The 57,671-nt window shown below is 66.8% G+C and carries 52 protein-coding genes (2 of these 52 running past the window's edge); 35 read left to right on the top strand and 17 right to left on the bottom strand.

Translation table 11 applies throughout. The features are described from left to right. From hppD to S2M10_RS06755, 7 genes are all read right to left on the bottom strand, one after another. Positions 1–537, bottom strand: the 5' portion of a protein-coding gene (gene hppD / locus S2M10_RS06785) for a 4-hydroxyphenylpyruvate dioxygenase (RefSeq protein WP_168845432.1). Its footprint begins 504 nt before the window's first position; only the first 537 of its 1,041 coding nucleotides appear in the window; it begins with the start codon at positions 535–537; its stop codon lies beyond the left edge, outside the window. A 51-nt stretch (positions 538–588) separates the two neighbouring features. Continuing rightward, positions 589–1,938 (bottom strand): FAD/NAD(P)-binding protein, encoded by a 1,350-nt coding sequence (locus tag S2M10_RS06780; RefSeq protein ID WP_168845431.1) that lies wholly within the window; start codon positions 1,936–1,938, stop codon positions 589–591. Positions 1,939–1,964: 26 nt separating this feature from the next. Continuing rightward, positions 1,965–2,231 carry a DUF6356 family protein gene (locus S2M10_RS06775; RefSeq protein WP_168845430.1) on the bottom strand — a complete coding sequence of 89 codons (267 nt, stop codon included), beginning with the start codon at positions 2,229–2,231 and terminating at the stop codon, positions 1,965–1,967. Between the two features lie 268 nt (positions 2,232–2,499). Then, the gene (locus tag S2M10_RS06770) at positions 2,500–3,369 is read right to left on the bottom strand and encodes an NAD(P)-dependent oxidoreductase (RefSeq protein ID WP_168845429.1); all 870 of its coding nucleotides are present in this window, start codon (positions 3,367–3,369) and stop codon (positions 2,500–2,502) included. Between the two features lie 58 nt (positions 3,370–3,427). Next, entirely contained in the window at positions 3,428–6,019 is a 2,592-nt protein-coding gene (gene mprF / locus S2M10_RS06765; protein ID WP_168845428.1) for a bifunctional lysylphosphatidylglycerol flippase/synthetase MprF, read from the bottom strand. An 81-nt stretch (positions 6,020–6,100) separates the two neighbouring features. After that, positions 6,101–6,865 carry an AcvB/VirJ family lysyl-phosphatidylglycerol hydrolase gene (locus S2M10_RS06760; protein WP_168845427.1) on the bottom strand — a complete coding sequence of 255 codons (765 nt, stop codon included), beginning with the start codon at positions 6,863–6,865 and terminating at the stop codon, positions 6,101–6,103. A 171-nt stretch (positions 6,866–7,036) separates the two neighbouring features. After that, complete coding sequence (locus tag S2M10_RS06755; protein ID WP_168845426.1) at positions 7,037–8,119, bottom strand: potassium channel protein; 1,083 nt, start codon at positions 8,117–8,119, stop codon at positions 7,037–7,039. A gap of 114 nt (positions 8,120–8,233) precedes the next feature. Here S2M10_RS06755 and S2M10_RS06750 point away from each other — a divergent pair, with 114 nt between their 5' ends. The 28 genes from S2M10_RS06750 (at position 8,234) to S2M10_RS06615 (ending at position 37,574) form a co-directional block, all read left to right on the top strand. Further along, positions 8,234–9,226, top strand: coding sequence for a L,D-transpeptidase (locus S2M10_RS06750; protein WP_168845425.1), 993 nt, complete (start codon positions 8,234–8,236; stop codon positions 9,224–9,226). A gap of 4 nt (positions 9,227–9,230) precedes the next feature. Next, entirely contained in the window at positions 9,231–9,806 is a 576-nt protein-coding gene (locus S2M10_RS06745; RefSeq protein ID WP_168845424.1) for a M23 family metallopeptidase, read from the top strand. 40 nt (positions 9,807–9,846) lie between these two features. Continuing rightward, the gene (gene efp / locus S2M10_RS06740; RefSeq protein ID WP_168845423.1) at positions 9,847–10,410 is read left to right on the top strand and encodes an elongation factor P; all 564 of its coding nucleotides are present in this window, start codon (positions 9,847–9,849) and stop codon (positions 10,408–10,410) included. 118 nt (positions 10,411–10,528) lie between these two features. Further along, complete coding sequence (locus S2M10_RS06735) at positions 10,529–11,344, top strand: inositol monophosphatase family protein (RefSeq protein WP_168845422.1); 816 nt, start codon at positions 10,529–10,531, stop codon at positions 11,342–11,344. 127 nt (positions 11,345–11,471) lie between these two features. Beyond that, entirely contained in the window at positions 11,472–13,940 is a 2,469-nt protein-coding gene (locus tag S2M10_RS06730) for a PAS domain-containing methyl-accepting chemotaxis protein (protein ID WP_168845421.1), read from the top strand. Between the two features lie 8 nt (positions 13,941–13,948). Further along, positions 13,949–15,349 carry a chemotaxis protein CheW gene (locus tag S2M10_RS06725; protein ID WP_168845420.1) on the top strand — a complete coding sequence of 467 codons (1,401 nt, stop codon included), beginning with the start codon at positions 13,949–13,951 and terminating at the stop codon, positions 15,347–15,349. Between the two features lie 129 nt (positions 15,350–15,478). Next, positions 15,479–15,853: an NADH-quinone oxidoreductase subunit A gene (ndhC, locus tag S2M10_RS06720; RefSeq protein ID WP_168845419.1), complete on the top strand. Its 375-nt coding sequence runs from the start codon at positions 15,479–15,481 to the stop codon at positions 15,851–15,853. Next, positions 15,844–16,383, top strand: a complete 540-nt coding sequence (locus tag S2M10_RS06715; protein ID WP_010545151.1) for an NADH-quinone oxidoreductase subunit B — start codon at positions 15,844–15,846, stop codon at positions 16,381–16,383. The genes ndhC and S2M10_RS06715 overlap by 10 nt, the downstream gene beginning before the upstream one ends. Continuing rightward, a complete protein-coding gene (locus tag S2M10_RS06710) occupies positions 16,380–17,216 on the top strand; it encodes an NADH-quinone oxidoreductase subunit C (RefSeq protein WP_168845418.1) in 837 nt (278 codons plus the stop codon). The genes S2M10_RS06715 and S2M10_RS06710 overlap by 4 nt, the downstream gene beginning before the upstream one ends. Then, positions 17,213–18,442: an NADH-quinone oxidoreductase subunit D gene (locus tag S2M10_RS06705; RefSeq protein ID WP_168845417.1), complete on the top strand. Its 1,230-nt coding sequence runs from the start codon at positions 17,213–17,215 to the stop codon at positions 18,440–18,442. Before S2M10_RS06710 ends, S2M10_RS06705 begins: the two co-directional genes overlap by 4 nt. Further along, positions 18,442–19,110: an NAD(P)H-dependent oxidoreductase subunit E gene (locus S2M10_RS06700; protein WP_168845416.1), complete on the top strand. Its 669-nt coding sequence runs from the start codon at positions 18,442–18,444 to the stop codon at positions 19,108–19,110. Before S2M10_RS06705 ends, S2M10_RS06700 begins: the two co-directional genes overlap by 1 nt. Beyond that, positions 19,110–19,277: a hypothetical protein gene (locus S2M10_RS06695; RefSeq protein WP_157084547.1), complete on the top strand. Its 168-nt coding sequence runs from the start codon at positions 19,110–19,112 to the stop codon at positions 19,275–19,277. The genes S2M10_RS06700 and S2M10_RS06695 overlap by 1 nt, the downstream gene beginning before the upstream one ends. A gap of 1 nt (position 19,278) precedes the next feature. Then, positions 19,279–20,583 (top strand): NADH-quinone oxidoreductase subunit NuoF, encoded by a 1,305-nt coding sequence (nuoF, locus tag S2M10_RS06690; RefSeq protein ID WP_168845415.1) that lies wholly within the window; start codon positions 19,279–19,281, stop codon positions 20,581–20,583. After that, complete coding sequence (gene nuoG / locus S2M10_RS06685; RefSeq protein WP_168845414.1) at positions 20,583–22,601, top strand: NADH-quinone oxidoreductase subunit NuoG; 2,019 nt, start codon at positions 20,583–20,585, stop codon at positions 22,599–22,601. The genes nuoF and nuoG overlap by 1 nt, the downstream gene beginning before the upstream one ends. Further along, positions 22,598–23,647 (top strand): NADH-quinone oxidoreductase subunit NuoH, encoded by a 1,050-nt coding sequence (gene nuoH / locus S2M10_RS06680; protein WP_168845413.1) that lies wholly within the window; start codon positions 22,598–22,600, stop codon positions 23,645–23,647. Before nuoG ends, nuoH begins: the two co-directional genes overlap by 4 nt. Next, positions 23,644–24,129 carry an NADH-quinone oxidoreductase subunit NuoI gene (nuoI, locus tag S2M10_RS06675; protein WP_066718225.1) on the top strand — a complete coding sequence of 162 codons (486 nt, stop codon included), beginning with the start codon at positions 23,644–23,646 and terminating at the stop codon, positions 24,127–24,129. Before nuoH ends, nuoI begins: the two co-directional genes overlap by 4 nt. 33 nt (positions 24,130–24,162) lie before the next feature. Further along, a complete protein-coding gene (locus S2M10_RS06670; RefSeq protein WP_168845412.1) occupies positions 24,163–24,774 on the top strand; it encodes an NADH-quinone oxidoreductase subunit J in 612 nt (203 codons plus the stop codon). Continuing rightward, positions 24,771–25,076 (top strand): NADH-quinone oxidoreductase subunit NuoK, encoded by a 306-nt coding sequence (gene nuoK, locus S2M10_RS06665; protein ID WP_168845411.1) that lies wholly within the window; start codon positions 24,771–24,773, stop codon positions 25,074–25,076. The genes S2M10_RS06670 and nuoK overlap by 4 nt, the downstream gene beginning before the upstream one ends. Further along, positions 25,076–27,199 (top strand): NADH-quinone oxidoreductase subunit L, encoded by a 2,124-nt coding sequence (gene nuoL / locus S2M10_RS06660; protein ID WP_168845410.1) that lies wholly within the window; start codon positions 25,076–25,078, stop codon positions 27,197–27,199. Before nuoK ends, nuoL begins: the two co-directional genes overlap by 1 nt. Positions 27,200–27,206: 7 nt before the next feature. Further along, positions 27,207–28,772 (top strand): NADH-quinone oxidoreductase subunit M, encoded by a 1,566-nt coding sequence (locus S2M10_RS06655; RefSeq protein ID WP_168845409.1) that lies wholly within the window; start codon positions 27,207–27,209, stop codon positions 28,770–28,772. After that, positions 28,772–30,229 carry an NADH-quinone oxidoreductase subunit NuoN gene (gene nuoN, locus S2M10_RS06650; RefSeq protein WP_168845408.1) on the top strand — a complete coding sequence of 486 codons (1,458 nt, stop codon included), beginning with the start codon at positions 28,772–28,774 and terminating at the stop codon, positions 30,227–30,229. Before S2M10_RS06655 ends, nuoN begins: the two co-directional genes overlap by 1 nt. 5 nt (positions 30,230–30,234) lie before the next feature. Further along, positions 30,235–30,930: a biotin--[acetyl-CoA-carboxylase] ligase gene (locus S2M10_RS06645; protein ID WP_168845407.1), complete on the top strand. Its 696-nt coding sequence runs from the start codon at positions 30,235–30,237 to the stop codon at positions 30,928–30,930. A gap of 19 nt (positions 30,931–30,949) precedes the next feature. Further along, positions 30,950–31,732, top strand: coding sequence for a type III pantothenate kinase (locus tag S2M10_RS06640; protein ID WP_168845406.1), 783 nt, complete (start codon positions 30,950–30,952; stop codon positions 31,730–31,732). Further along, complete coding sequence (locus S2M10_RS06635) at positions 31,733–33,370, top strand: ribonuclease J (RefSeq protein WP_168845405.1); 1,638 nt, start codon at positions 31,733–31,735, stop codon at positions 33,368–33,370. A 9-nt stretch (positions 33,371–33,379) separates the two neighbouring features. Beyond that, the gene (locus S2M10_RS06630; protein WP_168845404.1) at positions 33,380–33,640 is read left to right on the top strand and encodes a DUF1467 family protein; all 261 of its coding nucleotides are present in this window, start codon (positions 33,380–33,382) and stop codon (positions 33,638–33,640) included. A 53-nt stretch (positions 33,641–33,693) separates the two neighbouring features. Then, positions 33,694–34,092 (top strand): hypothetical protein, encoded by a 399-nt coding sequence (locus S2M10_RS06625; RefSeq protein WP_168845403.1) that lies wholly within the window; start codon positions 33,694–33,696, stop codon positions 34,090–34,092. Positions 34,093–34,199: 107 nt separating this feature from the next. Further along, a complete protein-coding gene (locus tag S2M10_RS06620; protein ID WP_168845402.1) occupies positions 34,200–35,756 on the top strand; it encodes an alkaline phosphatase D family protein in 1,557 nt (518 codons plus the stop codon). Between the two features lie 12 nt (positions 35,757–35,768). Further along, entirely contained in the window at positions 35,769–37,574 is a 1,806-nt protein-coding gene (locus S2M10_RS06615) for an adenylyl cyclase (RefSeq protein WP_168845401.1), read from the top strand. On the opposite strand, the gene S2M10_RS06610 is transcribed toward S2M10_RS06615, so the two are convergent. Then, positions 37,565–38,797: an MFS transporter gene (locus S2M10_RS06610; RefSeq protein WP_168845400.1), complete on the bottom strand. Its 1,233-nt coding sequence runs from the start codon at positions 38,795–38,797 to the stop codon at positions 37,565–37,567. The two genes, S2M10_RS06615 and S2M10_RS06610, sit on opposite strands and share 10 nt — an antisense overlap. A gap of 224 nt (positions 38,798–39,021) precedes the next feature. Between S2M10_RS06610 and S2M10_RS06605 the strand changes: the two genes are divergently transcribed. The 4 genes from S2M10_RS06605 (at position 39,022) to S2M10_RS06590 (ending at position 44,945) form a co-directional block, all read left to right on the top strand. Then, positions 39,022–42,009, top strand: coding sequence for a TonB-dependent receptor (locus S2M10_RS06605; protein WP_168845399.1), 2,988 nt, complete (start codon positions 39,022–39,024; stop codon positions 42,007–42,009). A 92-nt stretch (positions 42,010–42,101) separates the two neighbouring features. Next, positions 42,102–42,836, top strand: a complete 735-nt coding sequence (locus S2M10_RS06600; RefSeq protein ID WP_168845398.1) for a SapC family protein — start codon at positions 42,102–42,104, stop codon at positions 42,834–42,836. Continuing rightward, complete coding sequence (locus S2M10_RS06595; protein WP_168845397.1) at positions 42,829–43,860, top strand: cupin-like domain-containing protein; 1,032 nt, start codon at positions 42,829–42,831, stop codon at positions 43,858–43,860. The genes S2M10_RS06600 and S2M10_RS06595 overlap by 8 nt, the downstream gene beginning before the upstream one ends. 29 nt (positions 43,861–43,889) lie before the next feature. Further along, the gene (locus tag S2M10_RS06590; RefSeq protein WP_168845396.1) at positions 43,890–44,945 is read left to right on the top strand and encodes a LacI family DNA-binding transcriptional regulator; all 1,056 of its coding nucleotides are present in this window, start codon (positions 43,890–43,892) and stop codon (positions 44,943–44,945) included. A 4-nt stretch (positions 44,946–44,949) separates the two neighbouring features. On the opposite strand, the gene S2M10_RS06585 is transcribed toward S2M10_RS06590, so the two are convergent. After that, a complete protein-coding gene (locus tag S2M10_RS06585; protein WP_168845395.1) occupies positions 44,950–47,238 on the bottom strand; it encodes a hypothetical protein in 2,289 nt (762 codons plus the stop codon). A gap of 83 nt (positions 47,239–47,321) precedes the next feature. Between S2M10_RS06585 and S2M10_RS06580 the strand changes: the two genes are divergently transcribed. Continuing rightward, positions 47,322–47,615: an Hpt domain-containing protein gene (locus S2M10_RS06580; protein WP_093292741.1), complete on the top strand. Its 294-nt coding sequence runs from the start codon at positions 47,322–47,324 to the stop codon at positions 47,613–47,615. A 162-nt stretch (positions 47,616–47,777) separates the two neighbouring features. Beyond that, positions 47,778–48,431 carry a hypothetical protein gene (locus tag S2M10_RS06575; RefSeq protein WP_168845394.1) on the top strand — a complete coding sequence of 218 codons (654 nt, stop codon included), beginning with the start codon at positions 47,778–47,780 and terminating at the stop codon, positions 48,429–48,431. 74 nt (positions 48,432–48,505) lie between these two features. Here S2M10_RS06575 and S2M10_RS06570 read toward each other — a convergent pair whose 3' ends face one another. The 8 genes from S2M10_RS06570 to S2M10_RS06535 form a co-directional block, all read right to left on the bottom strand. Beyond that, a complete protein-coding gene (locus tag S2M10_RS06570) occupies positions 48,506–49,204 on the bottom strand; it encodes a DUF2185 domain-containing protein (RefSeq protein WP_168845393.1) in 699 nt (232 codons plus the stop codon). After that, the gene (locus S2M10_RS06565) at positions 49,201–50,379 is read right to left on the bottom strand and encodes a VWA domain-containing protein (RefSeq protein WP_168845392.1); all 1,179 of its coding nucleotides are present in this window, start codon (positions 50,377–50,379) and stop codon (positions 49,201–49,203) included. Before S2M10_RS06565 ends, S2M10_RS06570 begins: the two co-directional genes overlap by 4 nt. A 74-nt stretch (positions 50,380–50,453) precedes the next feature. After that, positions 50,454–51,296 (bottom strand): MoxR family ATPase, encoded by an 843-nt coding sequence (locus tag S2M10_RS06560; protein ID WP_168845391.1) that lies wholly within the window; start codon positions 51,294–51,296, stop codon positions 50,454–50,456. Between the two features lie 188 nt (positions 51,297–51,484). After that, positions 51,485–52,150, bottom strand: a complete 666-nt coding sequence (locus S2M10_RS06555; RefSeq protein ID WP_168845390.1) for a hypothetical protein — start codon at positions 52,148–52,150, stop codon at positions 51,485–51,487. A 205-nt stretch (positions 52,151–52,355) separates the two neighbouring features. Continuing rightward, on the bottom strand, positions 52,356–54,386 hold the full coding sequence (rpoD, locus tag S2M10_RS06550) for an RNA polymerase sigma factor RpoD (RefSeq protein ID WP_168845389.1): 2,031 nt from the start codon (positions 54,384–54,386) through the stop codon (positions 52,356–52,358). 42 nt (positions 54,387–54,428) lie between these two features. Next, positions 54,429–56,324 (bottom strand): DNA primase, encoded by a 1,896-nt coding sequence (gene dnaG / locus S2M10_RS06545; protein ID WP_168845388.1) that lies wholly within the window; start codon positions 56,322–56,324, stop codon positions 54,429–54,431. Positions 56,325–56,328: 4 nt separating this feature from the next. Beyond that, on the bottom strand, positions 56,329–56,739 hold the full coding sequence (locus S2M10_RS06540) for an endonuclease domain-containing protein (protein ID WP_348770542.1): 411 nt from the start codon (positions 56,737–56,739) through the stop codon (positions 56,329–56,331). A gap of 58 nt (positions 56,740–56,797) precedes the next feature. Beyond that, positions 56,798–57,250, bottom strand: coding sequence for a GatB/YqeY domain-containing protein (locus tag S2M10_RS06535; RefSeq protein ID WP_168845386.1), 453 nt, complete (start codon positions 57,248–57,250; stop codon positions 56,798–56,800). Positions 57,251–57,393: 143 nt separating this feature from the next. On the opposite strand from S2M10_RS06535, the gene carA reads away from it, so the two are divergent. Next, positions 57,394–57,671: the 5' end (the start) of a glutamine-hydrolyzing carbamoyl-phosphate synthase small subunit gene (gene carA / locus S2M10_RS06530; protein WP_168845385.1), read on the top strand. 994 nt of this gene lie beyond the right edge of the window; the window shows 278 of its 1,272 coding nt (coding positions 1–278); its start codon is at positions 57,394–57,396; the stop codon falls past the right edge of the window.

The following is a 57,671-nucleotide window of genomic DNA, read 5'->3' as shown; positions in this document are numbered from 1 at the left end:
CTTCTGCTCCTCGAAGCCGAAGAGCGTGCGGTAGAATTCGCTCCACACCCGCATCTGGCCGCGGCGGACATTGTGGGTGAGGTGGTCGAGCAGGTCGAGGCCGACGCTGTTCTCCGCCTCCGCCTCGCGCCAGCCGGGGAACTCGGCCCAGTCGGCATAGAGGTCGCTGCCGTCCTGGATGAAATAGAGATAGGAGCCGCCGATGCCCTGGATGACGGTGTCGTCCTCATCCGTCGGCTTGCCGCCATGGGCGAGCGCCCATTCCATCGCTTTCGCCGGGTCCGAGACGCGGAACGCCATCGCGCTGGCCGAGGGGCCGTGCTCGCCGCGGAAGGCGGCGACGCGGCCGGCATCGTCGCGATTGAGCATCAGGTTGATGCGTCCCTGCTTGTACCGCGTGATGTTCTTGCGCGGATGGCGGTGGCTGGCAACGAAGCCCAGCTGCTCGAACTGGCGCGCCATCGCGTCCGGATCGGGCGAGGTGAACTCGACGAACTCGAAGCCGTTGAGGCCGAGCGGATTGGCGGTATCGGTCATGGCCGGCCTGATACCCCGATTCCCGATTTAGTGTCAAATGTTACCAGTTCGCTACAGACCCTCGCCCCCGACCCAGTGCGCGTTGGAGAGCCGGCGGGCGACCGCCCAGGTCTGGGTGCGGATATCGGGCACCGCGACGATCTCCCAGAAGGCGCCGCGGGTCATTGGGCCCAGCGCATAAAGATTTGCGTTCGCGCGCCCGTCGGCGGCGATGGTCTGGCCCTGGTTGTCGACGTCGATGCCGATATGCGCAGGATCGGGGCGGATCACCCCGCGGGCGGCAAGGCGTTGGAGCAACGGTTCGCGCGAGCGGGCGAGGTCGCCGAGCGGGCCGGTGCAGTTGACGATGCGCTGGGCGCGAAGCGTCTCGGGCGCATCCTGTCCGCGCGGGCGGAGCGTGACGGCGATGCCGTCCGGACCCTCGGCGAACCCCAGCGTCTTGGCGGCGCGCACCTCCAGCTGGCCGCGATCGATCAGCGCCTGCAGCCGGGCATGGACCTCGGGGGCGAGGCGGTGGCGGTGGACGTCCCACCAGGGGCGGAGGTGGCGGAGGAAGCGGGCGCGCTCCTCCTCGCTCGCATTGGCCCATATCGGCTGGGTGAAGGGGCGAAGCTCGTCGACCGCGTTGCGCCAGCCCACCTGCTCGGCGCGCTGCCGGACCGCGCGCAGGAGCGTGGAGGCGCGGCTGCGCGGGCGCTCGCGGAGCTTGTCCCAGTCCTCACCGGGCGCATGGGGGCGGGGGAGCAGACCCCGGCGGGAGACGGCGACGATCCTGCCGCCGAACCCGCGCGCCTCCAGCAGCAACGCCACGTCGACCATGGTGAGGCCGGTGCCGATCACGAGCACGGTATCGCTGTCGGAAAGGCTTTCGGGGACGCTCGGGTCCCAGGGATCGCCCTTGTAGCGTTCGGCGGAAAGCGTTGCGGGATCCAGCCCCGGCGGGTCGTGCGGCGGCAGATTGCCGACCGCGAGCACCGCCGCGTCGGCGCGCAGCGTGCCGTCCGACAGCTGGAGCGTCGCGCCGTCGGCGTCGAAGGTCACGTCCGCCACCTCGCCGCGAACGAGGCGGAGCCGGTCGGGATAGCGGGCGAGCGCCTGGTCGAGCATCTCGCGCAGATACGCGCCATAGACGCGGCGGGGCACGAAGCTGGCGGCGGCATTGTCCACCCCGCGCGCCTCCAGCCAGCGGACGAGATGGGCGGGATCGTCCGGGAAGGCGCTCATGTTCGCGGCGCGGACGTTGAGCAGGTGCGAAGGGTGCGCCGCGCCATAGGCGAGTCCGGTGCCCGCCACCGGCGCGCGCTCGATGAGCGTCGCGCGCGGGCCTTCGTGGCGGATCAGGTTGATCGCCTGGAGCGTGCCCGAAAAGCCCGCGCCGATGATGGCGACGTGTTCGATCATGGTGGCGGCTCCCCCCGATGCCGGCGTCAGATTTCGTAGTCGAGCTGCCACTCGGGCTGGCGGAAGGCGGGTTGCTGCTCGGCAAAGGCGGGCTGGCGCGCCTTCATCTGGGCGTAGAGCCGCTTCACCGAATCGCTCGCGGTGCGGACGAACAGGAACGGCAGCACCGCATGGACGATGCAGGCGGCGCCGCCGACCATCATCGTCGCGCCGAACTTCGCTGCCGTCGCGGCATGCTCGCGATAGCTTTCGCCGACGCTGCGGGGATGGGCGAGGAAAAGCCGAGTGATCATGGGGGGAAGGTACGCGGGATCGGGGCGGCGGGAAAGGGCGTCGGTCCCGAATCCCTCTCTTCTGGCGCGATAGAGAAGGGGCGCGACTGCACGCAAATACGCCGTCATCCCCGCGAAGGCGGGGATCCATCGCCGCTGAAGCTGCGGTTCCTGCCCCGAGCGTCCTGGCAAATGGATTCCCGCCTTCGCGGGAATGACGACAGCTTCGCGAGGCGGCTGTCCATCGCCGCGAGGGAAGTCCTCTCCCACAAGGGGAGAGGGAGAAAAGTCACAGCTTGGCGATCGTCTCCGCGAGCGCGGTCACGTCGACATCGCTGCCTTCGGTGGCGACGGTCTCGGTGAGGTGCGCGCGGACCAGGTCGAGCAGCGGGAGCTTCGCGCCCACCGCTTCCGCCGCTTCCCCGGCGAGGCGCATGTCCTTGAGCCCCAAAGGCGCGGCGAAGCCGGCGGGGCGGTGGCGGCGCTCGGCGATCGGCGGGCCATAGACCTTGTGGATCGCCCCGTCGAAGATCGTGCCCGAGAACACCTCGAGCATCTTCTCGCGGGCGACACCGCCCTTCTCGCCGAGCGACATCGCCTCGCCGTACGCCTCGACCGTGGCCATGATCATGAAATTGCCGGCGAGCTTCACCAGGTTCGCCGCCGAGGGCGTGTCGCCCATCGGGAAGGTGACGCGGCCGAGTGCGTCGAGGATCGGCGCGGCGGCCGCCATCGCCTCGGGCGCACCGGCGGCGACGATGGCGAGCTTCCCCTGCGCGGCGACCGGCGGGCGGCCGAATACCGGCGCCGAGACGAAGTGATGGCCCGCTCCGGCGTGGCGCTCGGCCAGCGTGTCGGCGGTGGCGACGGCGATGGTGCTGTGCGAAAGATGCAGCGCGCCCGGTGCCATGCCGGCGAGGATGCCGTCGGAGCCTTCGAGGATCGCTTCGAGGGCGGCATCGTCCGCCACCATGGTCAGCACGGCCTGCGCGCCGTCGGCGGCTTCGCGCGGGGTGCGGGCGAGGCGGGCGCCGCGTGTCGTCAGCGGTTCGGCCTTGTCGGGCGAGCGGTTCCAGACGGTGAGGGTGTGGCCGGCATCGAGCAGCGCGCCCGCCATGGCGATCCCCATCTGTCCGAGCCCGAGAAATGCGAGGTCCATGCGTGTCTCCCTGGATTGCGGTGCAGCATGTGGGGTGCGGGCTTCAGAACCCAAGGGGCTATCCGCCGATCAGCACCGCCGCGTCGATCAGCGCCCGCGGCACCGAAACGCCCGGCGTGGTGCCGATATAGCGCGGCACCCAGGCGGGCCCGAACTTCTGCTTGAACGCGCGCAGCCCCGAAAAGCCGTAGAGCCGCTCGCCATGGCCATAGACCGCCGCGCCCAGCCGCGACCAGATCGGCGCGAGCGGGCCGGGATTGAGGCCGGAGAGCGGCGCCATGCCGAGGTTGAATCGTTCGAACCCCTGCGCCGCGCCATATTGCAGCAGGCGGACGAAGAGCAGGTCCATCGCGCCATAGGGCGTGTCCGGCCGGTGCCGCATCAGGTCGACCGAGATTTCCTCGCGATTGGGCGTCTCCCAGAGATTGGCGAAGGCGACGATCTCGCCCGCCAGCCGCAGCACGGCGCAATCGAAATGCGAGAGATAGTCGGGATCGAAGCGGCCGAGGCTGAAGCGCTTCTCGGCGCCGGGCTTGTCCGCCAGCCACGCATCGGACACGCGCTGGAGCTCGGGCATGAGGGCGGGAACCTGCGCGGCGGGTACCACCTCGAACACCAGCCCTTCGCTGGTCGCGCGCTTGACCGAATAGCGCAGCGACTTGAACGCGCCGCCCTTGAGGTCATAGCCCTGGCGGAGATCGACCACCGCCTCCTCGCCATATTTCATCGGCTGGAGCCCCAGTTCGACGACCAGCGGCAGCATCGCCGCGCTGACCTGGAACAGGCAGAGCCGGCCGTGCGCGGCATCGCAGCGGCGGCGGATCTCCCAGATCAGCTCCGACCAGGCGGCGTCCGGGCCGACGGGATCGCCCATCACGATCCAGCTGCGGCCCTGCACACGATACATCAGGAAGGCGTCGCCCGAGGCGGAGACCAGGAAATCCTTGTCGCCGGCAAAAGCGAGCATCGCGTCCGCCCGGCTGGTGACGGCGATCGCGCGCGCGGCGACGTCCGGGTCGAGCATCGCATGTTCGCGCACGCGAGGCGCGGCCGACATCAGCCGCCAGAAGGCCCAGCCGACCAGCAGCATCGTCGCCCCCAGCGTCGCGCGCAGGAACCGCGGGGCGTTGCCGCGCCAGGCGAAGTCCCACCACAGGTCGTCGCTGTACGGCACGTGCTTATAGGCGAACAGGCCGGCCCAGGCGCTGAGCAGCAGTCCGATCAGCGCCGCCGCCCACCACCAGCGCGCGATCGGCGCCGATCCGATCCCGGCGCTGCGATAGAAGCCGGGCCGGGCATATTGGAGCAATCCGGCGACGAACAGCAGCACCGTCGCTTCCTCGTAGTCAAAGCCCTTGGCGACCGAGAACAACGCCCCCGCCAGCAACAGCAGCCGCGCGGCGTGGAAGCCGCTTTTCAGCCGCGCCTGCACGGCCGGGGCGATCAGCAGCAGCGCGGTGCCGACGAGGCTCGCCGCGAAGTGCGAGCCTTCGACGAAGGGCAGCGGCAGGATGTCGTGGAGCGGGTGCATCCGCCCATGGGCGGGCGGCAGCGCGCCCGAGACGAGCAGCACCAGCCCGCCGCCGAACACCAGCAGCGCGAGCAGGGGCGGCGCAAGCGCCTGGCCGATCCGGTGCGCGACGCCCAGTCCCGCCGCGATCGGGTGGCGCAGGCGGCGGCCCTCGATGCCGACCAGCAGCCCGCCCGCCACCAGCAGCGGCAGCAGATAATAGACCAGCCGGTAGAGCAGCAGCGCGGCGAACAGGTCGCTGCGGCCGATCGGCACCAGCGCGAGCATGACCGCTTCGAACACGCCAATGCCGCCCGGCACATGGCTGATCAGCGCGATGACGATCGCCAGCGCATAGGCGAGGAAGAAGCCGCCGATCAGCGCCGGATCGGCATGCGGAATCAGCACGAACAGCGCGCCCGAGGCGCAGGCGAGGTCGAGCGCGGCGATACCGATCTGGCCCGCCATCAGCGGCACCGGCGGCAGCGGCAGGCTTGCGCTGCCGAGGCGCAGTTCGGCGAGCCCGCGGGCGCGTGCCGTGAACAGCGCGGCAAAGGCGAGCAGCATGGCCAAGCCTGCGCCGTGGAGCAGCGCCGGCGGCAGCGTCCGGCCGAACAGCGCCAGCGGGTGCGGCGCCGCCAGCAGCGCGATCGCCGTCACGGCGAACACGCCGCTCCAGGAGGTGGCGCCGGCGATCAGCGTGATCCGCGCGACATCGGCGAAGTCGAGCCCCGCCGCGCCGTACGCCCGCAGCCGCGCGGTCCCGCCGGTGAGCAGCGACAGGCCGAGATTGTGGCTGATCGTGTAGCTGGTGAACGAGGCGAGCGCGGTGGTGCGCCAGGGCAGGCGCTGTCCGATCGCGCGCACCGCGAACGCGTCATACCAGGTGAGCGCAAGGTAGGAAGCGATGGTCAGCCCGAGCGCCGCCGCCATCCGCCCCACTTCTATCTGGTGCAGCGCGTGCCGCACGTCGCGCAGATGGACCTCCGCGAGGATCGCGCGCACCGCCTCGAAGCCGAGCAGCGCCAGCGCGAGCGCCAGCAGCATCAGCAGCGGCCGGCGATGGCGGGCGAGCCGGGGGAGAAGACCCTGCTCTGCCCCCGGCGCGTGTTCCGGCGCTTCGCTATCGGCGATCGGCATGCAATTCCCCCCGGCCTCCTGGGTCTCCGCGCGGGCTCCGCCTTACGCCGGGCAGCCCGCCATCGGCAATCGTGCGGACGCTTATGGCGCCGGCGCGTCGAGATGGGCGCCGAGGACCGGGGCGAGCGCGGCGAACACGGTGCGGACCAGCAGGTCGTGGTCCATCCGCAGGAAATGGCCGCCGGGCAGGGTGATCCGGCGGACGTTGGGGGCGAGCAGCGTCGGGCACAGGCTGTCCGCCTCCTCGGCGCCGCCGATGCAGGTGACCGGCAGCCAGTCGATCGCGCGGGCCGAGGCGGCGTCGGCATCGGGCCTGCCGAGATAGGCGAAGCCGAGCGGATCGGCCCGGAAATAGGCGGTCGTACCGGGCACCACCAGCACCAGCGCTGCCACCCGCGCGCGCAGCTCACCCGGCAGCGACGCCATGCCGACCCGCGCCATGTCCGCGCCGAACGACTGGCCGATGACGATCACCCTGGCGGCGCCGGTGCGGCGGCGCGCCTCCCGGATCGCATCGGCGAGCAATGCCTCGACCTCGGCATGGCTGAGGTGCCGCGCGAAGGCGGTCGAACTCGCCACCGCATAGACCGGCACGCCTGCGCCCGCGAGCGCCTCGACCACATAGGATCCCATGCCGTAGCGGAGCCCCATGTCGCCCGAGAGGAACACGGCGGCGATCGGCGCGGTGCGCGGCGGTGCCGGCATGCCGTAGAGATGGACGGGATCGCGATCGAGGAAGCCGGCGCTCCAATAGACCCCGAAGGCGATCGCGGCGAGGAGCGCGAGGACGGCGGCGGCCAAGCGTTTCCAGGCGAGACGACGGGTGTGGGGGGAGGGGGTCGCCATCGTTGCGCCTTATAGGGTTGGAGATGAAGGGGGGCTGAAGGGTGCGCTCATTCTTAGCCCCTCCCCTTCAGGGGAGGGGTTGGGGTGGGGCAGTGTCTCACCGAGACCAACATCTGTTCTGGAATCCCTCCACCCCAACCCCTCCTCCGAGGAGGAGGGGCTTAAGAACGGTCAAAACTTGTTCCGCCCGGCGCGGATCTCCGCCCGTGCGGTGAACAGCGCCCGGGCGACCGCCGCGACATCGCGCATCACCACCGCCGCCTTGTCGCCGGCCTCCAGCCGCTCGTCGCGGGCGGGGCGGGGGATCGTGCGGCCGTCGGCGCGGTCGATCTGGACGATGAACACGCTGCCCCCGGCGCGGCGCTCGGCTTCCTCGACGGTGAGCCCGGCCATCGCCGATCCTGTCGCCACCTCGACCAGTTCCACCTCGAGCCCGAGCGCGCCGAGCTCGCGCCGCAGCCGCCCGAGCTGTGCGTCGCCCTGCAGCTGCGCGCGGTGCGGATAGAGGATCATCCGCGCCATCGCCTCGGCGCCGATATGGGTGGGGAAGACGACGCGGTCGGCGCCAGCATGGATCAGCTTGCGCTCGGTGGTCGGCGCTTCGCCGCGCGCGATGATCTCCAGCCCGGCGTTGAGGTTGCGCGCGCTCAAGGTGATGAACACGTTCGCCGCGTCGTCGGGCAGCACCGTGGCGAGCGCGCGGGCGCGGGCGACGCCGGCGGCGACCAGCACCTCTTCCTCGGTTGCGTCGCCGGCAAGGGTGCACAGCCCCGCCGCCTCGGCCTCGGCGCGGCGTTCGGCGCCGCGCTCGATCACCACCACCGGCACGGCAGCGGCGGCAAGGTCGCGGGCGAGCATCAGCCCGATCCGGCCATAGCCGCAGATCACGACATGGTCGGCGAGCTTGTCGATGCGGCTCTGCATGCGGGTTGCTCCGAAAATGCTCTGCAATTGCAGGACAGTGAAGAACTGGACGAGCGCGCTGGTGAGCAGAATCATGCCGGTGCAGCCCAGCACCATCGTGCCCATGGTCAGCGCGTGGAGATAGGGGGTGTCGATCGGGCGGACCTCGCCATAGCCGACGGTGTAGATGGTCAGCACCACCATGTAGCTCGCGTCGACGAAGCTCCAGCCCGCCGCCATATAGCCGATCGTCGCCAGCACCGCGACCGCGAGAACGAACAGCAGGATCGACACAAGATTGCGCACGGGCGAGCCGAGCACTTGTTCCGCCTCTGAAAGAATCCCCCGCATCGCGTCGATAAGGACACGGGGCGTGCGGCTTGTCCATCGGGGTTTGTCCGCAGCGGCAACCCCACCGCGATGCGAACGTTCAATCCCTGTCAGCACATAGGCGGGAGAGGTTGCATGCGGAAATGGGTTGGGTTGATTGCCATGTCGTTCGCCGCGCCGGCATTGGCGCAGGCACCCACCCCGAAGCCGCCGGTCGACCTCAACATTCTCCATGCGCAGGTGATCCTGGATCATCTCGGCTTCGGCCCCGGCATCCTCGATGGGCGATCGGGCCAGTCGCTGACCGCCGCGGTGCGCGGGCTGCAGGAGGCGCGCGGGCTGAAGGTGACCGGGGTGATCGACCCGGCGACGCTGGCGGTGCTCCACCGCTATCGCGCGCTGCGCCCGGTGCGGACGCTTGCGGTGGGCGCGGAGACGATGCGCGGGCCGTTCGTCGATCCGATCCCCAAGGATCTGAACGCCCAGGCCAAGCTGTCGACGATCGGCTATCGCAACCCGCTGGAGAAGCTGGCGGAGATGTTCCACACCACGCCCGAGGTGATCACCGCGCTCAACCCCGGCGTGACCACGATCAAGACGGGCACGATGCTGCGGCTGCCCAACGCGCTGCCGGGCTCGCGCGCCTATCCGGCCGACTGGAAGCCCGAATGGCGCCAGACGCTCAATATGCTCAACGTCGATCCGCGCCAGCCCCAGGCCGATCACCTCGTTGTCGACAAGTCTGAGGGCGTGCTGAAGGTCTATGACAGCGGCAACCGGCTGGTCGCGCAGTTCAGCGCCACCATGGGCAGCGAGCATGATCCGCTGCCGATCGGCCGGTGGAAGATCTACGGCAACGACACCAATCCGAAGTTTCACTATAATCCGGACCTGTTCTGGGATGCCAAGAAGGGCGACGATGCCGCGATGCTGCCGCCGGGGCCGAACGGGCCGGTGGGCGTGGTATGGATCGACCTCTCCAAGGAGCATTACGGCATCCACGGCACCCCCGAGCCGCAGACGATCGGCCGTACCGAGAGCCATGGCTGCATCCGCCTGACCAACTGGGATGCCGCGCGGGTGGCGCTGATGGTGAAGCCGGGCACCCCGGCGATCTTCCAGGAATAGCGCCGTGCGGCGCTTCGGCCTGATCGCAGGGCTGGTTGTGATCGCACTGCTTGCGCTGCTGGTGTCGCGCGTGCGGTTTCTGCCGCCGGGTCAGTCGCCGCAAGCCGACGCGGAGCGCGCGGCGCCTCCTGCAGCCTCGGCGTCCGGCCTGGTCATCCCGGTGCAGGGCGTTCCTGCCGCCGCGCTTCACAGCAACTGGGGCGAGCCGCGCGGCGACGGCACCCGCGAGCACCATGCCATCGACATCCTCGCGCCCAAGGGCACGCCGGTGCTCGCCGCCGCGTCGGGCAGGGTGGAGAAGCAGTTCGAGAGCGATCTCGGCGGCCACACGCTCTACGTCCGGTCGCCCGATGGCGCGACGGTGCATTATTACGCCCATCTCGATACGATCGGCGTGGCCGAGGGCACGGCCGTCCGCCAGGGCCAGCCGATCGCCACGGTGGGCGACAGCGGCAGCGCCGATGGCGGCGCCCCGCACCTCCATTTCGAGGTCAAGCGCATGGCCCCCGGCGAGGGCTGGTGGCAGGGCACCAATATCGATCCCTATCCCCTGCTTGCGGGAAAGCCCGCGCGGAGCTAAAGGGCGCCGCTCAGCTCTTTCTCACATACAGGCACGATCCATGAAGATCAGCGGCGTGGACATCCGTCCCGGCAATATCATCGAATATGAAGGCGGCATCTGGCGCGCCGTCAAGATTCAGCACACCCAGCCCGGCAAGGGCGGTGCCTATATGCAGGTCGAACTCAAGAACCTGCGCGACGGCCGCAAGAACAACGTCCGCTTCCGCTCGGCCGAGACCGTGGAGCGCGTGCGCCTCGACACCAAGGATTTCCAGTTCCTGTATCCGGAAGGCGACATGCTCGTGTTCATGGACAAGGAAACCTACGACCAGACCACGCTGCCGCGCGACCTGCTCGGCGATGCGGCGGCCTTCCTGCAGGACGGCATGGACGTGGTGATGGAACTCTATGACGACGAGGCGATCAGCGTCCAGCTGCCCGACACGATCGAGGCGACGATCGTCGAGGCCGACGCGGTGGTGAAGGGCCAGACGGCCTCCTCCTCGTACAAGCCGGCCGTGCTCGACAACGGCGTGCGCGTGATGGTGCCGCCGCATATCGGCAGCGGCACGCGCATCGTCGTCGACGTGTACGAGCAGACCTACGTCCGCCGCGCGGACTGATCTGCCGGCTTCGGCCGAACATGCGAAGGGAAGGGGACGGCAGGCCTGCGTCCCCTTTTCCCGTTTCGGGTCAGGCCTTCCTTAGTCCCCCGCAGCAGCGGCAGGGAGAGAGATTGATATGGCAGCCTTTTCCGGCCTTCTCACCGTCATGGACCGTGCCGCTCGCAAGGCGGCCCCCCGCCTGCGTCGCGACTTCAACGAGGTCCAACATCTGCAGGTCAGCCGCAAGGGCCCGGCCGATTTCGTGAGCATGGCGGACAAGCGCGCCGAGCAGACGCTGATCGAGGAACTGCGCAAGGCGCGTCCCGACTGGCGCATCCTCGGCGAGGAGGGCGGCGAGCAGCCGGGCGATCCGGACAAGCCGCGCTTCATCGTCGATCCGCTCGACGGCACCACCAACTTCCTCCACGGCATCCCGCATTTCTCGATCGCGATCGCGGTGGAGGATCCCAATGGCAGCCAGGGCAAGCCCGAGATTACCCACGGCCTGGTGTACCAGCCGCTGACCGACGAGAGCTTCTGGGCGGAGAAGGGCCGGGGCGCCTGGCTGCAGGACCAGCGGCTGCGCGTCTCGGCGCGGCGCGACCTGTCCGAGGCGCTGATCGCGACCGGCATTCCGTTCATGGGCCATGGCAATTTCGCCGAGTGGAGCCGCATCTTCGGTGCGGTCGCTCCGGAAGTGGCGGGCATCCGCCGGCTCGGCTCGGCCGCGCTCGACCTCGCCTGGGTCGCCGCTGGGCGCTTCGACGGCTATTGGGAATCGGACCTGAAGCCCTGGGACGTCGCGGCGGGCATGCTGCTGGTCAAGGAAGCCGGGGGCTTCGTCACCGACTATCGCGGCCAGGACATGGCGATGCAGCGCAACCAGTTCCTCGCCGCCAATGACGGGCTGCATTCCAAGCTTCACAAGCTCGTCGCCAACGCGCTGCGCTGAGGCGGTCCGTACGAGTACGGAGCCGGCGGATTAACTTTGTTTCCAGATCTTTTCTGGGAATTTGTGCCCTATAAGTTCCTTAAAACGCCATCGGCTATCATGCCGGGTGAAGCAGGACGAACGGCGCATGAACATGGAAGTGACCGGTCTCGGCAACGAACGGCAGGGAGAGGCGACGGACGAGGCATTCTGCCATGACGTGGGTTCGGTGCTCGACCGGCTCTATGCGGTGGCCGAGTTCAGCCCGGACGGCATCCTGACCCGCGCCAATCAGCACTTTCTCGACGCGATGGGCTGTGTGCTTTCAACCGTTGTCGGCCAGCACCACCGCTTCTTCTGCAATGAGGACTATGCCGCGAGCCCGGCTTATGCGGCGTTCTGGGACCGACTGCGCGCCGGCGAGACGATCGAGGAAACCGAGCGTCGCGACGGTTGCGATGGCAAAGACGTGTGGCTGGCCGGTTATTATGCGCCGGTGCGGGGTGAGAAGGGCAAGGTAAAATCGATCATCCTCATCGCCCGCGACGTGCGCGGCGCGAGGATCGAGGCCGCGCTCAACCAGAGCATTTTGAATGCGTTCAGCCGCGCCACCGCGATGATCGAGTTCGATCTTTCCGGCCGCGTGCTCACCGCCAACGAGAATTTCTGCGATCTGATGGGCTACAAGGCCGAGGAAGTCGTCGGCCAGCATCACCGCATCTTCTGCACGCCGGAACATGCGCGCTCGCCGGCGTATCGCCAGTTCTGGGAACGGCTTGGTCGCGGCGAGTTCGACGGCGGGCTCTACAAGCGTGTCGCGAAGGACGGCAGCGACCGCTGGATCCAGGCAACCTACAATCCGATTCTCGACCATCAGGGCCTGCCCGTTAAAATCGTCAAGTTCGCGATGGACGTGACCCAGGCGCAGGTCGAAAGCGCCGAAGCGTCGGGCAAGCTGGCGGCGATCGATCGCTCGACGGCGGTGATCGAGTTCGATACGAACGGCAATGTCGTCGCGGCGAACGAAATGTTCCTGCGAACCATGGGGTATGATCGCAGCGAACTGATCGGCAAGCACCACCGCACCTGCTGCGACCCCGATTATGCGAAAAGCGAGGAATACGCCAATTTCTGGCGCAAGCTGGCCGCGGGCGAGTTCCAGGCGGGCATCTTCCCGCGCATCGGCAAGGACGGCCGCCGGGTGTGGATCCGCGCGACCTACAACCCGATCGTCGATGCCGACGGCAAGCTGACCAAGGTGGTCAAATACGCGCACGACATCACCGACCAGAAATTGGCTTCCGCCGACGCCGAGGGCAAGGTCGCCGCGATCAGTCGCGCCCAAGCGGTGATCGAGTTCACGCCGGACGGCATGATCCTCGACGCGAACGAGAATTTCCTTTCCGCCACCGGCTATTACCGCGATGACGTGGTGGGCAAGCACCACAAGATGTTCTGCGACGCGGAGCAGGTCACTTCGGTGGAATACGCCCGCTTCTGGGCGGACCTCAGCCATGGCGAATTCGTCGCAGGCGAGTTCCGTCGTCGCAACAAGAAGGGCGAGGAAATCTGGCTCGCGGCCACCTACAACCCGATCTTCGACGGGCTGGGGAACGTCGTGAAGGTGGTGAAGTTCGCCACCGACATCACCGAACGGAAGAAGAGCGCGATCGAGGGCAAGAGCCGCGCCCAGGCGGTGGACCGCAGCCTGGCGACGATCGAATTCACCCTCGAAGGCGAAATTCTCACCGCCAACGAGAATTTCCTGTCGACCATGGGCTACACGCTGCGCGAGATCCAAGGGCGGCATCACTCGATGTTCGTCGACCCCGCCCATCTGAAATCGAAGGATTATGGCGATTTCTGGCGCGACCTGGCCAAGGGGGAAGGCAAGTCCGGGCGGTTCCACCGCATCGGCAAATATGATCGCGACGTGTACATCCAGGCAAGCTACTCGCCGGTCTTCGACCTGCAGGGCAACCCCGCGCGCGTGATCAAATATGCCTATGACGTGACGGATCAGGTGATGCTGGAGCGCAAGATCGCCGCCAAGACCGAGCAGATGCAGGGCGTGGTGGGCACGCTTTCGGACGCGATCAAGACGATCAGCGAGGGCGCGGGGAGTGCCACCGGCCTCGCCGCCGAAACCCAGTCGGCTGCCGACCGCGGCACCAGCGCGATCGAGGGCACGATCGAGTCGATGGAGCTGATGGCCGCGTCCTCGAAGAAGATCGCCAGCATCGTCGATGTGATCGGCGATCTTGCCGGACAAACCAATCTGCTTGCCTTCAACGCCGCGATCGAGGCGGCGCGCGCCGGCGAGCACGGCGTCGGCTTCTCGATCGTCGCGGAAGAAGTGCGCAAGCTCGCGGAGCGCAGCGCCTCGGCCGCCGAGGAGATCAACCGCCTGATCGGGGAATCGAGCGAGCGGGTCGCGCAGGGCACCGAGCGATCGCGTTCGGCGCGCGAAGCCTTCGAGTCGATCGCTGGCTGCGTCGAAAAGACCACCGGGGCGATTTCGGGCATCGCCCAGTCGGTCAGCGCCCAGCGCGAGACCTCGCGCCAGGTGGTGGCGATGATCGACGATCTCGCGACCTCCACGCACAGCACGATCTGACCATGCAGATGGCTACCGATCTGGTCGCACCGATCGGGGAGGCGGGGCGGCGGCACATCGATGTGGGTCTGCTTCGCCTGTGCGGCATCGAACTGGCAGTGCCGGTGGACTGGGTCCGCGAGGTGGTGCCGTGCCCGGCGGAGATGGGGCCGCGCTTCGGCAGCCATCCCGCGCTGATCGGATCGATCGGCGTGCGCGGGGATGTTATTCCCGTCGTCGACGTCACCGTGCTGCTCGGGTTCGGTGAACGGACAGGCACGGGTGGCACGATCGTCGTGCTGCGCAAGGACGACATGCTGCTGGGCCTTCGGATCGATACGGTTTCCGGCCTGTACCGCATCCCGGTGTCGGCGGTGCGCGAGCTGGTCGACTCGACCGGTGCGGCGCGGCTGGTCGATCGCGCCTTCGCTCGCGAAGCACATCTCGTCGGGATCCTGGATCCGGTCACGCTGTTCGCGATGCCGGGACTGCCGCTCGTGCGCTGCCATTCCCGCGAGGCAGACAGCGCCGCGCTGGCGCGGGCGCGTCCGTTCGTGCTGGTCACGGTCGCCGGCGTCGACATCGCCATCGACAGCCACCTTGTGGAAAGCACCGCCCCCGCGATCAGCCTGCGGCGTTGCGCCGTTCCCGCCCCGGGCTGGGCCCGCAACGTCAACTATCTGGGCCGCGACGTGCGTGTCTTCGACCAGCTCGCGACCTTGGGGCTCGATGGCTCGACGCCGGACGATTCCCCCGGGCCGGTGATCCTGCTGCGCATCGGCGAGGACAAGCTGGTCGGCTGGCACGTCGAAAGCGTGCGCAGCGTTGCCCGCATCCCCGAGGACAAGTTCGGGCCGGTCCCGCCCGGGCTGGCGCAGCGCAGCGCGCTGTTCACCGGCATCGCCACCGATCCCGCAGGCGGCCAGAATCTGGTGCTCGACAGCGCGGCGGTTCGCGCCGATCCTGCGATCAAGGCAATGGCGGCATTGTGCCGGGCGCCGGCGCAAAGCGGCGGGAAAACGGCCAGCGTGGCGCGCGAAGGTGCGGCGTCCAACAACGCCTTCCTGATCTTCGATACCGGCGCGCGGCTGCTGGCGACGCCCCTCGACGCGATCCGCGAGGTCGTGCCGTTTCGCGGTCTGTCCTCGCGAGTCGAGGATTATTCGGGGCTGTGCGGCCTCACCGACCATCGCGGCCTGCCGATCTCGGTCTATGGTGTCGAGCCGGGTGTGCAGCCCGACGAGGCCAAATTGCTGATCATCGCGCGCGATCGCGAGGGGCAGGGCGCACGTGGCTTCCTCGCGCAGCGGCTGGCGACGATCATCAATGCGCCGGCACTCCCTGTACCAGGGGGAAGTCCCGGCGCCCAGTTCGTCCCTGCAACGATCGACGGGACCGCGCATTCCATCCGAATTCATACGCTTGCTTGACCCGCCGTCGGACCGGTTCACGACCCCTTAACAATTGCGAATGATTCTCAGCGGTTCCAGGCCTTGCCGCACTGGGATCATGGTCCTAGAAGCCCCCCAAGATTCCGCATTCGCGAGAAGAGAAGGCCATTGGTCGACCTGTCACAATATCTGCCGATCCTGCTGTTTCTGGGGATCGCCCTGTTGCTCTCGGGCACGTTCGTGTTCCTGCCGATGCTCGTGTCGCGCCTCACCGGCACGAACAAGCCGACGCCAGAAAAGCTCACCGAATATGAGTGCGGCTTCCCCGCCTTCGAGGATTCGCGCAGCCAGTTCGACGTGCGCTTCTACCTCGTCGCGATCCTGTTCATCGTCTTCGATCTGGAAGCGGCCTTCCTGTATCCGTGGGCGGTGAGCGTGTTCAAGCTCGGCTGGACCGCCTGGTTCTCGATGATGATCTTTGTCGCCGAGCTGCTGCTCGGTCTAATCTATGCCTGGAAGAAGGGAGCCCTGGAATGGGAGTAGAGCTTTCGGCGCCGCCCCCGGCCGGTACGCTCCCGGACGTCGGCTTCCTGAACGACATCAACGCCGAGATTGCCGACAAGGGCTTTCTCGTCACCTCCACCGAGGAACTGTTTCAGTGGGCCCGTACCGGCTCGCTGTGGTGGATGACCTTCGGTCTGGCGTGCTGCGCGGTGGAGATGATCCACGTCAACATGCCGCGCTACGACATGGAGCGTTTCGGCGCCGCGCCGCGTGCTTCTCCGCGTCAGTCGGACGTGATGATCGTCGCGGGCACGCTGTGCAACAAGATGGCCCCGGCGTTGCGCCGGGTCTATGACCAGATGTCGGAACCGAAATACGTGATTTCGATGGGCAGCTGCGCCAATGGCGGCGGCTATTACCACTATAGCTACAGCGTTGTTCGCGGCTGCGATCGCGTGGTGCCCGTGGACATCTATGTCCCCGGCTGCCCGCCGACCGCCGAGGCGCTGCTCTATGGCATCATGCAGCTGCAGCGGAAGATCCGCCGCATCGGGAGCCTGGACCGGTGAGGGCGCCTGCTCCCCGCTATGCCGTGAACGACGGCGTGATCGAGGCAGCCAAGGCCGCTCTCGGCGATCTGCTCATTGAGGCGAAGGATGCCGTGGGCGAGGTGTCGCTCACCGTCGTCCGCGACAGGCTGTGCGACGCGATGCTTGCGCTGCGCGACACGCCGGGCCTGGAATATCAGCAGCTCAGCGAGATCGCGGGCGTCGACTATCCGGAGCGGTCCGAGCGCTTCGACGTCGTCTACCAGCTGCTCTCGTTCACCCGGAACCACCGGATCCGCGTCCGCGTCACCACCGACGAGGAAAAGCCGGTGCCGAGCGTGACCGATATCTGGCCGGTCGCCGGCTGGCTCGAGCGCGAGACGTACGACATGTACGGCGTGCTGTTCTCGGGCAATACCGACCTCCGCCGCATCCTGACCGATTACGGTTTCCAGGGGCATCCGCTGCGCAAGGACTTCCCGATGACCGGGTATGTCGAAGTGCGCTATTCGGAAGAGGCGAAGCGCGTGGTCTATGAGCCGGTCAGCCTGGCGCAGGACTTCCGCAACTTCGACTTCATGAGCCCGTGGGAAGGCGCCAAGTACGTCCTGCCCGGTGACGAGAAGGCGCCGCAGCCCGAAGCCAAGGGCGCGCCGACGCCGGTCAAGGCAGGCGAGGTGGCCAAGGCCGACACCGCTGCCGCCAAGAGCGAGCCGGCGCAGGGCAAGGACACCAAGACCACCGAGTCCCCGGCCCAGACCGGTGCCGGTCAGCCGCACCCGGGCAACCAGCCCGGCGAGAAGCCCAAGGATCCGGACGTCGTCCCGACCAAGGGCGAAGGGCAGAACAAATGAGCGATACCGTCGACAAGATCATGGCGCGCGAGATCGACCCGGCGACGGGCGATACCGAAATCGCGAACTACACGATCAATTTCGGCCCGCAGCATCCCGCGGCGCACGGCGTGCTCCGTCTCGTCACCGAACTGGACGGCGAGATCATCGAGCGCATCGATCCGCATGTCGGCCTGCTCCACCGCGGCACCGAGAAGCTGATCGAGTACAAGACCTACACCCAGGCGCTGCCGTATTTCGATCGCTTCGATTACTGCTCGCCGCTGGCGATGGAGCACAGCTATGTGCTCGCGGTCGAGAAGCTGCTCGACCTCGAGGTGCCGTTGCGCGGCCAGTATCTGCGCGTGCTGTTCGCCGAGCTGACCCGCATCTGCAACCACATGCTGAACCTGGGCAGCCACGTGATGGACGTCGGCGCGATGACGCCGAACCTGTGGATGTTCGAGATCCGCGAGGACTGCCTGAACTTCTTCGAGCGGGCCTCGGGTGCGCGCATGCACTCGAACTATTACCGCGTCGGCGGGGTTCGCCAGGACGTGCCGGTCAAGCTCTTGAACGACATCGCGGAATGGCTCGACACGCGCCTGCCGCAGCTGTTCGGCGACGCGATCAGCCTGGTCGCCGAGAACCGCATCTTCAAGCAGCGCAACGTCGACATCGCGACGGTGAGCCGCGAGGACGCGATCAAGTGGGGCTTCTCCGGCCCGATGATCCGCGCCGCCGGCATCCCCTGGGATATCCGCCGTTCGCAGCCCTATGACGTGTACGACCGCGTCGACTTCGAGATCCCGGTGGGTACCCGCGGCGATTGCTATGATCGCTTCATGGTGCGCGTCGAGGAAGTCTATCAGTCGGCCCGCATCATCAAGCAGTGCATCCAGGACATGCCGGAAGGCCCGGTCTTGACGCTCGACCGTAAGGTCGGCGCGCCGAAGCGCGGCGAAATGAAGCAGTCGATGGAAGCGCTGATCCATCACTTCAAGCTCTTCACCGAAGGCTATCACGTGCCGGCGGGCGAAGTCTATGTCGCGACCGAGAGCCCCAAGGGGGAGTTCGGCGTGTATCTGGTGTCCGACGGCACCAACAAACCCTATCGCTGCAAGGTGCGCCCGACCGCGTTCAGCCACCTGCAGGCGATGGACTTCATGTCCAAGGGGCACATGCTGGCGGACATCACCGCCATCCTGGGCGCCATGGATATCGTTTTCGGTGAATGTGACCGCTGATGGCTGACGCTCCTCAACTCCCCGACGAAGCCGAAGTGCGCGCGCGCTGGGGCAATTTCGCCTGGACGCCGGCCAATGCCGAGAAGGCGCGCGAGATCATGTCGCGCTATCCGGCGGGCCGCCAAATGTCGTGCACCATCCCTTTCCTCGATCTGGCGCAGCGCCAGGTGGGTGCCGAGACGAACACCCAGGGCTGGCTGCCGGTTCCGGTGATCGAGTTCGTCGCCCGCCAGCTCGACATGCCGTACATCCGCGTGTTCGAGGTCGCGACCTTCTACACCATGTTCAACCTGGTGCCGGTCGGCCGTTACCATGTGCAGGTCTGCGGCACGACGCCGTGCATGCTGCGCGGGTCGGACGACGTGATGGCCGCGTGCAAGGCGCGCGGGCTGAAGAAGGGCCACACCACCGCGGACGGGCTGTTCACGCTCACCGAGGTCGAGTGCATGGGCAATTGCTCGTCGGCGCCGATGGTGCAGATCAACGACGACAATTTCGAAGATCTCGATTATGATCGCACCCTCGCGATCCTCGACGCGCTGGCCAAGGGCGAGAGCCCCAAGACCGGCACGCAGGAGCCGGGCCGCCACACCGTGGAGCCGCTGGGCGGACCGACGACGCTCACCGCGATGGTCAATGAGAACCATGACTATCGGGGCGAATGGTGATGCGGGGCAACAGCCTCATCGTCACCATCCTGGCCATCATCGGCGGCATCGTCGTGCTCGGCTGGGTGCTCAAGCTTGCATTTAACTTGATCGGGACGCTCGTCCTGATCGGTCTGGCCGTAGTCTTCTATCTGTTCGTACAGAAGCTGGTCGGGAAGGGACGCTAAGGTGCTTCAGGACAAGGACCGCATCTTCACCAATCTCTACGGCTACCAGTCGTGGCATCTCGACGCCGCCCGTGCGCGCGGCGCGTGGGATAACACCAAGGCGCTGCTGGAGCTGGGCCAGGATACCATCATCGACCGCATCAAGGCCTCGGGCCTGCGCGGCCGGGGCGGTGCCGGCTTCCCGACGGGCATGAAGTGGAGCTTCATGCCGAAGAACCCGACGCCCGAGCGTCCGAGCTTCCTCGTCATCAACGCCGACGAGTCCGAGCCGGGCTCGTGCAAGGACCGCGAGATCATCCGCCACGATCCGCACCTGCTGATCGAAGGCGCGCTGGTCGCGGGCTTCGCGATGCGCGCGCGGGCAGCCTATATCTACATCCGCGGCGAGTATATCCGCGAGGCCGAGACGCTGTTCGCGGCGGTCGCCGAGGCCTATGCCGCCGGGCTGGTGGGCAAGAATGCCTGCGGTTCGGGCTATGACTTCGACGTCTTCGTCCATCGCGGTGCCGGCGCGTACATCTGCGGCGAAGAAACCGCGATGATCGAGAGCCTGGAGGGCAAGAAGGGTCAGCCGCGCCTCAAGCCGCCGTTCCCGGCGGGTGCGGGCCTGTATGGCTGCCCGACCACGGTCAACAATGTCGAGTCGATCGCGGTCGCGCCGACGATCCTGCGTCGCAGCCCCGAATGGTTCGCCAGCTTCGGCAACGAGAACAACAAGGGCACCAAGCTCTTCCAGATCTCGGGCCATGTCGAGAAGCCCTGCGTGGTCGAGGAGTCGATGTCGATCTCCTTCCGCGAGCTGATCGAGAAGCATTGCGGCGGCATCCGCGGCGGCTGGGACAATCTGCTCGCGGTGATCCCGGGCGGTTCGTCGGTGCCGCTGGTGCCGGCAGCCCAGATCATGGACTGCGCGATGGACTTTGACGGCCTCAAGGCAGTCGGCTCGGGCCTCGGTACCGCCGCGGTGATCGTGATGGACAAGTCGACCGACATCGTCCGCGCGATCAGCCGGCTCTCCTACTTCTACAAGCATGAGAGCTGCGGCCAGTGCACGCCGTGCCGCGAGGGCACCGGCTGGATGTGGCGCGTGATGGAGCGGCTGCGCACCGGCGACGCCGACATCAGCGAGATCGACACGCTGCAGCAGGTGACCAAGCAGGTCGAAGGCCACACTATCTGCGCCCTTGGCGACGCGGCCGCCTGGCCGATCCAGGGCCTGATCAAGCATTTCCGCCCGGAAATGGAGCGCCGTATCAACGAGCGCCGTTCGGGCGGCCTCGAAACCATGCAAGAGGCGGCAGAGTAATGCCCAAGCTCAAGGTTGACGGAATCGAAGTCGAGGTGCCGCAGGGCGCCACCGTGCTCCAGGCCTGCGAGGCCGCGGGCAAGGAGATTCCGCGTTTCTGCTATCATGAACGGCTGAGCATCGCCGGCAATTGCCGCATGTGCCTGGTCGAGGTGAAGCCCGGACCGCCCAAGCCCCAGGCTTCGTGCGCGCTGCCGGCCGCCGACAATCAGGAAGTCCGCACCGACAGCCCGATGGTCAAGGCCGCGCGCGAAGGCGTGATGGAGTTTCTGCTGATCAACCACCCGCTCGATTGCCCGATCTGCGATCAGGGCGGCGAGTGCGACCTGCAGGACCAGTCGGTCGCCTATGGTCGCGGCCAGTCGCGCTATGAGGAAAACAAGCGCGCGGTCACCGAAAAGTATATGGGCCCCATCATCAAGACGGTGATGACCCGCTGCATCCAGTGCACCCGCTGCGTTCGCTTCGGCGAGGAAGTGGCCGGCGTGGAAGATATCGGCGCGATCTATCGCGGCGAGAACATGCAGATCACGACCTATCTCGAAAAGGCGTTCAAGAGCGAGCTTTCGGGCAATGTCGCGGACCTGTGCCCGGTCGGCGCGCTGACCCATAAGCCGGTCGCGTTCGAATATCGCCCCTGGGAGCTCAAGCGGAACCTGTCGATCGACGTGATGGACGCGGTCGGCACCAACATCCGCCTCGACAGCCGCGGCCGTCAGGTGATGCGCGTCCTGCCGCGCATCAACGAGGACGTGAACGAGGAGTGGGCGCACGACAAGACCCGCTACCATGTCGACGCGCTGGTCCGTCGCCGTCTCGACCGCCCGTTCGTCCGCAAGGACGGCAAGCTGGTCCCGGCGACGTGGGAAGAAGCGTTCGACGCGATTGCGGGCGTGGCCGCCACTGCCGGCTCGAGCGTCGCGGCGATCGCCGGCGACCTGCTCGATGCCGAGACCATGTATGCCGCCAAGGCGCTGGTGAAGGCGTTCGGTTCGGAGCTGCTCGAAGGCCGCCAGACCGGCATGGCTTATGACACGTCGAGCCTGTCGGCGGTGGCGTTCAACACCACCATCGCGGCGCTCGAAGAGGCCGATGCGATCCTGCTGGTCGGCACCAACCTGCGCTGGGAAGCGCCGCTGGTGAACACCCGCGTGCGCAAGGCGATCAAGCGCGGTGCTAAGGTGTTCGCGATCGGGCCGCAGGTGGATCTGACCTATAAGGTCGAGTGGCTGGGCGACGATCTGGGGCTGCTGGGCAGCCTGCCGGAAAATCTCGCCCAGGCGATCGACAATGCCAAGAAGCCGGCGCTGATCCTCGGCCCCGGTGCGCTCAAGAACGGCCATGGTGCGGCGCTGGCGATCGCGGGTGCGTTCCAGCGCGCCGCGACCGAGACCGAGGCGGCATGGAACGGCTTCAACGTCGTCCACACCGCGGCGGCGCGGATGGCGGGCCTGATGCTCGGCTTTGCGCAAAAGGGCGGCATTGCCGATATCGTCGCGGCATCGCCGAAGCTTGCCTTCTTCCTGGGCGCCGACGAGGTGGACTTTGCGAAGTTCGCCACGAGCTTCAAGGTCTATATCGGCCATCACGGCGATCAGGGCGCGCATCACGCCGATGTGATCCTGCCGGGCGCCACCTATGCCGAAAAGCCGGGCACCTATGTGAACCTGGAAGGCCGGGTGCAGCGCGCCGATCGCGCGGTGTTCGCACCGGGCGAGGCGCGCGAGGATTGGACGATCCTGCGCGCGCTCTCCGAAAAGCTCGGCCGTACGCTGCCGTTCGACAGCTTCGACGAACTGCGCGCCGCGATGGCAAGCGAGGTTCCGGCGCTCGGCCAGGAAGGTCTGGCCGCGTTCGCATGGAACCCGCCCTCGCTTGCCAGCCAGGCTTCGGGTCCGGTGACCTATCCGGTCGCCGACTTCTATCTCACCAACGCCATCTGCCGTGCGTCGCCGACGATGCAGCGCTGCTCGGCCGAACTGCTCCATGGCGAAGACTTCGCAGAGGCCGCAGAATGACCTCCTGGTTCACCTATCTCGGCCTGCCCTTCGAGCTGGCCTGGACCGTCGCCACGGTGATCGACATCCTCGTCATCGCGCTGCCGGTGATGCTGGCCGTCGCCATGATCATCTATGCCGATCGCAAGATCTGGGCGGCGATGGCGCTGCGTCGCGGCCCGAACGTGGTCGGCCCGCTCGGCCTGCTCCAGTCCTTCGCCGACGGCCTGAAGGTGTTCCTGCAGGAAACCATCATTCCGTCGAGCGCGAACAAGGGCCTGTTCCTGCTCGCGCCGATCATCACCTTCACGGTCGCGCTGATCGTGTGGGCGGTGGTGCCGTTCCAGGCGGGCGTCGCGCTGTCGAACATCAATGTCGGCCTGCTCTACGTGCTCGCGGCCTCGTCGCTGGGCGTGTACGGCATCATCCTCGCCGGCTGGTCGTCCAACTCGAAATATCCGTTCTACTCGGCGATCCGCGCCGCCGCGCAGATGGTGAGCTACGAAGTCTCGATCGGCTTCGTGCTGATCTCGGTCGTGCTGTGGGCCGGCTCGTTCAATCTCGGCGCGATCGTCGAGATGCAGAAGGGCTATTACGGGTTCGTCAACGGCAACTTCGTCAATCCGCTGCTCTTCCCGATGGCGATCGTGTTCTTCATCTCGTCGCTCGCCGAGACGCAGCGCGCGCCGTTCGACCTGACCGAGGCGGAATCGGAGCTGGTCGCGGGCTATCAGACCGAATATTCGTCGATGGCCTTCGCGCTCTACTGGCTCGGTGAGTACGCCAACGTCATCCTGATGTGCGCGCTCAACGCGACACTGTTCTGGGGCGGCTATCTTCCGCCGTTCGACTGGGCGCCGCTGTACATGGTGCCGGGCATTCTCTGGCTGTTCGCCAAGATGCTGTTCTTCTTCTTCTGCTTCAGCTGGGTGAAGGCCACCGTCCCGCGCTATCGCTATGACCAGCTGATGCGCTTGGGCTGGAAGATCTTCCTGCCGCTGTCGCTTCTCTTCGTCTTCCTCGTTTCCGGGTATCTCATGCTGACCCGGGTTGGAGTGCCCGCATGAGCGTCGGTAGTTTCATTCGCACCTGGACTCTGTGGGAGTTCGTCAAGGCGCATGCCCTGACCTTGAAGTATTTCTTCAAGCCCAAGGCGACGATCAACTATCCATACGAGAAGAACCCGCTCTCGCCCCGCTTCCGCGGCGAGCATGCGCTGCGCCGCTATCCCAATGGGGAGGAGCGCTGCATCGCGTGCAAGCTGTGCGAGGCGGTGTGCCCGGCGCTGGCGATCACGATCGAGGCCGAACCGCGCGACGACGGCAGCCGCCGCACGACGCGCTACGACATCGACATGACCAAGTGCATCTATTGCGGCCTGTGCCAGGAAGCGTGCCCGGTCGATGCGATCGTCGAGGGGCCGAATTTCGAATTTTCCACCGAAACGCGTGAAGAGCTGATTTATCAGAAGGATAAGCTGCTCGCGAACGGCGATCGCTGGGAACGCGCCATCGCGGCGAACCTTGCCGCCGACGCGCCGTACCGTTAAGCGCCGCACCATTCAAAGGGGCCATCCGATTCCGTGATCCAGCTTCTCGCCTTTTACCTGTTCGCGATCATCGTGTGCGTCTCCGGCGCCTGCACGATCCTGTCGCGTAACCCGGTACATTCCGTCCTCTGGCTCATCCTGGCGTTCTTCAACGCCGCGGGCCTGATGGTGCTCGTGGGCGCCGAATTCATCGCCATGCTGCTGGTGATCGTCTATGTCGGCGCGGTCGCGGTGCTGTTCCTGTTCGTCGTCATGATGCTCGACATCGACTTCACCGAGCTGCGCGCGGGCGTGATGAAATATGCCGCCGTCGGCGCGCTGCTCGCCATCGCGCTGGTTGCCGAGATCATCGTCGCAGTGGGTGCATGGAGCGCCGGCAAGCTCGCGCTGGGCCGTCGCCTCGCCCCGGTGCAGGACGGCGTCCCGAATATCGAAGCGATCGGCCAGCTGCTGTACACGCGCTACCTCTTCGTGTTCGAAGGCGCCGGTCTGGTGCTGCTGGTCGCGATGATCGGTGCGATCGTGCTGACCTATCGCAAGCGCAGCGACGTGCGGCCGCAGAACATTGCGCGCCAGAACGCCCGCCGCGCCAAGGACGCCACCCGGAACATGAACCCGGCGGTCGGGCAGGGGATGGAGCTGTGATCTCGCTAACCCATTATCTGGTCGTCTCGGCCATCCTGTTCACCATGGGGGTGCTCGGCATCTTCATGAACCGGAAGAATCTGATCGTCATCCTGATGGCGATCGAACTCATCCTTCTGGCCGTGAACCTCAATTTCGTCGCCTTCTCGTCGTTCCTCGGCGATCTGGTCGGCCAAGTGTTCGCGATGTTCGTGCTGACCGTCGCCGCCGGTGAGGCCGCGATCGGCCTCGCGATCCTGGTCATCTATTTCCGCGGTCGCGGCACGATTTCGGTCGACGACGTCAATCGGATGAAGGGCTGATGTCGTCCATTCTGATCATCGTATTCCTGCCGCTCCTCGCGGCAGCCGTTGCGGGGCTCGTGAACAAGTCGTTCGGCGCCGCGCTCCCCAAGATCGTCACCACGGGCTCGCTGTTCGTGGCGTGCGGCCTGTCGTGGCCTATCTTCCTCTCGTACCTCAGCGGCTCGGCCGCCCCGACGGTCACCCCGGTGCTGCACTGGATGACCTCGGGCACGATGAGCTTCGCCTGGGAACTGCGCGTCGACGCGCTGACCGCGGTGATGCTCGTGGTGGTCACCAGCGTCTCGGCGCTCGTCCACCTCTATAGCTGGGGCTATATGAGCGAGGAGCCGGATCAGCCGCGCTTCTTCGCGTACCTGTCGCTGTTCACCTTCGCGATGCTGATGCTCGTGACCGCGAACAACCTGGTGCAGATGTTCTTCGGCTGGGAAGGCGTGGGTCTCGCGTCCTACCTGCTGATCGGGTTCTGGTTCCGCAAGCCCAGCGCCAATGCCGCGGCGATCAAGGCCTTCGTGGTCAACCGCGTCGGCGACCTCGGCTTCATGCTCGGCATCTTCGGCGTGTTCCTGGTCTTCGGCACCGTCGACATCCCGACGATCCTGGCGGCGGCGCCGAACCATGCCGGGTCGACGATCGGCTTCCTCGGCCACCGCTTCGACACGATCACCGTGCTCTGCCTGCTGCTGTTCGTCGGCGCGATGGGCAAGTCGGCCCAGCTCGGCCTGCACACCTGGTTGCCGGACGCGATGGAAGGCCCGACCCCGGTGTCGGCGCTGATCCACGCCGCGACCATGGTGACCGCGGGCGTGTTCATGGTCTGCCGCATGTCGCCGTTGTTCGAGCAGAGCGCGGTCGCGATGCACGTCGTGATGGTAATCGGCGCGGCTACCTGCTTCTTCGCCGCCACCGTCGGCACGACGCAGACCGACATCAAGCGCGTGATCGCCTATTCGACCTGTTCGCAGCTCGGCTATATGTTCTTCGCAGCGGGCGTCGGCGCCTATGGCGCGGCGATGTTCCACCTGTTCACGCACGCCTTCTTCAAGGCGCTGCTGTTCCTCGGTGCCGGCTCGGTGATCCATGCGATGCACCACGAGCAGGACATGCGCTATTATGGCGGCCTGTGGAAGAAGATCCCGCTGACCTACACGGCGATGATGGCGGGCACGCTCGCGATCACCGGCGTCGGCATCCCCGCGCTGTTCGGCAACCCGGTGGCCTTTGGTTTCGCCGGCTTCCACTCGAAGGACGCGATCATCGAGGCGGCCTTCGCCTCGGGCAACACCGGCGTGTTCTGGGTCGGCGTGGTCGTCGCGCTGCTGACCAGCTTCTACTCGTGGCGCGTCGTGTTCCTGACCTTCCACGGCAAGCCGCGCTGGGCCGCTTCCGAGCATATCCAGCACGCGGTGCATGATGCGCACGGTCATGGTCATCACGACGAGCATGCCCACGACACGCACGGCCATGGCAGCGAGCATGCCAATGCGCCGGCGCAGGAAGATGCGGGCCACACCCCGCACGGCACCCATGCGCTGCACGCGCACGAGGCCGAGGGCACGGCGGGCTACCACCCGCACGAGAGCCCGCTGGTCATGCTGATCCCGCTGATCCTGCTGTCGATCGGCGCAGTGCTGGCCGGCTTCGTCTTCCACGGCGCGTTCATCGAGCCGACCGCGGGCGAGACCTATTGGCACGGCGCGCTGGCCTTCAACGAGCACCTGATGCACGCGATGCATGAAGTGCCGGTGTGGGTGAAGCTTTCGGCCACGGTGGCGATGCTGCTGGGCCTGGGCACCGCGATCTTCGCGTACATCGTCTCGCCGGGCTTCCCGGCGGCCTTCGCCGAGCAGGTGCGTCCGCTGTATCTGTTCCTGCTCAACAAGTGGTATTTCGACGAGCTCTACAACCTGCTCTTCGTGCGTCCCGCATTCGCCATCGGGCGGCTGTTCTGGAAGCGCGGCGACGAGCAGACGATCGACCGGTTCGGCCCCAATGGCGCGGCGCGCCTGGTGCAGTTCGGAAGCTTCGGAGCCGTCAAGCTGCAATCGGGGTATCTCTACACCTATGCCTTCGTCATGCTGATCGGGCTCACCGCCGCGCTCACCTGGGTCATTGCGAGGTGATGGAACAATGACCGGCTTTCCGATCCTTTCCGTCCTGCTCGCCGTGCCCGCGATTGCCGCGGTGCTCTGCCTGTTCGTCGGAGCACAGGGGGCGCGGTGGACCGCGCTCCTCGCGACGCTCGTCAACCTGGCGCTCGGCGCCTGGCTCTGGACCCAGTTCCAGCATGGCGACGGTGCCCCGCAGTGGCAGTTCGTCGAGCATGTCACGCTGTTCAAGATGGGCGGCGTCGAGTTCTCCTGGGCGCTCGGCATCGACGGCTTTGCCTTCCTGCTGATCGAGCTCTCGCTGTTCCTGATGCCGATCTGCATCGGGGCCAGCTGGCTCTCGGTCACCAAGCGCGTGCCGGAATATATGGCGGCGTTCCTCGCGACCGAAGTGCTGATGATCGGCACCTTCGCCGCGCAGGACCTGTTCCTGTTTTACGTCTTCTTCGAAGGCGGCCTGATCCCGATGTACCTGATCATCGGCATCTGGGGCGGCGTGAACCGCATCTATGCGTCGTACAAGTTCTTCCTGTACACGCTGCTCGGCTCGCTGCTGATGCTCATCGCGATGATCGCGATGGTGCTGACCACGGGCACGACGTCGATCCCGTACCTGATGGCGCACGATTTCCCCGCCAGCTGGCAGACCTGGCTGTGGCTCGCCTTCTTCGCCTCGTTCGCGGTGAAGATGCCGATGTGGCCGGTCCACACCTGGCTTCCCGACGCGCACGTCCAGGCGCCGACCGCAGGGTCGGTCATCCTGGCGGGCGTGCTGCTGAAGCTCGGCGGCTATGGCTTCCTGCGCTTCTCGCTGCCGATGTTCCCGGTCGCGTCGGTGCAGTTCATGTGGGTGGTGTTCGGCCTGTCGTGCGTCGCGGTGGTCTACACCTCGCTCGTCGCGCTCGTGCAGAGCGACATGAAGAAGCTGATCGCCTATTCGTCGGTCGCGCACATGGCAATCGTCACCATGGGCCTGTTCGCCTTCAACGCGAACGGCATCGACGGTGCGATGATGGTGATGCTGGGCCACGGCGTGGTCTCGGGCGCGCTGTTCCTGTGCGTCGGCATCATCTATGATCGCCTGCACACCCGCGAGATCGACCGCTATGGTGGCCTCGCGATCAACATGCCGCGCTATGCCGTGCTGTTCCTGCTGTTCACCATGGCCTCGATCGGCCTGCCGGGCACCAGCAACTTCGTCGGCGAATTCTTCAGCCTCGCCGGCGTGTACCAGGTCTCGACCGCGACCGCGCTGATCGGCACCACCGGCATCATCCTCGGCGCCGCCTATATGCTCTACCTGTTCCGTCGAGTGGTGTGGGGCGACCTGACCAAGGACGATGTGAAGGCGATGCCGGATCTCGACGGTCGCGAAGTCGCGATGCTCGTCGCGCTGGCTGCCGTGGTGCTGTGGATGGGCGTGTACCCGACCAGCTTCACCGCACCGATGCGCGCCGACGTCGCGCGGCTGACGCAGCGCCTCGACAGCGCCGCGCAGGCCGCATCGATCAGCGACTCCAAGCCCACGCCGGGTTCGCCCAAGGCGGCCCCCGCTTATGAAGCCTCCGCGCACGGGGAGGCGCACTGATGGCCTATTCGATGCAATTGCTGATGACCCTGCCCGAGCTGGTGCTCGCGCTCGGTTCGATCGTCCTGATGCTGGTCGCCGCCTGGGGCGGCCAGGCATCGACCAAGCTGGTGAGCTGGGCCTCGGTGGCCCTGCTCGTCGGTGCCGGGATCGCGCTGACGGGGCCTGCCTCCACCGGCGGCATCGCCTTTGGCGGCCTGTTCCGGGCGGATGCGTTCGCGACCTTCGCCAAGGTGGTGATCTATGTCGCTGCTGCGGTGTCGATCCTGATCGCGCCGGGCTTCTTCCAGCGGACCTCGGGGGAGGATCTGCGTCCCGAATATCCGGTCCTGATCCTACTCTCCACGGTGGGCATGGGCATGATGGTGTCGGCAGGCGATCTGCTGAGCCTCTATGTCGGTCTCGAGCTGCAGAGCCTCTCGGCCTATATTCTCGCGAGCTTCATGCGGCGTGATACGCGCTCGGCGGAAGCGGGCCTGAAGTATTTCGTGCTCGGCGCGCTGGCCTCGGGCATACTGCTCTACGGCATCAGCCTGGTGTACGGCTTTGCCGGCACGACGCTGTTCGAGGGCATCGAGGGCGCCTATCATGCCGGTCTCGCGGGCGCGCAGCACACGGGCCTGCTGTTCGGTCTGGTGTTCGTGTTCGCCGGTCTTGCCTTCAAAATTTCGGCCGTGCCGTTCCACATGTGGACGCCGGACGTGTATGAAGGCGCGCCGACTCCGGTCACCGCGTATTTCGCTTCGGCGCCCAAGATGGCGGCGGTGGCGATGGCGGTTCGTGTCGCGGTCGACGCGATGGGCCCGGCGATCTTCGAATGGCGCCAGATCGTGATCTTCGCCTCGCTCGCCTCGATCATCTTCGGTGCGGTGGCGGCGATCGGCCAGACCAACATCAAGCGCCTGCTCGCCTATTCGTCGATCAACAATGTCGGCTTCGCGCTGATCGGCCTTGCCGCCGGTGGCGAGGAAGGCGTGGCGAGCGTGCTCGTCTACATGGCGATCTATGTCGTCATGACGATCGGCAGCTTCCTGGTGGTGCTGCAGATGCGGGGCGATGACGGCGAGCCGGTCGAGACCATCGCCAGCCTCTCGGGCATGTCGCGCACGCGGCCGGGCCTGGCGCTGGCGCTGGCGATCTTCATGTTCAGCCTTGCGGGCATCCCGCCGCTGCTCGGCTTCTTCGCCAAGCTGGGCGTGTTCATCGCCGCGATGCATTCGGGCCTGATCGCCTTCGCCACCGTGGGTGCCGCGGCCTCGACGATCGGTGCCTTCTATTACCTCAAGATCGTCAAGACGATGTACTTCGACGAGCCGGCGCCTGCCTTTTCTGGCAAGACCGACCTGGTCGAAGGCGGCCTGATTGCGATCAGCGCGGTCGTCATCTCGCCGATCGGCTGGGTGGTGTTCGGTGCGCTCGGCACTTGGTCGCTGGTCGCGGCGAAGGCGCTGTTCTGACGCCTGTGATCCGGACCGTCGCCGAGACGGGATCGACCAATGCCGACATCCTTTCCCTGGCGCTTACGGGCGCCGGGGAAGGGCTTTGGCTCCGGGCCGAACGCCAGACCGCCGGCAAGGGTCGGCAGGGGCGCGCTTGGGTCTCGCCTGCAGGCAATTGCTACATTTCCACGCTGGTCCGCGTGCGGCCGACCGATCCGTCGCCGGCGACGCTGGCGCTGCTCTCGGCTGTCGCGCTGGAAGAGGCGGTGCGCGCGTTCGGCGTGCAGCCCATGCTCAAATGGCCCAACGACCTGCTGGTCGACGGCGCGAAGCTCTCCGGCATCCTGCTGGAGCGGGTTGGGGATGCGATCGCTGTCGGCATCGGCGTCAACCTGGCGGCGGCGCCCGAGGGGCTGGACCGCGCCGCGACGAGCCTGGCCGCGCAGGGCATCACCGTCGCCCCCGACATTTTCGCCGAGGTGCTCGCCGAGAGCTTCGGCCGCTGGCTGGAGCGCTGGCGGGGCGAGGGGATGTGGCCGGTGCGCGAGCGCTGGCTCGCCAAGGCGCATGCCGAAGGCACTGCGCTCACCGCGCGGCTGGCCGACGGGTCGAACTTCGAGGGGCTGTTCGGCGGGCTGGATTCGAGCGGGGCGCTGATCCTGCGCTTGGCCGATGGAACGACCCGTGCCATTCACGCGGGCGACGTGTTCCTGTTGTAACGAGGAAGAGGGAAGGGCGATGCTGCTCGCGATCGACGCCGGCAATACCAATGTCGTGTTCGCCCTGGTGGACGGCGGCGAGATCCGCGCCCGCTGGCGCATCGCCACCGATCCGCGCCGCACCGCCGACGAATATGCGGTGTGGCTGAGCCAGCTGCTGGCGCTGGAGGGTTTCGATCGCGGCGCCGTGAGCGGGGTGATCGTCGGCACGGTGGTGCCGCGCGCGCTCCACAATCTGCAGGTGCTTGCCAGCAAGTACTTCAAGACCGAGGCAGTGATCGCCGGCAAGGGCAGCGCCGAATGGGGCTTTGCGCTCGATGTGGACGAGCCGCAGAATCTCGGCGCCGATCGCGCGCTCAACGTGCTCGCCGGTCACGCCCGCCACGAAGGCGACCTGATCATCATCGATTTCGGCACCGCGACCACCTTCGACGTGGTCGATTATCGCGGCGCCTATAAGGGCGGGATCATCGCGCCGGGGATCAACCTCTCGCTGGACGCCTTGGTCACCGCCGCCGCCAAGCTGCCGCGAATCGCCATCTCGGCGCCCGAGACGGCCAGTGTGGTCGGCCGCAACACCGTCGATCAGATGCATATCGGCATCTATTGGGGCTATGTCGCGATGATCGAGGGGCTGGTCGCGCGGCTGAAGGCCGAGGTGGGACGGCCGCTCAAGGTTATTGCGACGGGTGGGCTGGCGATTCTCTTCGAAACGCATACATCTGTCTTCGATACGATCGAGCCCGATCTGACCATCCAGGGCTTGGCGATGCTGTGGGAACGCAGCCAGCAAGGAAATTAAGTGACTCCAAGAAACGAACTGCTCTTCCTCGCCCTTGGTGGCTCGGGCGAGATTGGCATGAACGTCAATCTCTATGGCTGCGACGGCAAGTGGCTGATGGTCGATTGCGGCATCACCTTCGGCGACGCCAGCTATCCCGGCATCGACGTGATCCTGCCCGACCTCCAGTTCATCGAGGACCGGGTGGACGACCTGCTCGGCATCGTGCTGACGCACGGGCATGAGGACCATATCGGCGCGCTGCCCTATCTCGCCGCCGATCTCGGCGTGCCGCTCTATGCGACGCCGTTCACCGCGGGGCTGATCCACGGCAAGCTGGCCGAGGAAGGCATCGAGGATCGCGTCGAGCTCAACGTCGTCAAGGAAGAGGGGCCGTTCGACATCGGCCCGTTCACGATCACCTACACGCCGCTCGCCCACTCGATCCCCGAGGGCAATGCGGTGCTGATCGAGACGCCGTACGGCAAGGTGTTCCACACCGGCGACTGGAAGCTCGACGAAGCGCCGTCGCTCGGCGGTTCGGCGACCGCCGAGGAACTCACCGCGATCGGCGACAAGGGCGTGCTCGCGCTGGTGTGCGACTCGACCAATGTGTTCAATCCCGAAGCCTCGGGCTCGGAAGCCGATGTGCGCAAGGGCCTGGATGAGGTGGTCGCCGGGGCCAAGGGCCGCGTGCTCGTCACCACCTTCGCGTCGAACGCCGCACGGCTGCAGACGCTGGGCGAGGTCGCGCGCGATACCGGCCGCGAGCTGTGCGTCGCCGGGCGCTCGCTCGACCGGATCATCCGCGTGGCGAAGGCGACCGGCTATCTGCGCGACTTCCCCGAGCTGATCGACTTCGACAAGGCAATGACGCTGCCCGCGTCCCGCGTGCTGATCGTCGCCACCGGCGGCCAGGGCGAGCCGCGCGCCGCGCTCAACCGCATCGCCGAGGGCAGCCATGTGCTGAAGCTCCACCAGGGCGACCTGGTGGTGTTCTCCTCGCGGCAGATCCCGGGCAACGAGATCGCGATCGGCAAGATCATGAACACGCTGGCCGACAAGGGCGTCGACATCATCACCGATCGCCAGGCCTTCGTCCACGTCTCCGGCCATCCGGGTCGGCCCGAACTGGCCGAAATGTACAAGTGGATCCGCCCGGAGATCATCGTGCCGGTGCACGGCGAGATCCGCCACATGCACGAACAGGCCCGCTTCGCGCTCGAACAGGGCGTGCCCAAGGCGGTTCGGCAGCAGAATGGCGAGATCATCCGCCTCGCGCCCAACGGCCCGGCAAAGATCGGCCATGCGACGGTCGGTCGCCTCGTGCTCGACGGCGACGTGATCCTGCCGGCCGACGGTGCGACGATGGGCGAGCGGCGGCGGATCGCGCTCTACGGCCAGATGTCTGTCGCGGTAGCGATCGATCGCAAGGGCAAGCTGCTCGGTGCGCCGCAGATCCGCGTCCAGGGCGTGCCGGTGGAAGAGGACCGCGAGGACCTGATCGAGGCGGCCGCCGATGCCGCCGCCGAGGCGGTGAAGAAGGACTGGCGCGATCGCGAGAAGCTGCGCGAGTCGCTGCGCCTCGCGGTGCGGCGGGTCGCGGTGCGCTTCACCGGCAAGAAGCCGGTGGTGGACGTGCTGCTGATCGAGGCGTAATCTCGCCCCATGAAGTGGCAGTCGGCGCTCGCGATCTATACGCTCTTCTGGGCGATGTCGGTGTTCTTCGTGCTGCCCTTCGGGGTGCGGACCAGCGAGGAAGCGGGCGTGCCGCTCGTCCCGGGCCAGGCGCCGAGCGCGCCGCATGCGTTCAACCCGATGAAGATCGTCGTGCGCACCACCATCCTTTCGGCGGTGCTGTTCACGGCTTTCTACCTCAATTACGTCTATGGCTGGATAACCGCCGAGATGCTCGACTGGACGCGGTAACTACCAGGAAAAACAACGTTTAGTGGGTGGGGGTGGCGCCGCCTGCCTATAAGATGCGGATGGAAGACCTGCGCCGCCACCACGCCCAGATGCTCGCTGCGCTCGACCAACTCGAGCAGCTCACCCAGTCGCCCGCCTGCGACGAAAAGGCGGTCACGGCGGTGCGATACCGGCTTACCCGCGCCAGCAGCGCGCGGCGGCGAGAAGTGGTAGCCTTGTGCGAGCGACTCATCGCGTCGGGCGCGAAAGATCCCGGCCTGCCCGCATTGCGCGATGCCACGCTCGCTTCCCGTGCCGCTTCGAGCAGGCATATCGGAACCTGGACGCTGCAGGAGGTGGTGGCCGATTGGGCCCAATATGCGCGCGCCTCCGCGACCATGCGTGCTTCCCTGCGCCGCGAAATCGCGCGCGAGCAGCAAATCCTCGGCCAACATTTCCAAGAAGCGATGTGAACGTTCACATTTCTGTTACCTTCGCTTGCCATTCGCTACGACACGATGCGCATCAGCGCAATGGCGCGCAACCGATGCAGGTCGCTTTGCACGAGGGAAACGGGGACATGCACACGACACGACGCGAGCTGCTGCTCGGAGGACTTAGCGGGACGCTGCTGCTGGGGGCGCCGGGGATCGTGCGTGCGCAGCAGATCTTTCGCGCCTATCCCTTCACGCTGGGCATCGCCGCTGGCGACGCATCGGCGGACGGCTTCGTGCTGTGGACACGGCTCGCGCCCGAGCCGCTCGAGCCCCATGGCGGCATGCCGATGGCACCGATCCCCGTGCAATGGGAGGTCGCCGCCGATCCCGCCTTCAAGACGATAGTCGCGAAGGGCGACGCGTTGGCTCGGCCGGAGCTCGCCCATTCGGTGCATGTCGAGGTGGCAGGGCTGCAGCCCGACCGGCCATATTGGTACCGCTTTACCTGCGGGCGCGAGCGCTCGATGCGCGGCCGGGTGAAGACGCTGCCCGCCGCCGGCGCGTCGGTGGAGAAGACCCGCTTCCTCGTCGCGGGCTGCCAGAACTACGAGCAGGGGCTCTACACCGCCTACGCCCATGCCGCGCGCGAGGAAGCGGACTTCCTCTTCCACTATGGCGACTATATCTATGAGGGGCGCGGCAACCCGGTGGCGTTCGACTACAGCGGCAATCCGCGGAAGTTCATCCGCGCGCATGCCGGCGAGGAACCGTTCAGCCTCGACGATTATCGCCGCCGCTACGCCCAGTACAAGACCGATGCGGACCTGCAGGCCGCGCATGCCGCGACGGGTTGGTACGCGACCTTCGACGATCATGAGATCCAGAACAACTGGGTGGCCGATCGCGACCAGAACGGCACCCCGCTCGAGATCTTCCTGCTCCGCCGCGCCGCCGCGTTCCAGGCCTGGTATGAGCATATGCCGGTGCGCAGCGCCTCGATCCCGCGCGGCAACGCGATCCAGGCCTATCGTCGCGCGCGGGTCGGCGACCTGCTCGACCTGCACCTGCTGGATACCCGCCAGTTCCGCACCGACCAGCCCTGCGACGACGGCTTCAAGCCGAAATGCGCGGGCTGGGACGCTGCCGAGGCGCAGGTACTGGGCAGCACCCAGGAAGCATGGTTCACGCGCAACCTTGCCGAGGGCAAGGCGCGCTGGAATGCGGTTGCCCAGCAGGTGATGATGATGCCGCTCGACCGCCGTATGGGCGACGAGCCCGCGCCCATTCGCAACATGGACAGCTGGGGCGGCTACGACCTGCCCCGCGAGCGGCTGTTCTCGAAGTTCGCCGGCCACGGCAATGTCGTGGTGCTCACCGGAGACGAGCATCAGAATTATGCCGGCGAGCTGCGCACCCGTGCCGGCGAGGGCGAGGCGGTGGCGGTGGAGTTCGTCTCCACCTCGATCAGTTCGGGCGGAGACGGCGCGGATGTCCGCGCGGGGAGCGACAAGATCCTCGGCCGCAATCCATACCTCAAATACATGAACGATCGGCGCGGCTATCTGCTGTGCGACGTTACCCGCAACCAGTGGCAGGCGCAATTTCGCACCGTCGACATGGTCAGCGAGCGCGGTGCGCCGGTGAAGACTGCGCGCACCGCGATCGTGGCACACGGACGGCCGCAGCTCGACTTCGCCTGACGGGGACACGGATTGAACGAAGAGACGGGGGGCTGCCCGCCCGATGCAGGCCGGCGCACGGTGATCCGTTGCGCCGGCGATGCCGGGCTGGCGGCGATGGCAGCGGCAGCGGTGGGGGCGCCGCTGCCGGCAAGCGGGGGGGCGATCATGAAAGCGGAAGCGGCGCCCGATTTCGGGCCGAACGTGCTGGTGATCGATCCGTCGATGCCGCAAGCGGCGATCCAGGCGGCTGTCGACGCAATCTTCGTGCAGCAGGAGGCAGCGCATTTCACCGATCGCCGCTTCGCCATCCTGTTCCGGCCCGGGCGGTATTCGGTGCATGTGCGCGTCGGCTTCTTCACCCAGGTGCTCGGGCTGGGCGCCACGCCGGGCGCGGTGACGATCGACGGCCATGTGCATGTCGATGCCGTCTGGCTGAACGGGGATGCGCTGGCCAATTTCTGGCGCGGCGCCGAAAATTTGACCATATGCCCGCCCGAGGGGTGGAACCGCTGGGCGGTATCGCAGGCGGCACCGTATCGCCGCATCCACGTGTCAGGGGATCTGGTGCTGGACGATGGCGGGTCATCGAGCGGGGGCTTCCTCGCCGATTGCCGTATCGAGGGCACCATCCGTGCCGGCAGTCAGCAGCAATGGTATAGCCGCAGCAGCCGCATCGGGGGGTGGCAGGGAGTGAACTGGAACATGATGTTCCAGGGCGTCCAGGGCGCCCCCGCCACCACTTTTCCCGATCCGGCGGTGACTACGCTGTTGCGCGTGCCGCTGCTCCGCGAAAAGCCGTTCCTCCAGGTGGACGAGGCCGGTCGCTGGTCGGTGTTCGTCCCGGCGCTGCGCCGGGACGCGGTCGGCCACAGCTGGGCGGACGGTCCCAGCGCGGGCAGCGCCCTGCCGATCGCGCGCTTCTTCATCGCCCGGCCGGAGATGGACGCGGCGACGCTGAATGCCGCCATGGCGCGCGGCCTGCACCTGCTGTTCACCCCGGGCGTCTACCGGCTTGATGCGCCGATCCGCGTCACCGCGGCAAATCGCGTGCTGCTGGGCCTAGGCCTGGCCACGCTGCAGGCAATCAACGGCACGGCGGTGTTGGAGATCGACGACGTTTCGGGCGTTACGGTGGCGGGGCTGATGATCGATGCCGGTGCCGAACGGTCCCAAGTGCTGGTTCAGGTCGGCCCGCGGGGCTGCGACCGCGACCATCGCCGCAACCCGTCGCTGCTCGCGGACCTGTTCTTCCGGGTCGGCGGGGTCGAGGTGGGCAGGGCCGAGACCTGCCTCGAAATCAACAGTCGTCACGTTCTGGCCGATCATCTCTGGATCTGGCGGGCGGATCACGGCGATGTAGACGGCACCCGCGTGCATGTCGGATGGGATGAGAGCACGGGAAACCAGGGCCTGGTGGTGAACGGCGACGACGTGACGGTCCATGCCCTGTTTGTCGAGCATTTCCAGCGCTACCAGACCTGGTGGCGCGGCAATCGCGGGCGCACCTATTTCTACCAGAACGAACTGCCCTATGATCCCCCGACCCAGGCCGCATGGATGGCGGGCAGCACGCGGGGCTGGGCGGCCTACAAGGTCGACGATACGGTGCGCGAGCATGAGGCGGTCGCGCTGGGCGTCTATGTCTATTTCCGCAATAATCCGCAGGTGGTGCTCGAAAGCGCCATCGAGGCGCCGAGGCGCGCCGGCGTCCGCTTCCGCCACGTGACGAGTATGTCGCTCGGCGGCGGGGTGGGGACGATCGCGCACCTGGTGAACGAGGCCGGCGCGTCGGCGCGGCCCGGTGCCACGATGCAGCGGCTGCTTGCCTATCCCTGATCTGCTGCGGCGGCAGGTTCGCGCACCGCAAGCATCACCAGGCCGCCCGCAAGGGTGAGCGCGGCAAGCAGGAACAGCAGCGGCGCGAAGCTGCCCGGCGTCGCTGCCAGCCAGGCGATGGCCGTGCCGATCAGTGCGGGCAGCGTGTTGGTGAGATTGAGGATGCCGAGATCCCGGCCGCGATGCCGTTCGCTCGGCAATTCCTGCATCCAGAAGGCGCCGTGCAGCGCCATGAACAGTTGCGCACCGACGCCGTAAACGAGGAACCCCGCCACTGCGACCGGGCGCGAAGCGGCGAGCGCCATTACCGCCAGGCCGCCTGCCGTCACGGCGGCAGCGGCGAGCAGGAACGGCTTGCGGCGGCCGATCCGGTCCGACAGGCGACCCAGCAGCAGCGTGCATGGCAGCGGCAGCAGATAGGCGAGCACCAGCGTTCGGCCGACGAAATCGGCGGCGTCCAGCGCGCTCTGTCGCGGCGGCAGGTCGGCGAAATAATAATAGAGATACAAGGTCAGCCCGTTGCCCGCCGACTGGAGCAGCAGCCGCGCGATCCAGGCGGCGGCGAGATTGCGGCGGGCCTGGGCGCGCGGCAGCGCTGCCGCCTGCGCGGGCAGCCGGCGCGAGGCGGAGAAGGCGAGCGGCGCCACCAGCGACGCGATACCGAGAGACAGCAATTCCAGACGAGCCATCTCCCCCAGCCCGGGAAGCTTGACCAGCGCCCAGGCCGTTGCTGCGCCAATGGGGTTGGCCAGGGCGAGCAGGCCGCCGGTAAAGCCCTTTTGCCCATCGGGAATCTCGTCCGCCATCAGGGCCATCAGCGGCGCCAGCACGGCATTTGCGGCGCATTGCACTGCCACCACCGAAAGCAACACACCGAGGGGCGACTGCGCTTGGGCGAAGAGCGCATAGGCGATCGCGAGGCCGATTACCCCGATCAACAGCCAGCGGCGTCGCCCCGTACCGCGCGCGGCGGACCGGTCGCTCAGCCATCCGAAGCCGAGATTGGCGGCGATCGCGGCGAGCGTGCCGACCATGGCGACGAGGGTGAACAGGTTCAGACGCTCGGCCCCCGCGACCGCTTCGACTTTCATCGGCAAAAACACCGTGAACAGCGGCAGATAGCCGATCGTGCCGCCCGCGTTCGCAAGTGCGAAAAGAAGCAGGAAGCGCCAGTGTCGCGCGTTCCCGTCGGCGACGGCGGCAGATGCGGAAGGCGCGGTCATGCGAGCGCCCGAATAGAGGCTGTGCCGGGCTGTGCCAACGTTGTTTCGATGCGGTCGACAGCGTTGGACCCTCTCCTTTTCACCCGCCGCAAGATGACAGATCTGAGAACGATTCCGCGTCACAATACTACTGAAATGTGACTTATTGACCCGATGAAAGTTGTCGCTAAGTGAACGTTCACATCATGGAGGGGCCATGATCAGATCAATGGCGGGGAGCCAATATGACACGTGAACACGCAAGAATGTCGGCGCTTTGGCGCGCGGGGATTTCCTCGCTCGCGCTTCTGGCCATGCCAGGGATTGCTGCGGCGCAGAATACGGACGACTCCACGGCGGCCGCTCCCCAGGGCGATATCGTCGTCACCGGCATCCGCGCCAGCCTGCGCGAATCGATGGCCATGAAGCGCGACGCGCAGGGCGTGGTCGACGGCATCACCGCGGAGGACATGGGCAAGTTCCCAGACACCAACCTGGCCGAATCGCTCCAGCGCATCACCGGCGTCTCGATCGACCGCTCGATCGGCGAAGGCTCTACCGTAACGGTCCGCGGCTTCGGGCCCAATTACAATCTGGTGACGCTGAACGGCCGCCAGATGCCGACCTCGACGCTGGACGGCGGCGCGACCGCACCGACCTCGCGCCTGTTCGACTTCGCCAATCTCTCCTCGGACGGCATCGCCGCGGTGGAGGTCTACAAGACGAGCCGCGCCGACATCGAATCCGGCGGTATCGGATCGACGATCAACATCCGCACGCCGCGCCCGCTCGACAAGCCTGGCCTTCACGGCAGCATCGCGGTGTCCGGCATGTATGATTCGTCAAGCAACGCCCACAAGACGCCGATCACGCCCGAGCTTTCCGGCATCCTCAGCAACAGCTTCGCCGACGATCGCATCGGCATTCTGCTGGCCGGCACCTATCAGAAGCGCAAGGCCGGCAACAACGAAGCCTATGTCGGCTGGAAGAATGGCCGCACCGGATCGGACAAGACGGGTGAGCTCGCTCAGCCGGGGGACCCGCGCTATGCAAATATCACCAATCGCCCGACCGGCGACCAGATCTACACCGTGCCGCAGAACGCCGGCATCGGCATCAACGACATCGAACGCGAGCGGATCAACGGCCAGGCGGTGCTGCAGTTCAAGCCGTCGGATACGCTGACCGGCACGATCGACTATACCTATTCGCGCAACCGCGTGACGGTGCGCAGCAACAGCATCGGTGTCTATTTCAACAACAACGACACGGTCAGCAGCTGGAGCGGCGGCGAGGTGGCCAGCCCGCTCTTCTATACCGAGCGCTTCAAGGCGAGCGAAGGCAAGGACGTGTCCTATGTCAGCAATCTGAGCGCCAATCAGAGCGAGAACAACTCGATCGGCGGCAACCTGCAATGGAAGCCGGAGGGCGCCTTCTCGTTCGAGCTCGACGCGCACCATTCGACCGCCAGATCCGCGCCGACCAACAAATATGGCACCAGCACCTCGGTCAGCACCGCCATCTTCGGCGCGGCGAGCCAGACGATCGACTTCAGCCATTATATGCCGGTGCTGTCGATCACCATGCAGCCGGGCATCGACCTTCTCGATGCGTCGCGCATCCAGGCGACGGGCAATTCGTTCCGCAACGGCCTGTTCCGCGACGAGATCAATCAGGCGCAGTTCAAGGGTCGGTACGAGCGCGGCGGCCTGCTCGACAGCGTCGACTTCGGCATCTCCTATGTCGATAACAAGGTCCGTTCCGCTTATGGCTTCCTGCAGAACAACACCTGGGGCGGTGCCGGTCCTGCGTCGGACATGCCCGACAGCCTGTTCTCCATTGCGACGATTCCGGACAAGTATCCGGGTCTCAAGACCGATGGCAGCCTGCTGATCCAGAAGATCTTCACCAAGAATTTCGAGACCTTGGTGGGCAATCTGGAAAGCCTGTACAAGATGTGCTCCAAGCCGCAGAGCGGCACCCCGCTCGGGCCGGACACCTGCTTGGCGCAGTACACGGTCGACCGGCACATCCGCGAGAAGACGCTGGCGCCGTACCTTCAGGCCAATCTGAAGTTCGACGCGTTCGGGCGTCCGGCGCATTTCTATGCCGGGGTTCGCTACGAGAAGACCTGGATCGACAGCTCGGCGTTGGTCCCCGTCGCCACGGGCACCAAATGGGTCGCGGCCAACGAACTGAACGTCGTCTATTCGGGCAAGAGCGACTATACCACGCTCAGCGGTTCCTATCAGAACTGGCTGCCCTCATTCGACTTCGACATCTCGCCGCTCAACACCGTCAAGCTCCGTGCATCCTACGGGCATACCATCGCGCGTGCGGACTATGGCAGTCTGCAGGGCGGCCAGACGATCGACTCGCTGTTCCGTGTCGACGGCGGTTCGGGCAGCCAGGGCAATCCGGGCCTGCTGCCCTACAAGTCCAAGAACCTCGATTTCTCGGCCGAGTGGTACTACCAGCCCGAGAGCTATATTTCGGTCGGCTATTTCCACAAATCGGTGGTGAACTTCATCGGCACGGGCCAGGTGAAGAAGCCGGTGTTCGGTCTTACCAACCCGGCCGACGGCCCGCGTGCCCGCGCGGCGGCGGCGGCGCTGGGCGCGGGGGCGACCTCGAACGATATCCGCCAGTACATCTTCGCCAACTATCCGGGTTCGGTGAAGATTACCGGCGGCACGCCGGGCGCCTATACCGGCGACATTCTCGGCCTGCCGGAAGACAATCCGGTGTTGTTCACCGTCAACACGCCCGTGAACAACGGCCAGACCGCCAACGTCCATGGCTGGGAATTCGCGGTCCAGCACGGCTTCTGGGATACCGGCCTGGGGATGATCCTCAACTACACGATCGTCGACGGCGACGTGCACTACAGGAACAACGTGCCGGCGACCGTCAACCAGTTCGCGCTGGTGGGCCTGAGCGACACGGCCAACGTGATCGGCTATTACGACAAGAACGGCATCCAGGCCCGTGTCGCCTATAACTGGCGCGCCGAATTCCTGGCGGGCGCGGGCGCGAACCCGAGCTACACCGAAGCCTATGGCCAGATCGATGCCAGCGCGAGCTGGGAAGTGCGCCCGCGCACGACCCTGTTCTTCGAAGGCATCAACCTGACCGGCGAGGGCCGCCGCACGCACCAGCGGACGGAGCAGTATGTCGGCGTCGCCGCGCCGGGCTATGCCCGCTACACGGTGGGCCTGCGCTATCGCTTCTGACGACCGGAGCCTTGCGGTTCGCCGACCGCAAGGCCCTTCCGCCCCGCCGCGCGGCGTGCCAACGCAGCCGGCGGGGAATGGGGATTTTTCCAATGACCGATCATCAGCTCGTGACCATCGACGATCATCGCGCGGTCCGCATCGACCGGCGGCGGGGCGTGGCGCTGGGCGATGCCGTCCAGCTCTGCCTCGTCGTGCCCGACGAGTTCCGCCAGGTGCAGAACGCCTATCCGATCCTGTTCCAGCGCACCGCCGCGCGCGACGGCTTCCAGGCGGTGGCGCTGTTCGGCTTCGCGCCGGGCGAGAACCTCTATCTGGAAGGTGAACGCTGGGAGGCGCCGTACCTGCCGCTGGCGATGGCGACGCGGCCCTTCCTGATCGGTCCGCCGCCGCCGGGCGGCGAGGTGCCGCAGCTGCATCTCGACGCGGCCAGCCCCCGCGTTCTGGCGTCCGGCCAGGCCGGCTATGCGGAGGCGTCGCCGTTGTTTGACGGGGAGGGCGCGCCGAGCAGCTATCTCGCCGCCGTGCTGGAGGGGCTTGGCCGCCTCGATCGTGGCTACCGCGCCGCACCCGACTTTTTCGGCGCGCTGGAGCGGCACGATCTGCTGGAGCCGGTGTCGATCCGCTTCGACGATGCCGAGGGCAACGCCCGGCAGGTCGTCGACTTCCACGGCATCCATGAGGAACGGTTCGCGGCGCTGGACGGCGAGGCGCTGGGCGCGCTGCATCGCGACGGGCATCTGCTGCCGATCACGATGGCGCTGGCCTCGCTCGCCAATATCGCGCCGCTGATCGCGCGCCTGCAGCGCCGCGGCGCCGATGCCTGATCCGGGCGACCTGTTCGACGGACTGCACCCCGTGCCCGAGATCGCGGTGGCGGACGAGGAAGCGCTGGACAGCGCGCTTGCCGCCGCGGCGGAACCCTTTGTGGTGCGCGGGCTGGTCGCCGACTGGCCGCTGGTGGCGGCCGGCAGGCGAGGGGCAGCGACGGCGCGCGACTATCTGTCCGGTTTCGCGCGCGATGCCGACTTCACCTATGCAGAAGGCCTGCCCGGCGCCGGCGATCGCCTCTTTTACGATGCCGACATGGCGATGAACCACCGCACCCGCCGCGCCCGGATCGGCACGATCTTCGCAGAGATGGCGGCGGGCGAGCGCCATGCGGACGCGCCGCTGCGCTACATCGCCTCCACCGACGTGCCGCGCTTCTTCCCGGGCATGGTGGAGGCCAACCCGATGCCGCTGGGGCCGCGCGACGGGCTGGCCGCGACCATCTGGATCGGCACCGCTACCCGCGTCGCAGCGCATTGCGATGCGCCCGACAATCTGGTGTGTACCGCTGTCGGCCGCCGCCGCTTCACGCTGTTCCCGCCGGATCAGTTCGCCAACCTCTATCCCGGCCCGCTCGACAATACGCCCGGTGGTCGCGCGATCAGCATGGTGGATTTCCACGCCGCCGATTTCGGGCGCTTCCCGAAATTTCGGGAGGCGCTCCGCCATGCCCGCGCGGTGGTGCTGGCGCCCGGCGACGCGCTGCGCATCCCCAGCCTGTGGTGGCATCATGTCGAGGCCCTCGATGCGTTCAACGTGATGATCAACTATTGGTGGCGCACGCAGCCCGCTTGGCTTGCCGAGCCGAACGATGCCCTGCTGATGGCTCTGTTCGCCATTCGCGACTTGCCCGCGGAAGCGCGGGCGCATTGGCGGAGCGTGTTCGACCATTATGTGTTTTCGCCGGATGGTACGGTCACGGGGCATCTTCCGGAGGGCGGGCGCGGCATTCTGGATCCGCTGACACCGGAAACGGCCGGGCAATTGCGGAGCTATCTGTTGCGGCAGCTGAGCCGCTGAGGGAAGAAGAGTGCAGGAGGGGAACAGCCATGTCTCGTAGGCGCCAGTCCGTGACCATTCGCCATGTCGCGGCCGATGCCGGCGTCTCGCTGCAGACGGTCAGCCGGGTGATCAACAAGGAACCGGGCGTGCGTCCGGAGATGCTGCACCGCGTGCAGGCCTCGATCACCAAGCTTGGCTATGTGCCGTCTCTCGCCGCGCAGCGGATGAGCGGCTCGCGCTCCTATCTGATCCTGGCGCTTAATGATCGCGAGCGGACCATTGCCGACTGGCGCGCGCGGGAGGGTCGCGACTGGGTCGATCAGATGCTGCTCGGCGGCATGCTGGCCTGTGCCGCACACGGCTATCGCATGATCGTCGAGCTGGTCGACACGCGCAGCGATCAGCTGGAACGCGAGATCGGCGCCGCCATCGCCGCGCTCCAGCCCGATGGTGCGATCCTCACCCCGCCGCATTCGCAGAACCCGATAATCCTGCGGCTGCTCGCCGAAAAAGGGATCGAGATCGCTCGCATCGGCTCGGTCGCCGAGGGGCCAGGGCACATGCTGGTGCAGGACGATCGCGGCAGCGCCCGGCTCGCCACCGAGCACCTGCTGGCGCTGGGCCATCGCCGCATCGGCTTCATCGCCGGGCCTGACGAATATGAGCTGAGCGCATGGCGCGTCGAAGGCTGGCGGACGGCGATGGCGGCGGCGGGGCTGTCTTCGGACGAGCTGCTGGAGACGGGTGACTTCTCCTACGATGTGGGGCTGATCGCGGCGCGTACGCTGCTGGACCGGGCCGAGGTGACCGCCGTGATCGCCGCCAACGACCAGACCGCCCTGGCGACGATGGCTGCGGTGCGGGGGCGGGGGCTGAGCGTGCCGGAGGACGTGTCGCTGGTCAGCTTCGACGACACCCCGATCGTTCGCTTCGCAAGCCCGGCGCTGACCGCGGTGTCGCAGCCGATCGCGGACATCACCGCCAAGGCGGTGGAGCGGATCATCGACGCCTGCGCCGGCCGCGCGCCGGTTTCCGCCGAGCCGGTGGTGCTGCCCTCGACACTGATCGTCCGCGAATCGACCCGCCGCCCGCCGGCGCGGTGACGGCTCAGTTACGCAGCCGCTCGATTGCCTGGGCGAGCGCGACGTAGAGCTTGCCCGCATCGGAAGAGAGCAGTGTCACCGCCAGCGGATTGCCTTCGCGCAGGCTCAGCACCTGGCGGAGCATCGTCTCGAAATCATGGACATAGCGATGGACGTTCTCGCGGAAGGTCTCGTCATGATCGTAGAGCCGGTGAATCTCGCGCGCTTCGTGCGGCGCGAGAAGGCGAACGGCGCGGCGGGTGAACACACCGCGATCCCCCTTGAGATACGCGCCCCAGGCGCCGTCGGTCACTTCGCTCGAGAAGGTTTTGGCGATGTCGATCGAAGTTGAGTGCAGCGCGTCGATCAGCAGCCCCATGCGGTGGGCAAAGCCGTCGCTGTCGGCGCGTTCCTGCGCGTCCTGCGCCTCGGCGATGCGGGCCTCGGCGAGCTGGTTGGCCTCCTCCAGCACCGTCATCTGGGCGCGGAGGTGCTCGGCGGCGCGGGCAGCGGCACCGATCGCAGCGTCGGCGGCCTTGGTGAGCGTGTCGACCTGCTGGCGGACCGACAGCTCTACGGCACGCTCGATCACCTGGTCGGTTGCGTCCTGCAGTACGCGGTTCACGGCCGGCACGATGCCGTCCATCGCCTCGCGGGCATGATCGGCGGCCTTGTTGGCGCTGTCGCGCACCCGCAGCAGGGTTTCGATCAGTTCGGGCGCCGCATCGCGGGTGAAGCTGTTGGCATGCGCGATCGCGCTGTCCACTGCCCGGCCGAGCGTCTCGGCCTGGTCCGCGGCGGTTGCCAGCGTCTCGGCCAGCGCGGCGCGGCTGCGCTCGAGCGCCGCCTGCTGCCGGGATATCGACACGGCGATGCCTTCCACGGCGTCATGGGTGGATTCGGCGGCGGTGACGAGGCCGAGCAGCTCGGGCTTCGAGGCGGCGATGCGCTTGCGGGTGGCATCGATACGGTCGTCGAGCCGGCCCAGCGCTGCGGGCATCGTCTCGTCGATCTCGCGCGTGGCGGCGTCCAGCGCGGTCAGCAGTTCTTCGGAGGTGGCAATCACGCCTCGCGCGGTGGATTCACCGGTACGCATCGACTGAGTCATGCCGTCCATCGACTGATGCAGACCGTGGATCGCCGCCGCCAGCGCCTCGGTGCGGCGGGTGCCGGCGGCGTGGAGCACTTCCAGCTCCGAATCGAAGGTTGCGGCGCCTTCCGACAGCCGGGCGAACAGCGCGTCGCTGCGCCGCTGCTCCTCGCTGAGCCGCGCCGAGATGCGGATGATCGCATCCTCGATCAGCGCCATGCGCTGCGCCATCGCGGCGCTGCTGTCCTCGCCGGCGCGTTCAAGCGCGGCCTGGTTGGTGCTCAGCATCGCAAGGATCGCCTCGCCCTGGGCGGCGATGCCCTGGCGCGACTGGTCGACCGCGGCAGCGGCGCGATCGAGGACCGCGTCGACCTGGGCGGACATTTGGTCGGTCACCTGTTCGAGCCGACTGCTCGCCGCCTCGCTGGTCGCCTCCATGCGGGCGATGTGCGCCGCGAGGCGCTCGGCGGCGCCGCCGGCGATGCGATCGGCCTCCCGGCCGCGTTCGGCGAGTACGGTCAGCTGGATGTCGAGCGCGGCGGCGGTCTGGCTCGCCTGTAGCCCGGCAGCATCGACGCGATCAGCGAGCCCGCGCATTTCCTCGTGCGCTCTGGGCAGCGAGGCAAGGATCACGGATACGCTGTGCTCGGCGGCGCTGGTCATGGCGCTCAGTTGCTGGGTGCTGGCGGCAATCGTGTCGGCCTGGCGCTGCGCGCTTTCGGCGGCGTGGGCGAGGCGTTCGGCGGCGGCATCGCTCAGCACCGACAGGCCGGTCTCCTGCTCGGCAAGGGCGTTGCGCTGGGCGAGAAGGCGATCGGTGAGCGCGGCGGTGCGCGCCTCGAGATGCTCGGCCGCCTCGCGCATCGCCCGCGCGGTATCGGCGTGGCGGCGCGCCTCGGCGGTGCTGGTGCGCATTGCGATCAGGTACAGCAGCGCCACGACCGCTGCCGGCACACAGAGCGACGCGAGCAGCTGGACGCGCTGAAAGTTGCTCAGCGGCTCGTCCCACGCGGGCAGCGCGAGGCTCGCCATGCCATAGGTCGTACCGACCCCGGCCGCGACGGCGAGCAAGGTGAAGATCCAACCGAAGCGCGGTGCGTCGATCGGGTCTTGCGGCGCGGCCGGCGCGACCTCGTCGACCACCAGACTTTCCGCGAGCGCGGGCGGCTCGGCGTGCAGGGTGTCGAACGATACGGCGGATTCAGCGGTGGAGCCCCCAGTCATCGGGCCACTCTATCAGCTTTGCCGCGCGGACCAAGACCGGGTTGTCAACCAACGGTTAACGATCGCGCCGCTAGGGTGCGGCCATGGCCTATGATCCCGGTGCAATCGATACGAGCCTTGCCGCCGCGGTGGGCGACGATCCCGCGTTGATCGCGGAGCTTCGCGACGCGTTCCTCGAAAGCGTCAACCGTTCGGTCGACATGATGAAGACCTCCAAGGGTGCCGAGCAATGGGCAGGGGCCGCGCTGCGGCTGCAAAGTCTGGCGGGCAGCTTCGGCGCGACCAGTCTGATGGGCCTCGCCGAAGAGGCCGTGCGGCGCAGCGCTCAGGACGGCGCGCTGCTGCGGCGCATCGACAAGGCGGTGGAGAAGCTCTGAGCCGGGGCCGAGGGGACCAGATGCGTGCCCGCGCGGAAGTCCCGCCGCGGGGAATAATGCCGCCCGGCTGCTCGCCGCGAATGCCCTTCGCTCGTAGGTTTCAGGCTAGCGGAGCTCGGCACCCAGGAGCATGGTAGCTTCCGAGACACGGGAGAATGCCAGGTGATCACGCTAGCGTTCCTGTTGGGGCAACCCGTCTCCAGTATCACGCTTGCGCAGGTCGAAAAATTGTCGCCGACCGCGGCTGGTGACGCTGTATTGCGCGACCGCAAACATGGCCCGATCGAAACATTCGAGGTTCCCACTGGCGGCAAGGGCGCACCGGGCGTCGTCGACGGGCAGTTGGTGGAGCGGCCGGTGTTGCAGGGGCGAGGCTGTGTTCGAACGCGCTGGAACGTGCGGTTTCGGGCGGTACCGGGAGCTGACATAGGAACCGCGAAGGTGGAGCGCATAGATGGTGCGCAGGAGATTGCATCAGCCCGCGGTAATGAGTGCGCGACCACGGGATATGCGCACCTGAATCCTGGAGTCAGCGTGGAGCAGGGTTGGGAGGCGCTTGCTCAGCTCGCAGCATTCATCGCTGGCGTAGGCGATGCGAAGCTACGTTGTTCGGACACGACGTCTTCCGGCCTGTGCAGGGACGGCAATACCGTCAAGTCCGGCCTGCGCGCGTTATCCCCGTGGGCCATAACCCGCAAAGCCGACGACACGGTGCTCTGGATGGGGGTGCCGGGCGGCATCGTCACCGAGGTGCGCTTCAGCGCTGCCCCACCGCTGCGCGTCGATATCAAGCGCAAAGTGCCTGCTCCGTTCTGAGCATGGGACGGTTTGCGGAGATTGTGTCTCCGGCGACGGGGCGCAAGCGACACTCGAAGTCGACCGGTAGGGCTTCAATCCGCTGCCGCCGACTCCGGCTCGAACACGTCCTTTTCCCAGTTCCGCACATAGGCGGAGCCGGTAGGCGAATCGATCAGGTGGACCCAACTGTCGTCGATGTTGAGCACCCGGCCGAGCGCGACGCACTCGATCGCGCGGGCGCCGATCGCTTCGTCTTCCAGCCCGCGATAATCGCCACGGATGCGCCAGCCGCTATCCGGCGCGTCGCCGACGCTCGGGGGCAGCGGCAGCTCGCGATAGAGATAATGGACTGCCGCACCCTGTTCGAGCACGCAGCTGTCGACCAGGCAGCGCGCATCATAATGGCGTCGCGCCGGAGCCGAGGGCGGACGGACCGGGCGATCCTCGCCCCAGCGAAGGTCGATCACGTCGCCGCGACGGAATGATATCTCGCGGCCGGGGCGGAGCTGGGGCATGTCGAGGGGCACATTGTCGAGTCGGCCCCAGAGCTTCTCGCCCTCGGCGCGGGTTATCTCCACCCACATTCGCTCGGCGGCATAGTCGCGCGAGGGCGGGGTCGACTGGAAGATCAGCTTGGCGAGGTCGCCGGCACGCAGCGCAAGCACCTCATTCTCGCTGGGCAGGAAAAAGGTATAGGGCGCGGCCTCGGCCATCGGCCGGGGATCGGCGATCGTGTAGCTACCGAACAGGCGCCGGTGCCAACGGTGGAGCATGTCGCGGATCGTACTCATCGCTTCCTACTCAACTCGCGCATCGCCGCATCGATCCCTGCAATCGTGAGAGGATACATGCGATCGCGCATCAGCTCGCGGATCATCGACACCGAGTGCGAATAGCCCCATTGCGCCTCGGGCAGCACGTTGACCCAGACGGTGGCGGGCCAGGTGTCGACTACGCGCTGCAGCCAGGTGGCGCCGGGCTCGTCGTTCATGTGCTCGACCGAGCCGCCGGGCTGCGTGATCTCATAGGGGCTCATCGACGCGTCGCCGACGAAGATCACCTTATAGTCCGGGCCATATTTGTGGAGGAGGTCGGCGGTGCGGGTGCGCTCGGTGAAGCGCCTGCGATTGTCCTTCCACACGCCTTCGTAGAGGCAGTTGTGGAAGTAGAAGAATTCCAGGTTCTTGAACTCGCTGGTCGCTGCCGAGAACAGCTCCTCGCAGAGCTTGACGAAGGGGTCCATCGATCCGCCGACGTCAAGGAAGAGCAGGAGCTTCACCGCATTGTGCCGCTCGGGCCGCATCTTGACGTCCAGCCAGCCTTGCCTTGCGGTGCCGGCGATGGTGCCGTCGATGTCGAGCTCCTCGGCAGCGCCCTCGCGGGCGAAGCGGCGGAGGCGGCGGAGTGCCACCTTGATGTTGCGGGTGCCCAGCTCGCGAGTGGAATCGAGGTTGCGATAGTCGCGCGCCTCCCACACCTTCACCGCGCGCTGGTGCTTGCCCTCGCCGCCGATCCGCACGCCTTCGGGGTTGTAGCCGCCATTGCCGAAGGGCGAGGTGCCGCCGGTGCCGATCCATTTGCTGCCGCCCTGGTGACGCTCATGCTGCTCGTTCAGCCGCTGCTGGAGCGTCTCCATCAGCTTCTCCCAGGATCCGAGCGCCTCGATCTGCGCCTTTTCCTCGTCGGTCAGGTACTTGTCGGCGATCGCGCGGAGCCATTCCTCGGGGACCTCGGCGGGGGCGACGCCAGTGTTGCTCGCGATCCCCCGAAACACCTTGGCGAAGACCTGGTCGAACCGGTCGAGCAGCCCCTCGTCCTTTACATAGGTGGCGCGGGCGAGGAAATAGAAGGCCTCGGGGGTCGGCTCGATCACCTGCGCGTCGAGCGCTTCGAGCAGCAGCAGATGTTCCTTGAGGCTGGCAGGGATGCCCGCGGCGCGCAGCTCGTCGAGAAAGGCGAGGAACATGGCGCTAGACTAGGCCTGCGGGACGGGGTGCGTCCATTACGTTGACCGCCGGAGGGGAGGCGCCCGGCGCATCGTCAGCGCTGCCGCCGCGCCATGAAGGCGAGGCGCTCGAACAGCATCACGTCCTGCTCGTTCTTGAGCAGCGCGCCGTGGAGCGGCGGGATCGCCTTGCTGGGATCGCGCGACTGGAGCACCTCGAGCGGCATCTCCTCGTGGAGCAGCAGCTTGAGCCAGTCGAGCAGCTCGCTGGTCGAGGGTTTCTTCTTGAGGCCGGGCACCTCGCGAATCTCGTAGAACAGGTCCATCGCGCGGCTGACCAGCAGCTTCTGGATGCCGGGGAAATGGACGTCGACGATCGCCTGCATCGTGTCGCGATCGGGGAACTTGATATAGTGGAAGAAGCACCGGCGCAGGAAGGCGTCGGGCAGCTCCTTCTCGTTGTTCGAGGTGATCACGACGATCGGGCGCTCGGCGGCGCGGACCGTCTCCCCGGTCTCGTAGACATGGAATTCCATGCGATCGAGTTCCTGGAGCAGGTCGTTCGGGAACTCGATATCGGCCTTGTCGATCTCGTCGATCAGCAGCACGGGGAGGGTGGGGCTGGTAAACGCCTCCCACAATTTGCCCTTGCGGATATAGTTGGCGATGTCGTGCACGCGGGGATCGCCGAGCTGGCCGTCGCGCAGCCGCGCCACCGCGTCATATTCGTAGAGGCCCTGCTGCGCCTTGGTGGTCGACTTGACGTTCCACTCGATCAACGGCGCGTTCACCGCCTTGGCGATCTCGGTGGCGAGCACCGTCTTGCCGGTGCCGGGCTCGCCCTTGACGAGCAGCGGGCGGCGCAGCGTGACGGCGGCGTTGACCGCGACCTTCAGGTCCGCGGTGGCGACATAGCTCTGGGTACCTTCGAAGCGCATGGGCAGAAGGTGGGCCGAACGGTGGCGGGATGCAACCCATCCCGAGGGGCAGTGCTCGTCCTCACCTTGAAGCCGTCATTCCCGCGAAGGCGGGAATCCATTTGCCAGGACGCTGGGGGAACGAACCGCGAAACCAGGGCCAATGGATTCCCGCCTTCGCGGGGATGACGATGGTTGTGTGGCGGGGATTACCCCCGGCTGCGGGCGCCGGCGCGGGCTTCCAGCAGGTCCCACAGCCCGCGATGCTGGGCAAACACCTGTTGCGCGCCGAACAGCATCGCGCGCTCGTGCGTGGCTTCACGGGACAAGGCATCGACCACGCTCACCGTCTCTTCCGGGATCGGCAGCCGTGCCGGCTTGGGATCGACGCCGAAGCTCGTAGCGGCGCGGTCAAGCACCGCACGGATCGCGACCCATTCGAGCGCCAGCGCAATCGCGGCGCCGGTCGCGCAGCCCGCGCGATCCGACTGGGCGAGCATGTCGAGCGCGTGGCGTTGCGCGGCGGCGGCTGCCTCGCTCTCGGCATGGCCGGGCGTGCTGGGCAGCGGCCCCGCTGCGGCGACGAGGCGAACGAGATAGGCTCGCTCGGCGACGAAGGCGTCGGCCGCGGCTTCCAGCCACTCGCATTCGATCGGATGGCGCCCATGGCCGGCGGCATAGTCAATCAGTCCGGGATGGCGGCCATGGAGGCGGGCGATGTGATGGACCGCGTCCGCGAGGTCGCGGCGGGGGAGGGCGGCGGCGCGTAACGCGCGGAGGTGCGGGTGCCGGGCGCTGCCGTCGGTCTCCGCCATCGCGCCCATCGGGCCCCAAGCGCCCGACAAATGCTCCATCGGTGCGGTATCCACGAGCATGACCTTCCCCATCTGGACAATACCGCCCGCCATCGGCCGGTCCGAATGGGATCGCATAGCGACCATACCGAAGCGCATAGAAAGATGGTTACGCCGAAATTAATCTTGAAAGACAGGATTTGCGCTCCCCACACGCTTCTGTCCCAAAAGAAAACGGCCCCGACGGTGAAGCCGGGGCCGTTGTACATTCAGTTCGAAAGCGCGCTTACTGGTCGAGGAAGCTGCGCATCTTGCGGCTGCGGCTCGGGTGCTTGAGCTTGCGCAAGGCCTTGGCCTCGATCTGGCGGATACGCTCGCGCGTCACCGAGAATTGCTGGCCGACTTCTTCCAGCGTGTGATCGGTGTTCATGCCGATGCCGAAGCGCATGCGCAGCACGCGCTCCTCGCGCGGGGTGAGGCTGGCGAGCACCCGGGTGACCGTTTCCTTGAGGTTCGCCTGGATCGCCGCGTCGACCGGGATGATCGCGTTCTTGTCCTCGATGAAGTCGCCCAGATGGCTGTCTTCCTCGTCGCCGATCGGCGTTTCGAGGGAGATCGGCTCCTTCGCGATCTTCATCACCTTGCGCACCTTCTCGAGCGGCATGCTCAGGCGCTCCGCCATTTCCTCGGGCGTCGGCTCGCGGCCCTGCTCGTGGAGGAACTGGCGGCTGGTGCGGACCAGCTTGTTGATCGTCTCGATCATGTGCACCGGGATGCGGATGGTGCGCGCCTGATCGGCGATGCTGCGGGTGATCGCCTGGCGGATCCACCAGGTCGCATAGGTGCTGAACTTGTAGCCGCGGCGATATTCGAACTTATCCACCGCCTTCATCAGGCCGATATTGCCCTCCTGGATGAGATCCAGGAACTGCAGGCCGCGATTGGTGTACTTCTTGGCGATCGAGATCACGAGGCGGAGATTGGCCTCGACCATCTCCTTCTTCGCGATGCGCGCCTCGCGCTCGCCCTTCTGCACCATGTTGACGATGCGGCGGAACTCGGTGAGCGTCATGCCCGTCTGCTGGGCGATCTCGCTCATCTCGGTGCGGATGCGATCGACCGAACCGGACTCGTTCTCGACGAACGCCTTCCACTTCTTGTCGAGACCCACAACCGTCGGCAGCCAGTTCTCGTCGAGCTCGTGATCGACATAGCGATCGAGGAAGTCCTTGCGGCTGACCTTGTGGCGCTCGGCGAGACGCAGCATCTGGCCGCCCAGCGCCGTCAGGCGCCGGTTGAAGCTGTAGAGCTGGTCGACGAGATACTCGATCTTGGCCTGGTGGAACTGGACGCTCTCGACCTCGGCGGTCAGCTCCTCGCGGAGCTTGTTGTACTTCTTCTCTTCCGCCGCCGGGAAGTCCTCGCCGGCCGACATGGTGTCGAGCCGCTGCTGCTGGACCTTGCCGAACTTCTTGTAGATCGCGGTGATGTTGGCGAACTTCTCGAGCGCCTGCGGCTTGAGCTGCTCTTCCATCTGGGCGAGCGAGAGGGTGTTGTCTTCCTCCTCGTCGTCCGAGGGGCGGCGGGCGCGGCGCTCGGTCAGCTCGTCATCCTCGTCGGACGCGACCTCTTCCGGCTCTTCCTCTTCCTTGAAGCTCGGGCCGGTGCTCGATTCGCTGATCTCGCCATTGTCGTCCTCGGCGCCCTCGACCTGCTCGGCCGACGGACCCTTGGACAGCATCGCGTCGAGATCGAGGATCTCGCGCAGCTGCATCGTGCCTTCGTTGAGCGCGGTCGACCAGCCGATGATCGCGTTGAACGTGATCGGCGACTCGCAGAGCCCGAGGATCATCGTGTCGCGGCCGGCCTCGATGCGCTTGGCGATCGCGATTTCGCCTTCGCGGCTGAGCAGCTCCACGGCGCCCATCTCGCGCAGGTACATGCGCACCGGATCGTCGGTGCGATCGACGGTTTCCTCCTTCTTCGCGACTTCGAAGGCAGGCGCGGAATCGTCGCCGCCTTCTGTGGCCTCGGTATCGTCGGCCGAGTCGTCCTCAGCCTCGGCGTCCTCGCCCGCGTCCTCATTCTCGACGACGTTGATGCCCATGTCGTTGAGCGCGGCCATCACGTCCTCGATCTGCTCCGAGGACATCTGGTCCTGCGGCAGCATCTCGTTGAGCTGGTCGACGGTGATGTAGCCGCGCTTTTTCGCACGCGCGACCAGCTTCTTGATCGAACCCTCGTTGAGGTCGATCAGCGGCGCGTCACCTGCTTCGATCGTGTCGTCACCGCCGCCGCTGCCATTCGCCTTCGCCATCAAAATCCTCGAAACTTAGATGGCGGCAATTTTACACCGCCTCTATTCCTCAAAAACGTCGTCTTCCGCAAGCATCAGATTGGCAAGCCGATCCTGAAGCTCCTGCCGTTGCCGGGAAAGCGCCACCTGGCGGGCGAACGCTTCCTCGGTGCCGTCGCGCATCAGCGCAGCAGTCGCCTCGGCGAGCGCCACGTCGACGGCGGGCTGCGCCGCCATCACCGCGATCGCCTCGCCCAGATCCTCGCGCGCCTTCATCACGTCGGCCGCGGGCCGCGTGAAGGAGAAGGGGAGCGTGTCTGCGCGGAGCAACTCGCTTGCCACTGAATCGAAACCGGACGACGCCAATATGGTGAGGAAATCCGCGCTATCAAGCTGACGCGAGGCCGGATTGGTCAGCGCCACCTCGACAACGGCTTCAAATAGCCGCCCGAGCGCGCCCGATGCACTACGCAGACTCCCGAGGATCTCCATGTGGCGGGCGATCTCGACCGGATGGCGGATCAGCCCGGCGAGTACCGCGCGCGCCAATATGGGATCGAGCCCGCTCGCCTGCACACCCTTGATCAGATGCGAGGGCGGGGGCTCGGGCGGTTGCCATACGCCGCGAGCGTTGCGGGTGCCGCGCTGCTGCTGGCGGGCAGGGGCGGGGGCGCGCTGATCGCGGTTGAACGTGCGTGGGCCACGGCCAAACTGCTGATCCGCGCGTGAGCGAAATTCAGCCAGATATTCGTGCTTTACGTTCGAGTCCTGAATCTGCTCGACAAGTTCGCTCAACCGCCGCTTGAGGCCAGCACGCTGCTCCGGCGTATCGAGCGGGCCGGCCGCCACTTCGCTTGCCCAGAGGCGATCGACCAGCGGCTCGGGCCTGGCGAGCAGCGCTTCGAAGGCGGCCGGGCCCTGCGCGCGGACCAGATCGTCGGGATCCATGCCCTGGGGCAGGGTGACGAAGGCGAGGCTGCGGCCGGGGGCGAGCATCGGCAGCGCACGGTGGGCGGCGCGGAGGGCGGCTTTCTGCCCGGCGCTGTCGCCGTCGAAGCAGAGCAGGGGGACTTCGGACAACCGCCACAGCCGTTCGAGCTGGTGCTCGGTGAGCGCGGTGCCGAGCGGGGCGACCACCTCGCCGAACCCGGCCTGGGCAAGCGCGATCACGTCCATATAGCCCTCGACCGCGATCACCCGGTCCGCCTTGCGCGCGGCCGCCTGGGCGCGATCGAGATTGTAGAGTGTACGGCCCTTGTCGAACAGCGGGGTCTCGGGGGAGTTGAGATATTTGGGCTCGCCCTCGCCGATGATGCGGCCGCCGAACGCGATCGTCCGGCCGCGGACGTCGCGGATCGGGATCATCAGCCGGCCGCGGAAGCGGTCGTACGGGTCCTTGCCTTCGACGGCGATCAGCATGCCGGATTCGACCAGCATCGGATCGCCATAGGATTTCAGCGCCTCCTTGAGCTTGCCGCGCGAATCGGGGGCGAAGCCGAGGCCGAAGCTGCGCGCGGTCCCGGGCGTGATGCCGCGGCGCTGGAGCACGGCGCGGGCTTCCGCGCCCTCTCTCCCGTTCAATCGCTCGGTGAACCACGCGGCGGCCTCGCCCATCAGATCGTGCAGGCCCTTGGCGCGCTCGGCCTTGTCGGCGGCGCGGCGATCCTGCTCGGGCATGTCGAGCCCGGCGGCCTGTGCCAGTTCCTTCACCGCATCGATGAAGGGCAGGCCGCGCTGGTCGGTCATCCAGCGGATCGCATCGCCATGCGCGCCGCAGCCGAAGCAATGGTAGAAGCCCTTGTCGTCGTTGACGTAGAAGCTGGGGGTCTTCTCGTTGTGGAACGGACAGCAGGCGCGGAATTCCTTGCCGGCGCGCTGCAGCTTTACCGACTTGGCGATGAGGGTGGAGAGCGTGGTGCGGGCGCGGAGCTCGTCGAGGAAGGCGGGGGTGAGGGACATGGCGCTACTCGCTCCCCCTCCCGCTTGCGGGAGGGGGCTGGGGGGTGGGCCCCCGCTCCACGCTAGGCGAAGCGGCGGAAAGGATCGCCTGCAACACGCCCTCCATATTCGACGTCAACTCATTGTTCCAAAAGCGAAGGACGCGGTAGCCCTCCGCCTCGATCCGCCGCGTGCGCTCGGCATCGGCGGCGGTCATCTCGGCATGCTGGCTACCGTCCAGTTCCACGACCAGCTTGGCCTTGCGGCACGCGAAGTCCGCGAAGTGGCCTGCGATGGGCATCTGCCGGCTGAACTTCAGCCCGCCGAGCTGCGAATTCCGCAGCTTCGACCACAGCAGCTCTTCCGCGGCCGTAGGGTCGTTCCGCAGTTCGCGTGCCCGCTGCGTCGGCCTGTCCAGCCGGAAACGGGGGCCCACCCCCCGGCCCCCTCCCGCTTGCGGGAGGGGGAGCGCAGAGCGGTCCCTGTCGTCCATCTCAGCTAAGCGCCGCCTTCACCAGCGCGCTGGCCTTGCTCATGTCGAGCTGCGCAGCGTGGCGCGCCTTCAGTTCCGCCATTACCCGGCCCATGTCCTTCATGCCGGCCGCGCCCAGCTCGGCCTTGATCGCCTCGATCGCCGCGGTCGTCTCCGCCTCGCTCATCTGCGTCGGCAGGAAGCGCTCGATCACCACCACTTCAGCCGCCTCGGCGTCGGCGAGTTCCTGGCGGTTGCCCTTCTCGTACATCTCGATCGATTCGCGGCGCTGCTTGACCATCTTCTGCAGCACCTCGACCACCAGCACGTCGTCGTCCTCGGGTACCTTGCCGGTGCGGGCCTCGATGTCGCGGTTCTTGATCGCGCTCTGGATCAGGCGGATCGTGGCGGTCGACGCCTTGTCGCCGCCCTTCATGGCGGTCACCAGCGCAGCCTTGATGTCGTCGCGAATCATTCGTGGTCTCTCGATCTTGTCCGGGAAAGCGCGGAGACATAGCCGAATGCCACAAAACTTAACAGATTGACGCACCCGCCCATGGGGTCTAGCGGGCGGCCCTTAGCAACATCGCAAACCCAAAGCAGGAGTGCCCGCCCCAAATGGCCGACGCCAAACCCTTGTCCATGCCCGTTGGAGCCACGGGCGTTCTGGTTCTGGCGAGCGGCGAGATATTGTGGGGTCGAGGATTCGGTGCCGAAGGCGATGCCGTCGGCGAGGTGTGCTTCCACACCGCGATGACCGGCTATCAGGAGATCATGACCGACCCGAGCTTCGCCGGTCAGATCATCAACTTCACCTTCCCGCACATCGGCAATGTCGGCGCCAACCCCGACGACATCGAGGCCGACGATCCCCATGCGCTGGGCATGATCGTCCG

The organism is Sphingomonas sp. S2M10, from assembly GCF_012650175.1.
Taxonomy (GTDB): Bacteria; Pseudomonadota; Alphaproteobacteria; order Sphingomonadales; family Sphingomonadaceae; genus Sphingomonas.
This window is presented reverse-complemented; position numbering and strand designations above follow the sequence as displayed.

Coding starts and splice junctions, on each gene's coding strand:
- S2M10_RS06780 (WP_168845431.1), bottom strand. CDS start 1,938: ATGATCGAACACGTCGCCATCATCGGCGCGGGCTTTTCGGGCACGCTC.
- S2M10_RS06775 (WP_168845430.1), bottom strand. CDS start 2,231: ATGATCACTCGGCTTTTCCTCGCCCATCCCCGCAGCGTCGGCGAAAGC.
- S2M10_RS06770 (WP_168845429.1), bottom strand. CDS start 3,369: ATGGACCTCGCATTTCTCGGGCTCGGACAGATGGGGATCGCCATGGCG.
- mprF (WP_168845428.1), bottom strand. CDS start 6,019: ATGCCGATCGCCGATAGCGAAGCGCCGGAACACGCGCCGGGGGCAGAG.
- S2M10_RS06760 (WP_168845427.1), bottom strand. CDS start 6,865: ATGGCGACCCCCTCCCCCCACACCCGTCGTCTCGCCTGGAAACGCTTG.
- S2M10_RS06755 (WP_168845426.1), bottom strand. CDS start 8,119: ATGCGGGGGATTCTTTCAGAGGCGGAACAAGTGCTCGGCTCGCCCGTG.
- S2M10_RS06750 (WP_168845425.1), top strand. CDS start 8,234: ATGCGGAAATGGGTTGGGTTGATTGCCATGTCGTTCGCCGCGCCGGCA.
- efp (WP_168845423.1), top strand. CDS start 9,847: ATGAAGATCAGCGGCGTGGACATCCGTCCCGGCAATATCATCGAATAT.
- S2M10_RS06735 (WP_168845422.1), top strand. CDS start 10,529: ATGGCAGCCTTTTCCGGCCTTCTCACCGTCATGGACCGTGCCGCTCGC.
- S2M10_RS06730 (WP_168845421.1), top strand. CDS start 11,472: ATGAACATGGAAGTGACCGGTCTCGGCAACGAACGGCAGGGAGAGGCG.
- S2M10_RS06725 (WP_168845420.1), top strand. CDS start 13,949: ATGGCTACCGATCTGGTCGCACCGATCGGGGAGGCGGGGCGGCGGCAC.
- S2M10_RS06715 (WP_010545151.1), top strand. CDS start 15,844: ATGGGAGTAGAGCTTTCGGCGCCGCCCCCGGCCGGTACGCTCCCGGAC.
- S2M10_RS06705 (WP_168845417.1), top strand. CDS start 17,213: ATGAGCGATACCGTCGACAAGATCATGGCGCGCGAGATCGACCCGGCG.
- S2M10_RS06700 (WP_168845416.1), top strand. CDS start 18,442: ATGGCTGACGCTCCTCAACTCCCCGACGAAGCCGAAGTGCGCGCGCGC.
- S2M10_RS06695 (WP_157084547.1), top strand. CDS start 19,110: ATGCGGGGCAACAGCCTCATCGTCACCATCCTGGCCATCATCGGCGGC.
- nuoG (WP_168845414.1), top strand. CDS start 20,583: ATGCCCAAGCTCAAGGTTGACGGAATCGAAGTCGAGGTGCCGCAGGGC.
- nuoH (WP_168845413.1), top strand. CDS start 22,598: ATGACCTCCTGGTTCACCTATCTCGGCCTGCCCTTCGAGCTGGCCTGG.
- nuoI (WP_066718225.1), top strand. CDS start 23,644: ATGAGCGTCGGTAGTTTCATTCGCACCTGGACTCTGTGGGAGTTCGTC.
- nuoL (WP_168845410.1), top strand. CDS start 25,076: ATGTCGTCCATTCTGATCATCGTATTCCTGCCGCTCCTCGCGGCAGCC.
- S2M10_RS06655 (WP_168845409.1), top strand. CDS start 27,207: ATGACCGGCTTTCCGATCCTTTCCGTCCTGCTCGCCGTGCCCGCGATT.
- nuoN (WP_168845408.1), top strand. CDS start 28,772: ATGGCCTATTCGATGCAATTGCTGATGACCCTGCCCGAGCTGGTGCTC.
- S2M10_RS06640 (WP_168845406.1), top strand. CDS start 30,950: ATGCTGCTCGCGATCGACGCCGGCAATACCAATGTCGTGTTCGCCCTG.
- S2M10_RS06630 (WP_168845404.1), top strand. CDS start 33,380: ATGAAGTGGCAGTCGGCGCTCGCGATCTATACGCTCTTCTGGGCGATG.
- S2M10_RS06625 (WP_168845403.1), top strand. CDS start 33,694: ATGCGGATGGAAGACCTGCGCCGCCACCACGCCCAGATGCTCGCTGCG.
- S2M10_RS06620 (WP_168845402.1), top strand. CDS start 34,200: ATGCACACGACACGACGCGAGCTGCTGCTCGGAGGACTTAGCGGGACG.
- S2M10_RS06610 (WP_168845400.1), bottom strand. CDS start 38,797: ATGACCGCGCCTTCCGCATCTGCCGCCGTCGCCGACGGGAACGCGCGA.
- S2M10_RS06605 (WP_168845399.1), top strand. CDS start 39,022: ATGACACGTGAACACGCAAGAATGTCGGCGCTTTGGCGCGCGGGGATT.
- S2M10_RS06600 (WP_168845398.1), top strand. CDS start 42,102: ATGACCGATCATCAGCTCGTGACCATCGACGATCATCGCGCGGTCCGC.
- S2M10_RS06595 (WP_168845397.1), top strand. CDS start 42,829: ATGCCTGATCCGGGCGACCTGTTCGACGGACTGCACCCCGTGCCCGAG.
- S2M10_RS06590 (WP_168845396.1), top strand. CDS start 43,890: ATGTCTCGTAGGCGCCAGTCCGTGACCATTCGCCATGTCGCGGCCGAT.
- S2M10_RS06585 (WP_168845395.1), bottom strand. CDS start 47,238: ATGACTGGGGGCTCCACCGCTGAATCCGCCGTATCGTTCGACACCCTG.
- S2M10_RS06580 (WP_093292741.1), top strand. CDS start 47,322: ATGGCCTATGATCCCGGTGCAATCGATACGAGCCTTGCCGCCGCGGTG.
- S2M10_RS06570 (WP_168845393.1), bottom strand. CDS start 49,204: ATGAGTACGATCCGCGACATGCTCCACCGTTGGCACCGGCGCCTGTTC.
- S2M10_RS06565 (WP_168845392.1), bottom strand. CDS start 50,379: ATGTTCCTCGCCTTTCTCGACGAGCTGCGCGCCGCGGGCATCCCTGCC.
- S2M10_RS06560 (WP_168845391.1), bottom strand. CDS start 51,296: ATGCGCTTCGAAGGTACCCAGAGCTATGTCGCCACCGCGGACCTGAAG.
- S2M10_RS06555 (WP_168845390.1), bottom strand. CDS start 52,150: ATGCTCGTGGATACCGCACCGATGGAGCATTTGTCGGGCGCTTGGGGC.
- rpoD (WP_168845389.1), bottom strand. CDS start 54,386: ATGGCGAAGGCGAATGGCAGCGGCGGCGGTGACGACACGATCGAAGCA.
- dnaG (WP_168845388.1), bottom strand. CDS start 56,324: ATGTCCCTCACCCCCGCCTTCCTCGACGAGCTCCGCGCCCGCACCACG.
- S2M10_RS06535 (WP_168845386.1), bottom strand. CDS start 57,250: ATGATTCGCGACGACATCAAGGCTGCGCTGGTGACCGCCATGAAGGGC.